General features: G+C 67.6%; 55 protein-coding genes, 2 tRNA genes and 1 pseudogene (1 of these 58 running past the window's edge). 33 read left to right on the top strand and 25 right to left on the bottom strand.

The annotated features are described in order from the left end of the window. Positions 1-125: the 3' end of a hypothetical protein gene (locus tag BS329_RS19045; protein ID WP_076162570.1), read on the top strand. The gene continues 730 nt to the left of window position 1, outside the view; the window shows 125 of its 855 coding nt (coding positions 731-855); its start codon lies off the left edge, out of view; the stop codon is at positions 123-125. A 51-nt stretch (positions 126-176) separates the two neighbouring features. On the opposite strand, the gene BS329_RS19050 is transcribed toward BS329_RS19045, so the two are convergent. Further along, positions 177-2,438: an ATP-binding cassette domain-containing protein gene (locus BS329_RS19050; protein WP_076162571.1), complete on the bottom strand. Its 2,262-nt coding sequence runs from the start codon at positions 2,436-2,438 to the stop codon at positions 177-179. Between the two features lie 78 nt (positions 2,439-2,516). Here BS329_RS19050 and BS329_RS19055 point away from each other — a divergent pair, with 78 nt between their 5' ends. The 5 genes from BS329_RS19055 (at position 2,517) to BS329_RS19075 (ending at position 6,562) form a co-directional block, all read left to right on the top strand. Then, entirely contained in the window at positions 2,517-3,320 is an 804-nt protein-coding gene (locus tag BS329_RS19055) for a TetR/AcrR family transcriptional regulator (protein WP_076162572.1), read from the top strand. Next, entirely contained in the window at positions 3,310-3,741 is a 432-nt protein-coding gene (locus BS329_RS19060) for a nitroreductase family deazaflavin-dependent oxidoreductase (protein WP_076162573.1), read from the top strand. Before BS329_RS19055 ends, BS329_RS19060 begins: the two co-directional genes overlap by 11 nt. A 116-nt stretch (positions 3,742-3,857) precedes the next feature. Next, positions 3,858-4,337, top strand: a complete 480-nt coding sequence (locus BS329_RS19065; protein WP_076162574.1) for a pyridoxamine 5'-phosphate oxidase family protein — start codon at positions 3,858-3,860, stop codon at positions 4,335-4,337. A 30-nt stretch (positions 4,338-4,367) separates the two neighbouring features. After that, complete coding sequence (locus BS329_RS19070) at positions 4,368-5,915, top strand: sensor histidine kinase (RefSeq protein ID WP_076162575.1); 1,548 nt, start codon at positions 4,368-4,370, stop codon at positions 5,913-5,915. Then, positions 5,912-6,562, top strand: coding sequence for a response regulator (locus BS329_RS19075; RefSeq protein ID WP_076162576.1), 651 nt, complete (start codon positions 5,912-5,914; stop codon positions 6,560-6,562). The genes BS329_RS19070 and BS329_RS19075 overlap by 4 nt, the downstream gene beginning before the upstream one ends. Here BS329_RS19075 and BS329_RS19080 read toward each other — a convergent pair. Next, the gene (locus tag BS329_RS19080) at positions 6,559-7,173 is read right to left on the bottom strand and encodes a sigma-70 family RNA polymerase sigma factor (RefSeq protein ID WP_244197217.1); all 615 of its coding nucleotides are present in this window, start codon (positions 7,171-7,173) and stop codon (positions 6,559-6,561) included. The genes BS329_RS19075 and BS329_RS19080 overlap by 4 nt on opposite strands. Positions 7,174-7,444: 271 nt before the next feature. Here BS329_RS19080 and BS329_RS19085 point away from each other — a divergent pair, with 271 nt between their 5' ends. Next, positions 7,445-9,214, top strand: a complete 1,770-nt coding sequence (locus BS329_RS19085) for a chitinase (RefSeq protein WP_076162577.1) — start codon at positions 7,445-7,447, stop codon at positions 9,212-9,214. Between the two features lie 226 nt (positions 9,215-9,440). Here the strand turns inward: BS329_RS19085 and BS329_RS19090 are convergent, their stop codons facing one another. The 3 genes from BS329_RS19090 to BS329_RS19100 form a co-directional block, all read right to left on the bottom strand. Beyond that, the gene (locus BS329_RS19090; protein ID WP_076162578.1) at positions 9,441-10,787 is read right to left on the bottom strand and encodes a cellulose binding domain-containing protein; all 1,347 of its coding nucleotides are present in this window, start codon (positions 10,785-10,787) and stop codon (positions 9,441-9,443) included. 38 nt (positions 10,788-10,825) lie between these two features. Continuing rightward, entirely contained in the window at positions 10,826-12,466 is a 1,641-nt protein-coding gene (locus BS329_RS19095; RefSeq protein WP_076162579.1) for a glycosyl hydrolase family 18 protein, read from the bottom strand. A 260-nt stretch (positions 12,467-12,726) separates the two neighbouring features. Next, on the bottom strand, positions 12,727-13,158 hold the full coding sequence (locus BS329_RS19100; protein ID WP_076162580.1) for an RpiB/LacA/LacB family sugar-phosphate isomerase: 432 nt from the start codon (positions 13,156-13,158) through the stop codon (positions 12,727-12,729). Here BS329_RS19100 and BS329_RS19105 point away from each other — a divergent pair. Continuing rightward, on the top strand, positions 13,157-13,630 hold the full coding sequence (locus BS329_RS19105; protein ID WP_143253112.1) for a TetR family transcriptional regulator C-terminal domain-containing protein: 474 nt from the start codon (positions 13,157-13,159) through the stop codon (positions 13,628-13,630). The two genes, BS329_RS19100 and BS329_RS19105, sit on opposite strands and share 2 nt — an antisense overlap. Here the strand turns inward: BS329_RS19105 and BS329_RS19110 are convergent. Together BS329_RS19110 and BS329_RS19115 are read right to left on the bottom strand one after the other, a co-directional pair. After that, positions 13,627-14,163: a DM13 domain-containing protein gene (locus BS329_RS19110; RefSeq protein WP_076162582.1), complete on the bottom strand. Its 537-nt coding sequence runs from the start codon at positions 14,161-14,163 to the stop codon at positions 13,627-13,629. The two genes, BS329_RS19105 and BS329_RS19110, sit on opposite strands and share 4 nt — an antisense overlap. A 46-nt stretch (positions 14,164-14,209) precedes the next feature. Then, a complete protein-coding gene (locus BS329_RS19115; protein WP_076162583.1) occupies positions 14,210-15,235 on the bottom strand; it encodes a medium chain dehydrogenase/reductase family protein in 1,026 nt (341 codons plus the stop codon). A 169-nt stretch (positions 15,236-15,404) separates the two neighbouring features. On the opposite strand from BS329_RS19115, the gene BS329_RS19120 reads away from it, so the two are divergent. Further along, positions 15,405-16,271, top strand: a complete 867-nt coding sequence (locus BS329_RS19120) for a bile acid:sodium symporter family protein (RefSeq protein ID WP_076162584.1) — start codon at positions 15,405-15,407, stop codon at positions 16,269-16,271. A 254-nt stretch (positions 16,272-16,525) separates the two neighbouring features. On the opposite strand, the gene BS329_RS19125 is transcribed toward BS329_RS19120, so the two are convergent. From BS329_RS19125 to BS329_RS19135, 3 genes are all read right to left on the bottom strand, one after another. Further along, positions 16,526-18,007, bottom strand: coding sequence for a type 1 periplasmic-binding domain-containing protein (locus tag BS329_RS19125; RefSeq protein ID WP_084749925.1), 1,482 nt, complete (start codon positions 18,005-18,007; stop codon positions 16,526-16,528). Beyond that, positions 18,004-19,995 carry a hypothetical protein gene (locus BS329_RS19130; RefSeq protein ID WP_143253113.1) on the bottom strand — a complete coding sequence of 664 codons (1,992 nt, stop codon included), beginning with the start codon at positions 19,993-19,995 and terminating at the stop codon, positions 18,004-18,006. Before BS329_RS19130 ends, BS329_RS19125 begins: the two co-directional genes overlap by 4 nt. 223 nt (positions 19,996-20,218) lie before the next feature. Next, the gene (locus BS329_RS19135; protein WP_076162586.1) at positions 20,219-21,559 is read right to left on the bottom strand and encodes an aspartate aminotransferase family protein; all 1,341 of its coding nucleotides are present in this window, start codon (positions 21,557-21,559) and stop codon (positions 20,219-20,221) included. 86 nt (positions 21,560-21,645) lie between these two features. Between BS329_RS19135 and BS329_RS19140 the strand changes: the two genes are divergently transcribed. Further along, positions 21,646-22,542, top strand: coding sequence for a LysR family transcriptional regulator (locus tag BS329_RS19140; RefSeq protein ID WP_076162587.1), 897 nt, complete (start codon positions 21,646-21,648; stop codon positions 22,540-22,542). Here the strand turns inward: BS329_RS19140 and BS329_RS19145 are convergent. Continuing rightward, the gene (locus tag BS329_RS19145) at positions 22,463-23,689 is read right to left on the bottom strand and encodes an MFS transporter (protein WP_076162588.1); all 1,227 of its coding nucleotides are present in this window, start codon (positions 23,687-23,689) and stop codon (positions 22,463-22,465) included. The genes BS329_RS19140 and BS329_RS19145 overlap by 80 nt on opposite strands. A 64-nt stretch (positions 23,690-23,753) precedes the next feature. Here BS329_RS19145 and BS329_RS19150 point away from each other — a divergent pair, with 64 nt between their 5' ends. Further along, positions 23,754-24,116 (top strand): MerR family transcriptional regulator, encoded by a 363-nt coding sequence (locus BS329_RS19150; RefSeq protein WP_076162589.1) that lies wholly within the window; start codon positions 23,754-23,756, stop codon positions 24,114-24,116. Positions 24,117-24,265: 149 nt separating this feature from the next. Beyond that, a complete protein-coding gene (locus BS329_RS19155) occupies positions 24,266-25,405 on the top strand; it encodes a Gfo/Idh/MocA family protein (protein WP_076162590.1) in 1,140 nt (379 codons plus the stop codon). 103 nt (positions 25,406-25,508) lie between these two features. Here the strand turns inward: BS329_RS19155 and BS329_RS19160 are convergent, their stop codons facing one another. Next, positions 25,509-26,249 (bottom strand): GAF and ANTAR domain-containing protein, encoded by a 741-nt coding sequence (locus BS329_RS19160; RefSeq protein ID WP_076162591.1) that lies wholly within the window; start codon positions 26,247-26,249, stop codon positions 25,509-25,511. A gap of 651 nt (positions 26,250-26,900) precedes the next feature. On the opposite strand from BS329_RS19160, the gene BS329_RS19165 reads away from it, so the two are divergent. The 6 genes from BS329_RS19165 to BS329_RS45185 all read left to right on the top strand — a co-directional run bounded on the left by BS329_RS19165 (position 26,901) and on the right by BS329_RS45185 (position 30,591). Beyond that, positions 26,901-27,500, top strand: coding sequence for a TetR/AcrR family transcriptional regulator (locus BS329_RS19165; protein ID WP_076162592.1), 600 nt, complete (start codon positions 26,901-26,903; stop codon positions 27,498-27,500). Then, positions 27,490-28,371: a crotonase/enoyl-CoA hydratase family protein gene (locus tag BS329_RS19170; protein WP_076162593.1), complete on the top strand. Its 882-nt coding sequence runs from the start codon at positions 27,490-27,492 to the stop codon at positions 28,369-28,371. The genes BS329_RS19165 and BS329_RS19170 overlap by 11 nt, the downstream gene beginning before the upstream one ends. Next, positions 28,368-29,258 carry an AurF N-oxygenase family protein gene (locus BS329_RS19175; protein ID WP_076162594.1) on the top strand — a complete coding sequence of 297 codons (891 nt, stop codon included), beginning with the start codon at positions 28,368-28,370 and terminating at the stop codon, positions 29,256-29,258. The genes BS329_RS19170 and BS329_RS19175 overlap by 4 nt, the downstream gene beginning before the upstream one ends. Positions 29,259-29,277: 19 nt before the next feature. Then, positions 29,278-29,535 (top strand): hypothetical protein, encoded by a 258-nt coding sequence (locus tag BS329_RS19180; protein WP_076162595.1) that lies wholly within the window; start codon positions 29,278-29,280, stop codon positions 29,533-29,535. 147 nt (positions 29,536-29,682) lie between these two features. Beyond that, on the top strand, positions 29,683-30,165 hold the full coding sequence (locus tag BS329_RS19185) for a hypothetical protein (RefSeq protein WP_076162596.1): 483 nt from the start codon (positions 29,683-29,685) through the stop codon (positions 30,163-30,165). A 291-nt stretch (positions 30,166-30,456) separates the two neighbouring features. Then, entirely contained in the window at positions 30,457-30,591 is a 135-nt protein-coding gene (locus BS329_RS45185) for a hypothetical protein (RefSeq protein WP_279628164.1), read from the top strand. 309 nt (positions 30,592-30,900) lie between these two features. Here the strand turns inward: BS329_RS45185 and BS329_RS19190 are convergent, their stop codons facing one another. Beyond that, the gene (locus BS329_RS19190; RefSeq protein ID WP_076162597.1) at positions 30,901-31,239 is read right to left on the bottom strand and encodes a MerR family transcriptional regulator; all 339 of its coding nucleotides are present in this window, start codon (positions 31,237-31,239) and stop codon (positions 30,901-30,903) included. Between the two features lie 794 nt (positions 31,240-32,033). Between BS329_RS19190 and BS329_RS19195 the strand changes: the two genes are divergently transcribed. Continuing rightward, positions 32,034-32,285 (top strand): hypothetical protein, encoded by a 252-nt coding sequence (locus BS329_RS19195; RefSeq protein WP_076162598.1) that lies wholly within the window; start codon positions 32,034-32,036, stop codon positions 32,283-32,285. Positions 32,286-32,367: 82 nt separating this feature from the next. Here BS329_RS19195 and BS329_RS43430 read toward each other — a convergent pair whose 3' ends face one another. Together BS329_RS43430 and BS329_RS19205 are read right to left on the bottom strand one after the other, a co-directional pair. Continuing rightward, on the bottom strand, positions 32,368-32,766 hold the full coding sequence (locus tag BS329_RS43430; RefSeq protein ID WP_158075809.1) for an STAS domain-containing protein: 399 nt from the start codon (positions 32,764-32,766) through the stop codon (positions 32,368-32,370). Positions 32,767-32,846: 80 nt separating this feature from the next. Beyond that, entirely contained in the window at positions 32,847-33,314 is a 468-nt protein-coding gene (locus BS329_RS19205) for an ATP-binding protein (protein WP_076162599.1), read from the bottom strand. Between the two features lie 416 nt (positions 33,315-33,730). Between BS329_RS19205 and BS329_RS43435 the strand changes: the two genes are divergently transcribed. The 3 genes from BS329_RS43435 (at position 33,731) to BS329_RS19215 (ending at position 36,082) form a co-directional block, all read left to right on the top strand. Then, entirely contained in the window at positions 33,731-33,907 is a 177-nt protein-coding gene (locus tag BS329_RS43435) for a hypothetical protein (RefSeq protein WP_158075810.1), read from the top strand. Between the two features lie 844 nt (positions 33,908-34,751). Beyond that, a complete protein-coding gene (locus tag BS329_RS19210) occupies positions 34,752-35,054 on the top strand; it encodes a hypothetical protein (RefSeq protein ID WP_143253114.1) in 303 nt (100 codons plus the stop codon). Further along, complete coding sequence (locus tag BS329_RS19215) at positions 35,051-36,082, top strand: GNAT family N-acetyltransferase (RefSeq protein WP_076162601.1); 1,032 nt, start codon at positions 35,051-35,053, stop codon at positions 36,080-36,082. The genes BS329_RS19210 and BS329_RS19215 overlap by 4 nt, the downstream gene beginning before the upstream one ends. A 195-nt stretch (positions 36,083-36,277) precedes the next feature. Here the strand turns inward: BS329_RS19215 and BS329_RS19220 are convergent, their stop codons facing one another. After that, entirely contained in the window at positions 36,278-36,580 is a 303-nt protein-coding gene (locus tag BS329_RS19220; protein ID WP_076162602.1) for a hypothetical protein, read from the bottom strand. Between the two features lie 169 nt (positions 36,581-36,749). Here BS329_RS19220 and BS329_RS19225 point away from each other — a divergent pair, with 169 nt between their 5' ends. From BS329_RS19225 to BS329_RS44640, 5 genes are all read left to right on the top strand, one after another. Continuing rightward, positions 36,750-37,448: an NUDIX hydrolase gene (locus BS329_RS19225; protein WP_076162603.1), complete on the top strand. Its 699-nt coding sequence runs from the start codon at positions 36,750-36,752 to the stop codon at positions 37,446-37,448. Between the two features lie 202 nt (positions 37,449-37,650). Further along, positions 37,651-38,514, top strand: a complete 864-nt coding sequence (locus tag BS329_RS19230; protein ID WP_244197218.1) for a 5'-methylthioadenosine/S-adenosylhomocysteine nucleosidase family protein — start codon at positions 37,651-37,653, stop codon at positions 38,512-38,514. Positions 38,515-38,525: 11 nt separating this feature from the next. Beyond that, on the top strand, positions 38,526-40,493 hold the full coding sequence (locus BS329_RS19235) for a hypothetical protein (RefSeq protein ID WP_076162605.1): 1,968 nt from the start codon (positions 38,526-38,528) through the stop codon (positions 40,491-40,493). Between the two features lie 13 nt (positions 40,494-40,506). Continuing rightward, entirely contained in the window at positions 40,507-41,091 is a 585-nt protein-coding gene (locus BS329_RS19240; protein ID WP_084749932.1) for a hypothetical protein, read from the top strand. Positions 41,092-41,276: 185 nt separating this feature from the next. Next, positions 41,277-41,561: a tyrosine-type recombinase/integrase gene (locus tag BS329_RS44640; RefSeq protein WP_076162606.1), complete on the top strand. Its 285-nt coding sequence runs from the start codon at positions 41,277-41,279 to the stop codon at positions 41,559-41,561. 205 nt (positions 41,562-41,766) lie between these two features. On the opposite strand, the gene BS329_RS19250 is transcribed toward BS329_RS44640, so the two are convergent. Continuing rightward, a tRNA-Lys gene (locus tag BS329_RS19250) sits at positions 41,767-41,839 on the bottom strand. A gap of 205 nt (positions 41,840-42,044) precedes the next feature. On the opposite strand from BS329_RS19250, the gene BS329_RS19255 reads away from it, so the two are divergent. Further along, positions 42,045-43,265 carry a L,D-transpeptidase gene (locus BS329_RS19255; RefSeq protein WP_208619231.1) on the top strand — a complete coding sequence of 407 codons (1,221 nt, stop codon included), beginning with the start codon at positions 42,045-42,047 and terminating at the stop codon, positions 43,263-43,265. Positions 43,266-43,572: 307 nt separating this feature from the next. Here the strand turns inward: BS329_RS19255 and BS329_RS19260 are convergent. Both BS329_RS19260 and orn read right to left on the bottom strand, forming a co-directional pair. Beyond that, positions 43,573-43,648 (bottom strand) — tRNA-His (locus tag BS329_RS19260). A 78-nt stretch (positions 43,649-43,726) separates the two neighbouring features. Next, positions 43,727-44,335 carry an oligoribonuclease gene (gene orn, locus BS329_RS19265; protein ID WP_076162608.1) on the bottom strand — a complete coding sequence of 203 codons (609 nt, stop codon included), beginning with the start codon at positions 44,333-44,335 and terminating at the stop codon, positions 43,727-43,729. 110 nt (positions 44,336-44,445) lie between these two features. On the opposite strand from orn, the pseudogene BS329_RS19270 reads away from it, so the two are divergent. Both BS329_RS19270 and BS329_RS19275 read left to right on the top strand, forming a co-directional pair. Further along, positions 44,446-45,781 (top strand): annotated as a pseudogene (locus tag BS329_RS19270) (helicase HerA-like domain-containing protein). Positions 45,782-45,828: 47 nt separating this feature from the next. After that, positions 45,829-46,206, top strand: coding sequence for a DUF3224 domain-containing protein (locus tag BS329_RS19275; RefSeq protein ID WP_076162822.1), 378 nt, complete (start codon positions 45,829-45,831; stop codon positions 46,204-46,206). 86 nt (positions 46,207-46,292) lie between these two features. Here the strand turns inward: BS329_RS19275 and BS329_RS19280 are convergent, their stop codons facing one another. From BS329_RS19280 to BS329_RS19290, 3 genes are all read right to left on the bottom strand, one after another. Continuing rightward, positions 46,293-47,264 carry a S1C family serine protease gene (locus BS329_RS19280; protein WP_076162609.1) on the bottom strand — a complete coding sequence of 324 codons (972 nt, stop codon included), beginning with the start codon at positions 47,262-47,264 and terminating at the stop codon, positions 46,293-46,295. A 91-nt stretch (positions 47,265-47,355) separates the two neighbouring features. Next, on the bottom strand, positions 47,356-48,684 hold the full coding sequence (locus BS329_RS19285) for a M20 family metallopeptidase (RefSeq protein ID WP_076162610.1): 1,329 nt from the start codon (positions 48,682-48,684) through the stop codon (positions 47,356-47,358). Continuing rightward, positions 48,681-49,451, bottom strand: a complete 771-nt coding sequence (locus BS329_RS19290) for a class I SAM-dependent methyltransferase (RefSeq protein ID WP_076162611.1) — start codon at positions 49,449-49,451, stop codon at positions 48,681-48,683. The genes BS329_RS19285 and BS329_RS19290 overlap by 4 nt, the downstream gene beginning before the upstream one ends. Before the next feature lie 142 nt (positions 49,452-49,593). Between BS329_RS19290 and BS329_RS19295 the strand changes: the two genes are divergently transcribed. The 3 genes from BS329_RS19295 to BS329_RS19305 are packed head-to-tail and all read left to right on the top strand — an operon-like array spanning position 49,594 to position 52,569. Continuing rightward, positions 49,594-50,535 (top strand): DNA-3-methyladenine glycosylase family protein, encoded by a 942-nt coding sequence (locus BS329_RS19295; protein ID WP_076162612.1) that lies wholly within the window; start codon positions 49,594-49,596, stop codon positions 50,533-50,535. A 35-nt stretch (positions 50,536-50,570) separates the two neighbouring features. Beyond that, complete coding sequence (locus BS329_RS19300; RefSeq protein WP_076162613.1) at positions 50,571-51,284, top strand: M50 family metallopeptidase; 714 nt, start codon at positions 50,571-50,573, stop codon at positions 51,282-51,284. A gap of 52 nt (positions 51,285-51,336) precedes the next feature. After that, positions 51,337-52,569: an aldehyde dehydrogenase family protein gene (locus BS329_RS19305; protein ID WP_076162614.1), complete on the top strand. Its 1,233-nt coding sequence runs from the start codon at positions 51,337-51,339 to the stop codon at positions 52,567-52,569. A gap of 85 nt (positions 52,570-52,654) precedes the next feature. Here the strand turns inward: BS329_RS19305 and BS329_RS19310 are convergent, their stop codons facing one another. The 3 genes from BS329_RS19310 to BS329_RS19320 form a co-directional block, all read right to left on the bottom strand. After that, positions 52,655-53,821, bottom strand: coding sequence for an adenylate/guanylate cyclase domain-containing protein (locus BS329_RS19310; RefSeq protein WP_076162615.1), 1,167 nt, complete (start codon positions 53,819-53,821; stop codon positions 52,655-52,657). Then, the gene (locus tag BS329_RS19315) at positions 53,821-54,270 is read right to left on the bottom strand and encodes a universal stress protein (protein WP_076162616.1); all 450 of its coding nucleotides are present in this window, start codon (positions 54,268-54,270) and stop codon (positions 53,821-53,823) included. Before BS329_RS19315 ends, BS329_RS19310 begins: the two co-directional genes overlap by 1 nt. A 104-nt stretch (positions 54,271-54,374) precedes the next feature. After that, positions 54,375-55,484 (bottom strand): coiled-coil domain-containing protein, encoded by a 1,110-nt coding sequence (locus BS329_RS19320; RefSeq protein WP_076162617.1) that lies wholly within the window; start codon positions 55,482-55,484, stop codon positions 54,375-54,377. Positions 55,485-55,552: the final 68 nt, after the last annotated feature.

Below are 55,552 nucleotides of genomic sequence, written 5' to 3' on the forward strand. Positions count from 1 at the left end.
GGGTTTCGCCGCTGGCGGCCTCGCCCATCGAGATGGTGACGTCGGGGGTGGCTTTGGTCGTGCTGGGACTAAGCGGTGCGGCTGCCTTGCGTGAAGCGGTTCGCGCCCGGTCACGGACGTTATGAACGGACCGTTCATAACAAATCTTGTTATAAACGGTCCGTTCATAACACGTCCTACCGGCCCACGTAAGCCCGCAGATGCTGTGCCGTCAGGGTGTCACCGGAGGCGACCAGATCGGAAGGGGTCCCGGTGAACACCACCTCGCCGCCGTCCACCCCCGCGCCCGGCCCGAGGTCGACGATCCAGTCGGCGTGCGCCATCACGGCCTGGTGGTGCTCGATGACGACCACCGTGTTCCCGTCGTCGACGAGCCGGTCGAGCAGGCCCAGCAGCTGGTCGACGTCGGCGAGGTGCAGGCCGGTGGTCGGTTCGTCGAGGACGTAGGTCGCCGACTTCTCCGCCATCCGGATGGCCAGTTTGATCCGCTGCCGTTCCCCGCCGGACAGTGTCGTGAGCGGCTGGCCGAGCCCGAGGTAGCCGAGGCCGACGTCGGAAAGCCGGTCCAGGATCGTCCGCGCCTGCCCTGAGGTGAAGAACTCTCGCGCTTCGGCGACCGGCATCGCGAGGACCTCGCTGATGTTCTTGCCCCGCAGCCGGTAGGTCAGGACTTCGGCGGTGAACCGCTTGCCCTCGCATTCCTCGCAGACCGTCGCCACCCCGGCCATCATCGCCAGGTCGGTGTAGATCAGCCCGATGCCCTTGCACCTCGGGCACGCGCCCTCGGAGTTCGCGCTGAACAGGGCGGCCTTGACGCCGTTGGCCTTGGCGAACGCGGCACGGATCGGGTCGAGCAGGCCGGTGTAGGTCGCCGGGTTGCTCCGCCGCGAGCCGCGGATGGCCGACTGGTCGAGCACCACCACGTCGTCCCTTGTGGACAGTGAGCCGTGGATGAGCGAACTCTTGCCCGAACCGGCGACGCCGGTCACCACGGTCAGCACCCCGAGCGGGATGTCGACGCTGACGTCCTTCAGGTTGTGCCGGGTCGCGTTCCGGATCTGGATCTGCCCGGCGGGCGTGCGGACGTCGGATCGCAACCGTGCGCGGTGGTCGAGGTGCCGCCCGGTCAGCGTGCCGGACGCGCGCAGCCCGGCGACGTCGCCGGTGAAGCAGATCTGCCCGCCGTTCGGCCCGGCGCCGGGACCGAGGTCGACGACGTGGTCGGCGATTTCGATCGTCTCCGGTTTGTGCTCGACCACGAGCACCGTGTTCCCTTTGTCCTTCAACAGGAGCAGCAGGCCGTTCATGCGCTGGATGTCGTGCGGGTGCAGGCCGACGGTCGGCTCGTCAAAGACGTACGTGACGTCGGTGAGGCTGGAACCCAGATGCCGCACCATTTTCACGCGCTGAGCCTCGCCGCCCGACAGCGTCCCGGACTCGCGGTCGAGGCTCAGGTAACCCAGGCCGATCTCGACCAGCGAGTCGAGGGTGCCGCGCAGGGTCTCCATCAGCGGGCCGACCGACGGGTCGTCGAGTTTGCGGACGAAGTCGGCCAGATCGCTGATCTGCATCGCCGAACAGTCCGCGATGTTCATCCCGTCGATCTTCGAGGACAGCGCCGCCTGGTTGAGCCGGGCGCCTTCGCACGCCGGGCACCGCTTGAAGGTGACGGCGCGGTCCACGAACGTCCGGATGTGCGCCTGCATCGCCTCCTTGTCCTTCGACAGGAACAGGCGCTGCACCTTCACCAGCAGGCCCTCGTAGGTGGTGTTCATCCCGCCGATCTTCATCTTGGTGGCGGGCTTGTGCATGAAGTCTTCCCACTGCTGCGGGGTGTAGTCCTTCAGCTTCACCGCGGGATCGACCAACCCGGACTCCGCCAGCCCCTTCCAGTACCAGGTCTCCGGTGCGAAGTTCGGGACGGTGATCGCCCCTTCGTTGAGCGAAAGCTCCTTGTCGACAAGCTGGTCGACGTCGATCGTGGACACCGTCCCGAGCCCCTCGCAATCGGGGCACATCCCCTCGGGAAGGTTGAAGCTGAACGCGCCCGACGTCCCGACGTGCGGCTGTCCCAGCCTGCTGAAGACGATCCGCAGCATCGTGTGCGCGTCGGTCGCGGTGCCGACCGTGGAGCGGGAGTTGGCCCCCATCCGCTCCTGGTCGACGACGATCGCGGCGCTCAGGTTCTTCAGCGCGTCCACGTCCGGCCGCCCGACCGGGGCCATGAACGACTGGATGAACGCGGTGTAGGTCTCGTTGATCAGCCGCTGTGATTCGGCGGCGATGGTGCCGAACACCAAGGACGACTTCCCCGACCCCGAGACACCGGTGAAGACGGTGAGGCGGCGCTTGGGGATGTCGACCGAGACGTCGGCGAGGTTGTTCTCTCTGGCTCCGCGCACCTGGATCATGTCGTGGCTGTCGGCGGCCGAAGGCATGGCTCTCCCCTGGTTGGAACTCTTTAGCCTGTAAAGTGAGGGTAGCAGAGGTTAGTTTATGCTGTAAGGAGTTGGCAAGTGGTCGTCTACGCGGCTCAGGGAGACCCTCGTCGATCGATGGCCCTGCTCTGGCGCACGGAGTCGCCGGACGTCGAGCGCCCCGGCCCCAAGCCGGGCCTTTCGGTGGAGCTGATCGTCGAAACCGCCGTCGAGATCGCGGACGCCGATGGCATGGCAGGCCTCTCGATGCGGGCCGTCGGCGACAGGCTCGGCCGCACCGCCATGGCGCTCTATACCTATGTCCCGAGCAAGAGTGAACTGCTCGACCTCATGTACGACAAGGCTCTCGCCGAACTGTCGGCCTCCTACGACGGGGAAGACTGGCGGGCCGACACCGCGCGCTGGGCCGAGGATCTCTGGGCCTTCTACCTGCGGCATCCCTGGGTGTTGCAGGTCTCGCAGGCGCGGCCGGTGCTGGGGCCGAACGAGTACGTCGTCCTCGAGGCGCTGGTGAAGATCCTGCGCCGGACCGGGTTGCGGCCCGCGGTGTTGCGGCGGCTGGTCAGCGCGCTGTACTCGTGCGTGCGCGAGCCGGCCAGGACGGCCTCGGAGTCACGGCAGGCGGAGAAGGTGACAGGGCAGTCCGACGACGAGTGGTGGTACGCGCGCTCCGGCTATCTGCGGGAGGTGTCGCCGGATTTCGCGGAGCGGTTCCCGACACTGACCTGGATGGAGGGCGAGCACGCGTTCCGGATGGAGGACGAGACGGTGTCCTATCTGGAGCAGGAGGCGCGGGAGGCCTTCGAGCTGTCGCTGTCCGTACTCCTGGATGGGATCGAAGTCGCGATGAAAGCGGAGTACCCTTCTCCGCATGCCCAGTGATTTCGCCTTGAAGACCATGAACGCCGTCCACCGCGTCATCCAGAAGGTCAGCGGCGGCCGTGCCGGCTGGCAGGTCGCCGGGATGACCGTCCTGGAGCTGACCACCATCGGCCGCAAATCCGGCCAGCCGCGCACCGTGCTGCTGACCTCGCCGCTGCGCGAGGGCGACGCGTACGTCATCGTGGCCTCCCGCGGTGGCGACGACCGGCACCCGGCGTGGTTCCTCAACCTGCGCGACAACCCCGACGTCCAGGTCACGCTGAAGGGTGAGACTGCCCGGCCGATGGTCGCGAGCGTCGCCGACGCCGAGCAGCGCGCCCGGCTGTGGCCCAAGATCACGGCGGACTTCAGGAACTACGCGCAGTACCAGACCAAGACCGAACGGGAGATCCCCGTGGTGCTGCTGGCTCCGAAGGCGTAAGCCCGGTCGGCGGTCGGTCTCGGTCCCGGACCCAGCAGTGGGTCCATCGGCCCTACCGGCGAGTCGGTAAGCCAGGGACCGTTGTTCTCGACGCAGTACACGACGAGAACGCGGGGATGCCGATGTCCGACTCCTTGGGTCTCGAGACGCTCGACCGCGAGCAGTGCCTGTCACTGCTCGCGGGTGCCGGGCTCGGCCGGGTGGTGTTCACCTCCCGCGCCCTGCCGGCGATCCAGCCCGCCCGGTTCGCGCTCCACCACGGTGCGATCGTGGTCCGGACCCCGGCACAGAGCGCGTTGTTCGCCGGGATACTCGACAGTGTGGTGGCGTTCGCCGTCGACGAGTTCGCCGCGGACCTGGGGGCAGGCTGGTTCGTCACCGTCCTCGGCCGCGCCTCCGAGGTGCGTGACCCGATCGTGATCGCCGAGCTCGCGACCTTGCCGCTCGGCTGCTGGACTGGGCAAACGGACGCCCGTTATCTCCGGATCCCGATCGAGTCGGTCACCGGTCGGAGGATCCTCGGCGCGTGCGGTAACGAAGCCCTGTCCGTGATCGACGCACCAGATGAGCGATCCGGGCGCGTTTGTCACTCCTGACCCCACTGCCCGGGGAGTTACTCCGGGACGGTGACGCCTGTGCGGCGGGTGAGTGCGGCGAGTGACGCCAAGGCGCCCAGAATTCTGGACGCGGTGGCCGGGATCGCCCATGATCTCAGCCTCTCCGACGTCCTGCGGCGCATGGTCGAATCCGCCTGCGAGCTGACCGGTGCGCCGTTCGGCGCGCTGAGCGTGCTCGATTCGGAAGAGTTCATCCGGTTCGGCGACGCGTGGCGGACCCCGCCGTCCGAGGACGAGTCCCGCGTGATGCCCATCCGGATGCGCGGCCGCATCTTCGGGATGCTGTACCTCGCCCGCAAGCCCGACGGCGAGGAGTTCACCGAATCCGAAGAAGACCTGCTCGTCGCGCTCACCGCGGCTGCCGGTGTGGTGATCGAGAACGCCGCGCTGTTCGACCAGGTGCAGCGGCGCGAACGCTGGCTCGAGGCGTCCTATCACGTCACCGGCGCGCTCCTGACCGACCAGGACCTGACAGCGACCCTGCACCTGATCGCCGAACGCGCCCGCGTCGTCGCCGGTGGCACCGCCGGCGCGGTGGCCCGCCCGCGCGGCGACGGGCAGCTGGTCTTCGAGATCGTCGAGCCGCCGGGGCCGGACGCGGACCGGCTAGCCGGGATCACCGTGCCGACCGAGGGCACCGCGACCGGGATGGCGTTCACCACCGGCAAACCCGTCGTGGTCCGGGACTACGGCGAAAAAGTGGTCGAGTACCAGGGTGAACGTGGTGCCGTGATGCCCGCGGTGATCAAGGATCTCGACTCCACGGTCGCCGTCCCGCTGATCGTCGGCGAGGAGAAACTCGGCGTCCTGCTGGTGGCGAAGTTCCGCGACAAGACCCCGTTCTCCGCCTACGACGTCCAGCTCGCCGAGACCTTCGCCGCGCACGCCGCGCTCGCGGTCGAATTCGCCCGCGCGCAACAGGACAGGCAGCGGCTCGCCGTCTTCGAGGATCGTGACCGGATCGCCCGCGACCTGCACGACCTGGTGATCCAGCGGCTGTTCGCGATCGGGCTCGGCCTGGAGGGGCTCAGCAGGCTCACGGCCGAAACCGCCGTCGCCGACCGCGTGAGCACTTTCGCGCACGAGATCGACCGCACGATCCGCGAGATCCGCAACAGTATCTTTTCGTTGCAGGAACCGGCCGAGGCGCAGGGCAGCCTTCGATCGGAGCTGCTCCGCGTGGCGCTCGACGCGGGCTGCGTGTCCGAACCCCGGGTCGGGTTCGACGGGCCGCTCGATTCAGCGGTGCCGGACACGGTCCGCTCGGATCTCATCGCGACCCTGCGCGAAGCACTGTCCAATGTGGTCAGACATGCCGGGGCGGCGTCGGTCTCGGTCGACGTCTCGGTCGATCGCGACGGGCGATGGCTGGAGCTTTCGGTGGTGGACGACGGGGTCGGCATGCCCGCCGAACCCGGCCATCGCAGCGGGGTGGCGAACCTCGCCGAACGCGCGGCCCGCTGGAACGGGTCGTTCAGCGTCGAAGCGCGGCCGGAAGGCGGGACGAGGCTCGACTGGTCGGTGGAACTGCCGGCCCGACAGGGGAGTGTGGGATGACGATTTCGGTGTTCCTGCTGGACGATCACGAACTCGTCCGCACCGGGCTGAAGACCGTCTTCGAGGCCGAGGACGATCTCACGGTGGTCGGCGAGGCGTCCACGGCCGCCGAAGCGTACGTGCGGATCCCCGTGGTCAAACCGCAGGTCGCGGTGCTCGACGTCCGGCTCCCGGACGGTGAGGGGGTCAGCGTCTGCCGCGAGATCAGGGCGTCCGTCGACCCGCCGCCCGCCTGCCTGATGCTGACGTCCTATTCGGACGACGAAGCGCTGTTCGGCGCGATCATGGCGGGCGCGGCGGGGTACATGCTCAAACAGGTCTCCGGTGGCGCGCTCGTCAAGGCCGTTCGCACGGTCGCCGCGGGCGGATCGCTGCTGGACAGCACGCTGACGGCGTCGGTGATGAACCGCCTGCGCGGCGAGAGCGACGATCACCCGGACCCGCGATACGAACAGCTGAGCCCGCAGGAGCGGCGGGTGCTCGACCACATCGCGGACGGGCTGACCAACCGGCAGATCGCGGAAAAGCTGTTCCTGGCGGAGAAAACGGTCAAGAACTACGTGTCGTCCCTGCTGCACAAGCTCGGTTTCGAACGCCGCACCGCCGCCGCCGTCTACGCCACCCAACGCCGCAAGCCGTCCTCTTAGAAGAGCGCGATCCCGTCGGCGAAACCGGGATCCTCACGCAGCACGCGGCGAAGTTCGTTGAGCGCCCGGTGCTGCGTGACGCGCACCGCGCCCGCGCTCGCCATACCCAGCGTGTTCGCGGTCTCTTCGGCACTGAACCCGAGGATCACCCGGAGCACCAGCACATCCCGCTGCTTCGCCGAAAGCACCTTGAACAACCGTGACAGCTGGCGGCCGCGCTCGGCCTTCTCGACCTCTTCGAACGTCGGGTTCCACGGTCCCTCTTGTTCGGGTTCCGGATCGGGCACCGGTGCCGACGGGTCGCGGGCGAGATTCCGGCGGACGTCGGCGACCTTGTGCGAAGCGATCCCGAACACGTACGGCAGGAAGCTGTTTTCCTGGTAGCTGTAGCGCGGCAGCGCGACGAGGACGGCCATCAGGACCTCCTGCGCGCAATCCTCGGCGCTGGAGATGCCGCGGGTCGTCCCGCCCAGCCTGCCGACGCAGTACCGGAACACGATCGGCCGGAGAAGCGTCAGCAGGGTCCCGACGGCCCGCCTGTCGCCACTGATCGCCGCGCGGATCGTTTCGCCGTCCGGCTCTCCCGGCCGGGGCTGGTAGGTGCAGCGCACGACTGTCACACTCCCGGGCGCGGTCATCACGCCGGATGAGTCGTTCTCGGTGTGTACCTCTGCGTTCCCATCGTCCCCACCTCCCGAAAGCCCCCAGCTCTGTTTGGCCCTGCCGACGTTACGCAGCGCGTTCGCGAATCACACCGGTACAGCAGCCCGGAGTAGTCGGGTCTTAAGGCCCTGGTGCGCCCTGGCTATGGACTTTCGCCAGATTGGTCTAGACAATTAGCCCAGCGCGGCGGCAGGCCGCCCTTGATCAGGAGGAATCGCGATGAGGCGTTCCAGACCCCTGGCTTTTCTGGCCGTTGTGGTGCTCACCTTCGCCGGTTTGCTCACCGGCGGCGGCACCGCGAGCGCGGCCAACCTGCTCCTCAATCCCGGCTTCGAGGCGGGTTCGACGTCCGGCTGGTCCTGTGCGGCGGGAGCGGCCGTGACCACGCCGGTCCGTTCGGGTGGTTACGCCGTTTCGGTCACGCCCGGTTCGACGACCGGGAAATGCGCACAGACGGTGTCCGTCCAGCCGAACACGACCTACGCGGTTTCCGCATGGGTGAACGGGAATCCGGTGTACCTCGGGGTCACGGGCGGGCCGTCGACCTGGACCGCCGCGACGTCGTACACGCAGCTTTCGCTGTCGTTCACGACGTCGGCCACGCAGACGACGGCGGAGGTGTACGTCCACGGCTGGTACGGGTCCGGCACCTTCTACGCGGACGACATCACCCTCGACGGGCCGGGCGGCGGGACCCCGGGAGCACCCGCGGCGCCGGGAAATCCGGCCGTGGGCACGGTGACGAACTCGTCGATCACGCTCTCGTGGGGAGCCTCGGCAGGCACCGTGACCGGGTATCGCGTGTACGAAGGCGGAAAGTTGGTCGCGACGGTGACCGGGACGTCGGCCACCGTTTCCGGGCTGACGGCCTGCTCGTCGCACAGTTTCTCGGTGGCCGCGTACAACAGCGCGGGTGAATCACCGAAGACCACGGAGGCGGGCGCCACCACCAGCGGCTGCGTCGACACCGGCCTGCCGAAGCACGCGTTGATCGGTTACCTGCACGCGAGTTTCGCCAACGGCTCCGGCTACACGCGGATGGCGGACGTCCCGGCGGCGTGGGACATCGTCAACCTCGCCTTCGGTGAGCCGACTTCGGTGACCTCCGGCGACATCCGCTTCACCCGCTGCCCCGTCGCGGAATGCCCGACGGTGGAAAGCGACGCGGACTTCATCGCCGCGATCCGGGCGAAGCAGGCGCAGGGCAAGAAGGTCCTGATCTCCATCGGCGGGCAGAACGGCCAGGTCCAGCTGACCACGACCGCGGCGCGTGACGCGTTCGTCAGCTCGGTGTCCGCGATCATCGACCGCTACGGGCTGAACGGCCTCGACATCGACTTCGAGGGGCACTCGCTGTACCTCAACTCCGGCGACAACGACTTCCGCAACCCGACCACGCCGGTGATCGTCAACCTCATTTCGGCGCTGAAGACGCTGAAAGCCAAGTACGGCGCCGGATTCGTGCTCACGATGGCGCCCGAGACGTTCTTCGTGCAGACCGGGTACCAGTACTACGGCGGTCTCGGTGGCGCCGACAACCGGACGGGTTCGTACCTGCCGGTGATCCACGCGATGCGGGACGCGCTGACCGTGCTGCACGTCCAGGACTACAACTCCGGGCCGGTGATGGGCCTGGACAATCAGTACCACTTCATGGGCGGCGCGGATTTCCACATCGCGATGACGGACATGGTGAAGGCCGGGTTCACCGTGGCTTCGACCGGGTTCCGGTTCCCGGGGCTGCGTGAGGACCAGATCGCGTTCGGCCTGCCTGCCGCGGTGAGCGCGGGCAACGGGCACACCGCGCCGGCGGCGGTGCATTCGGCGTTGAACTGCCTGGTGAAGAACTCCGGATGCGGCTCGTACACCTTGCGCGGCGGTGCTTCGCCGGCGTTGCGCGGCTTGATGACGTGGTCGATCAACTGGGATCGGTACTACGGCTGGGAATTCCAGAACGCCCACGAACCGTTCCTGAACGCCCTTCCCTGATCCCGCAATTCGTCCTCTGGTTGCGGTCCTTGCCTACGCATACACCGCAACCAGAGGACGACTTGCTTTCCGGGCCCGGCCCTCATCGCAAGTAGTCCTCTAGTTGCGGTAGATGCGTGCGCAAGGACCGCAACTAGAGGACGAATCGCATGGGGGAGGGTGGACGTGGAGCGGGCCCGCACCGTGCAGCATCGGTGCGGGCCCGCAGTTTCAGGGGAAAGGGACGTCAGAAGGCCGCGGTGATCCGCGTGAAGTCCCAGTCGTTCTGCGCGATACCACTGCAGTTCTCCGCGACCCCGCCGCCTGCGCAGCCCCGGTCACGGTTGGTCGACCAGAACGCGAGCCTGGCGATCTTGTTGGTCTTGGACCAGTCGGTGATCCGCGTCCAGGTGTCGAGACTCGTCAGTTCCCGCTGGTCCGAAAGGCCGTTCATCCCGCTGATGCCCAGGTGGCTGTACGCCGTGGCGTCGTTCCACCCGAACGTCGACTTCAGCTTGTCCCGCAGGCCGTTCGCGGCGTTGATGGTGTTCCCGTACATGTCCGCGCCACCACCGAAGTCGAACGGCATGATCGTGTAGACGTCGACCCCGGCGTTCAGTGCCTTCGACTGGTCGATGAGCCGGTTGCCCCAGGAGTTCGGGCCGCTGGTCGTCGTGCCGAAGGTGAGGATGGTCTGGATACCGGGGTTGTTCGCCTTCACGATCTTCAGCGCGTTCAGGACCCGGTCCTGCACGGCCGCGTTCTCGAACTCGTCGGTGTTCTCGATGTCGATGTCGATCGCCTTGAGACCGTAGGCGTCGATCACCTTCTGGTAGGCCCCGGCGAGCAATTCCGGCGTCGAGCAGTTCGGGCCGAGCTTGTTGCCGCTCCACCCGCCGAAGGACGGGACGATCTGGCCACCCGCGGCCTTGATCTGCGCGATCGCGTTCGCGTCGACACCGCCCTGCAGCGGACGACTGCCGTCCCACGCGGGATTGCAACCACCGGACGACAGGATGAACGCCATCGTGAACCACTTGATCCCGGTCGCGTTCATGACCGTCTGCGGGTTCGGCGGGCTGCCCCAGCCCAGGTACAGATACGGCGCTCCACGGCCACCGGGCAGCGGCGGGTTGCTCGTGGTCGTCGTGGGCGGATTCGACGTCGACGTGGTGGTGGTGGGGGTGGTCGGCGTCGTGGTCGGCGTGCCGCCGCCCGGATCGCAGGAACCACCGTTGATCTTGCAGTTGGCCGGGGCGACGTAGCCCCCGGAGTACTTGACGTTGAACCCGAAACTGGTGCTGCCACCATGGGAAAGGTTGCCGTTCCAGGTGTTCTTCACCGTCACGTGCTGGCCGGAGACGGAGTAGCTGCCGTCCCACAGCGAAGCGATCGAATGTCCTGAAGGGAGGTCGAATTCGACCGTCCACGTGGGAAGACTCGATCCCGACTTGTTGCTGATCGTGTACTTGCCTTCCCAGCCGGAGCCCCACTCGGAGCCCTTGCTGAAGGCGGCGCCGACGCCTCCGGCCGCGGAGGCCGGCGCGATCACGAGGACCGCGCCGACCGTTGCGGCAGCGGCGGCCAGGCCCATGGCCTGTATCCAAATCCGCTTTGCCACTGTGAAACCTCTCAGTTCAGGCCGTTGCGCATGGCCGTTACGAGTTCACCGTTACCGGTGTCACCACTGAGCTCCCAGAAGAACGCGCCGCCGAGACCCTGGTTCTTGGTCCAGCCCATCTTGGAGTTGATGGTCGCGGGAGTGTCGTAGCTCCACCAGTTGCTGCCGCACTTCGCGTACGCGGTGCCCGCGATCGTGCCGGTCGACGGGCAGCTGTTCTTCAGGATCTTGTAGTCCTCGATGCCCGCCTCGTAGGTGCCGGGTGCCGCACCGGTCGCGGTACCGCCCGGGGTGTCCTGTGTGACGCCGGTCCAGCCGCGGCCGTAGAAACCGATACCCAGCAACAGTTTGCTCGCCGGGACGCCCTTGGCCTTCAGCTTCTGGATGGCCTCGTCGGAGCTGAAGCCCTGCTGTGGGATGCCCGGGTACGCGGTCAGCGGCGAGTGCGGGGCTGTCGGACCCTTCGCCGCCCATGCGCCGAAGAAGTCGTACGTCATGACGTTGTACCAGTCGAAGTACGCCGACGCGGGGCCGTAGTCGGCGACGTCGAGCTTGCCGCCGCTGCTGGCGTCCGCGGTGATCGCGGCGGTGACCAGGAACGAGGAACCGAACTTGGTGCGCAGCGCCTGTGCCACGTTCTTGATCGCGGCGGGACCGCTGGTGTCACAGGTGAGGCCGCAGGCGTTCGGGTACTCCCAGTCGATGTCGATGCCGTCGAAGACGTCTGCCCACCGCGGGTCCTTGATCAGCTTGTAGCAGGAGTCGGCGAACGCGGCCGGGTTCTTCGAGGCCTGGCCGAAGCCGCCGGACCAGGTCCAGCCACCGAACGACCACAGCACCTTCAAGCCAGGGTACATCTTCTTCAGCTTGCGCAGCTGGTTGAAGTTACCGCGCAGCGAACCCGCGTCCCAGCTGTCCGAGACACCGTCCACACTGGACCCGGCGTCGTAGAACTTGTCGTAGTCGGCGTAGGTGTCGTCGTTCGCGGTGCAGGAACCGTTGGTAACGTTGCCAAACGCGTAGTTGATATGCGTCAGCTTGGCCGCGGAACCAGAAGTGTGAATGTTCTTCACGTGGTAGTTACGCCCATAGACACCCCACTGCACGAAGTAACCGAGGTTCTTCTTCGCGCCCGGGTTCGGGTTCGTGGTCGTCGTGGTCGGCGGGTTGCTCGTGCTGGTCGACGTCGGGGGATTCGACGTGGTCGTCCCGGTGGTCGTGGTCGGCGTCGTCGTCGGGGTGCCGCCGCCAGGGTCGCAGGAGCCGCCGTTGATCTTGCAGTTGGCGGGCGCGGTGTAAGCGCCGGAGTACTTGACGTTGAAGCCGAAGCTGACGGTGCCGCCGTTGGAAACGGTGCCGTTCCAGGTGTTCTTGACGGTCACGTGCTGGCCGGAGACGGTGTAGCTGCCGTCCCACAGCGAGGCGATGGAGTGCCCGGCCGCCAGGTCGAACTCGAGGGTCCAGCCGTTGAGGCTCGAACCCGAGTTATTGGTGATCGTGTACTTGCCTTCCCAGCCGGCGCCCCAGTCCGACCCCTTGGTGAGCGAGGCTCCGACCCCGCCCGCCGCGTTCGCCGGGACAGTCACCAGGCCGACGGCCAGCGCCGCGACGGCCGTGAACAGACCGATCAGATGCCATCTTTTTCTCGACATTTCACTCCTTACAACCCGTGCAGGGAAATGATCTTGGAGAGGATTTCGTCAATGCGAAATCGGCGACATCGCGTTGCCGCGGCCGAGGCCGGGCAGGCGGGGATGCGTCTTCATCGACCACCTCCATGCGGAACGCTTTGTTGCCGCAGACGCTACGTGGTCTGGACCAATATGGGAAGCATCACTACGTAGCGTGGTGATTTTCCTGCGAACGGCCTAATACGTTCGACAGCGTTAACCGTTCACAGGTTCGGTGTGGTTCACCGACGAGGCTCGTCCAATTCGCCGAGCCGGGCGATGTTCGCCGATTCCCGCGCGTCCGGCGCGATACCGGAAAGGAACACTTCGGTGATTTCGACGGCCACGTCGGGGGCGAGCCGTTTGAGGCTCAGAGCCAGCACGTTGGCGTCGTTCCACTTGCGCGCGCCCGCGGCGATCCAGGTGTCCCAGGCCAGCGCGGCGCGGACACCGGGGACCTTGTTGGCCGCGATGGCCGTGCCGGTCCCGGTCCAGCACATCACCACGCCGAAGTCGGCGTCGCCGTCGGTGACCGCCCTGCCCACCGCGGCGCCGAGTTCCGGCCAGTCGTCCGACGTCGCCGGGAGGAGCACCTCGTGACCGGCCTCGGAGAGGAAGGCCAGGACGGCGTCCGTGGTGGCGTTCCGGTCGTCGGCCGCGAAGGCGATCTTCATGGCCGGAATCGTACGCCGCCGACAGGTGACGAACCGGAAGTCGTGGGAGGATCGCGACGTGGACGCGCATTCTCGATGGCGCCGCCCGCCTTGTCGGCGAGACCGGCTTCGCCCGGCTCAAGATCGGCATGGTCTGCGCCAGGGCCGGGGGCCTGACACCCGCTCCGATGGACATGCTGCGCGCGCTGCTGGACGTCTTCTTCGAGCTGCTCACCGACATGCCGCCGCTGAACCGGGCCTTCGTGGTGTTGTGGAAGGACGCGACCGCCGGTACCGGTTCGCCATCGCACGGACCGTCGCCGCCGGGATCGCGGACGGCATTATCGCCGGTGTCCGTGACCCCGACGCGTACGCGGCGGCGCTGGCCGGGCAGGTGCGGGGGGTCGCCGTGGCCGCGATCATCGACCCCGGCGGAATCGATCTGCGTGCCATCCGGGCGGAGATGGAGTACGCCGTGGACCGGCTCGCCTAGGCCTGGACCTTGGCCAGCTCCGCCGCGCCGAACGAGACGTCGAACCGGTCGCACCAGATGGTCACGCTCGAATAGCGCGCCAGATCGGTACCGGCAGGCAGGGTGTAGTTCTGACTTCCCTTGTTGCCCTTGAGTTTCCCTGCGCTCACATGCGCGCCGTCGTCGAAGACGAACCAGCCGTCCTTGCCGGGGACGACCGGCGCGTCAGTGAGCCAGACCCGCAGATCCGGGCCGTTGCTCGTGTCGAGGTTCTCCAGGCGCAGCACCAGCGATCCGTCGGCCGCGCGCAGGATCCGGACGCCGCCGCTGGTCGTGTGTTCGTGGCTGATCAGCTCGCCGGTCGCCACGATCGAGGGCTCTTTCGGTGCGGGCGCGGTACTTTCGGAGAGGGGCGCCGAAGTCCGCGCGACGGGCAGGGCTTCCTGCACGGTTTCGTTCACCCAGAGCTTCCACGGCTGGAACCAGTAGAGGCCCGCGGCCACGGTCACCACCAGTCCGGCCGCCACGACGGCGAGCACCCGCTTGCGTTTCATGGCCCCATTCAACCGCGTGCGGCGCCCGAAACGCGTTACCGGACTCTTACGGCGTGAGCACCACCTTGCCCGCGACCGTCCCGGATTCGGCCAGCCGCATCGCTTCCGCGACCCGGCTCAACGGCAGCCGCGCCGCGACCTGTGCGGTGATCGCGCCGTCCTTCAACGCCGCGAAAACCTGGGTGAGGTCGGCGCGCAGGCGGGCGCGGAAGCGGTTCTTGGCGAAGGAACGCCCTGCCCAGACGTTGAAGAAGTACGCGCTGCGGCCGTTGGGCAGACTGTTCCACAGCAGCACGCGGGCGAGGATCTTGAGCACGGGCAACTGCTTGGAGCCCTCGTCGTCACGGGTGGCGGCGCTGCCGTAGGAGACGAGCGTGCCGCCGCGGGCGAGCAGCTTCCACGACGCGGGCACGCTGGCACCACCGACGTGGTCGAAGACGGCGTCGACACCCTCGGGCGCGAGTTCGCGGACGCGGGCGGAGATGTCCTCGGTGCGGTAGTCGATCGGCATGACTCCCCAGCGCCGCAATGCTTCGTGGTGCCGTTTCGACGCCGTGCCGATCACCTGCGCGCCCGCCTGCGCGGCGAGCTGGACCAGCAGCGAGCCGACGCCGCCGTTCGCGCCGTGGACCAGGATCGTCTGCCCGGCGCGGACCTTGGCCTTGCGGTGCAGCATCTGCCAGGCGGTGATGCCGTTGACCACCGCGGTCTCGGCCTCCTCGGCGCCGATGCCGTCCGGGACCTCCACGACGTCGGCGGCGTCGAGGACCACGTGACTGGCCCAGCCGCCGACCTTCGTCAGCGCGGCGATCCGGCGGCCGGCGAGCGCGGGGGCGACCCCGTCACCGGTCGTCAGCACTGTGCCGACCAGGTCGTAGCCGGGGACGAAGGGGAAGGGCGGCTGGTCGTAGTACTTGCCGCGGCGCATCTGCTGTTCGGCGAAGGAGACTCCAGTTGCCTCCATCGCGACCACGGTCTGGCCGGGGCCGGGTGCGGGCAGCGGGCGTTCCCGCAGCTCCAGGCCTTCCGGCTCTACCTTGCCCGGCAGTACGACCTCGGTCAGCGTGCTCATCTCGATCTCCCTGATTGCTCGTCGTGTCCGTTATAGCCTGTAACTATAGTGAGCACCGCTCTCGAAGGAGTCAAGCGGGGTCACGTCTGGGTTTCGGCACCTTGACCGGGTTGTCACCGCTTGACACGATTGCCGATCTGAAAACGGCATATCGGACGGAGGCCCTTCGATGGGTTCGGCGATGTTCTCGGTTCTCCTGCCGATAGCGCTGGCACTGGTCATGTTCGGACTGGGGCTGACCCTGGCCGTCGGTGACTTCACCCGGGTGCTGAAATACCCCAAGGCGGCCGTCGTCGCGCTGGTGTGCCAGATGATCGTGCTGCCCGTGATCTGCCTCGGCCTCATCCTGCTGTCCGGCCTGGACGGGGTGCTCGCGGTCGGGATGATGCTGCTCGTCGCGTCACCCGGTGGGACGTCGGCGAACCTGTTCAGTCACCTCGCGGGCGGCGACGTCGCCCTCAACGTCACCCTCACGGCGATCAACTCCGTGCTGGCCGTGTTCACCCTGCCGCTGGTGGTGGGGCTGTCGATGGCCGGGTTCCTCGACGGTGGCGCCTCGGTCGGGCTCCAGCCCGCGAAGTTCGTGCAGGTGTTCGCGATCGTGCTGATCCCGGTCGTGATCGGGATGGCGGTGCGGCGCCGGTTCACCGACTGGGCCGAGCGGATGCGCAAACCGGTCAAGATCGGCTCCGCCGTGGTGCTCGTGCTGGTGATCGCGGCCGCGATCGCGCAGGAGAGCCAGACCCTGCTGGACAACATCGGGACGCTCGGGCCGGTGGCGCTGGCGCTGTCCGTGCTCAGCCTCGCGATCGGGTACTACGTGCCGCGCCTGTTCCGGGTGGACCGAGGGCAGTCGATCGCGTCCGCCATGGAGATCGGCGTGCACAACGCCACCCTCGCGATCGCCGTGGCGTTCTCGGTGCTCGGGGACAAGGCGATGGCCGTGCCCGCCGGGATCTATGGCGTGCTCATGTTCTTCCCGGCCGGGATCGCGGCGTTCCTGTTGTCCCGCAACCGGGAGAGCGCGCGGGTTTGAGGGCGGCCGGGTGTCGTGAGTGGCGGTTCGGGTTGGGGCCAAGGGGGTCTTGGGCACCTACCGCGGTGCGCCGGTGGCGGGTTCGCGTGATCAGCGGGACGACACACGTGACGGGATGGACGACACGCGGCGGACCGGCCGCGTCCGCGTGTCGTCCGCCCAGTCACACGTGTTGTCCGTCGGATCACACGTGTTGTCCAAACGCGAACCCCGGCCCACTCGGTGCGTCCTTCACGACCACCTGTGCCGGAGGCTCAACCAGCCGGGGTCGAGAGCTGGACGTACTCGGGCGTGTCGTCCACCCGCACCCGCAGGATCGGCACCGTCTTGTTCACCGGGTCCCCTTTTTCGTCGAACGAGATCATGCCGCTCGCGCCGGGGACCGCGAGCTTGCCGTGCAAGCGGTTCTTGGACTGGAGCACGTCCTGCGCGGTCACCTGGGCGGGCGCGGTCCTCGGGATGCCGCGGATCGCCCACACCACGGTGAGGACGGCGTCGTGGGAGAGGATCGCGATGCCGTCGTCCAGCCGTTCCTTCGGGAACACCGCGCGAAAGCATTCGGCGCAGCCGTCTTCCTGGAAACTCGCGACGGCCGCGGGGTTGAACACCGCCGGTTCGGTGGTCCACGCGCTGGGGTGGGCCAGCCCGGGACCCAGCACGGTCACCTTGGACTCCAGCCCCCGGCGCATTTCCGGGCTCGGCGGGCCGACCAGCGCCAGGTCGCCGGTCAGTACCGTGATGGGCCTGCTGAGGCACGGGCGTTGCGCCAGCCCCGCCACGAACGAGGACAGATGGTTTTCGCGACCCGCGAAGTACACGACTTCCGCTTCGTTGCCACAGATGTTCGGCATCATCTGCAGGAAGGTGTTCTCGATCCCCGGCAGGCTGGAGTCGTACACCTCGGTGCGCCCGACCATCCGGTGGGTGTCGTCCGCGAACCTCTCGGTGAACGCCTTCGCGAGCGTCTTCGGGTACAGATCGCCCGGGTTGACGTCCTGCACCAGCGTCGCCGTATGCGCGGTTTGGCGGACGTAGCCCGCCGCGGCCATGCCGTAGGTGGAACTCGTCGGGGACACCCGCATGAAACCGGGGATCTCGGAGAACTCGTCGGCGGCCACGGGTGAGGCGACGACCGGGATCTTGTGCTGTGACAACCGTTCGATGGCGTCGCGTGCCGAGCCGAGGCTCAGCCCGATCCCGGTGACGGCGACGAGGCGTTCGCGTTCCAGGCGGCCGACGAGGTCGTTCACCACGGGTTCCCAGTGGGTCAGCCTGCTGCCGGGATTGGCCAGCAGCAACCGGATCAGCGGGAGACTGCCCCAGGAACCCGTGGTGTTCGCCCGGCGTTGCGCGATGTAGGCGCCTTGGACCTGGTGCCGCACCCACTCGGCGGACAGGATGTCGTTCTCCACCAGGGTCATCGGCAGCATGACCGCGATCGTCACCGACGGTTTGCCCGAGGCGGCGACCGATTCGTTCTCCCTGCGGATGCGGTCCTCCACTCCGGACAGTTCAGGGGAGAACACGTAGCTTCCGTCCGTCACGCCGACGCATTCGGCGTGCTCACCACGTTTCTCGACCCCGTCCGCGCAGCTGCGCCCGGCTGCGTCGATCGCCGGGACGACGACGAACACGACCACGAGAGCGGCGACGAGCAGGAGCACACCTCCGCCTGCCATCAGCCACTTCGACCACGTCGGCCGTGGCGGCCTGATCCGCTCGCTCCGTGCGGTCATCGGTATCTCTCCGCCCTCTCGTGCAACAGGATGGATCCGCGCCCCCGGCCGTGCGCCAGCTGGTGGAAACCACCTTCGATGGTCGAATTCACCGTCTCGCCAGGGTCTCCGAGCGGATCCGCCGCGATCCACAGCGCGACCACCAGCCAGGACAGGGTGGTCTCCAATTCGCCGTCGGCGTTCCCGGCGTGCGCCTCCAGCTGTTCGTACGGCGCGACGGCGGGGTCCAGCCGGTTGGGCGCCGAGGTGATGACGTCGAGTTCGGCGAGCCACGCCTCGGCGGCCGCCACGTCGAACTCCACCTGGTCATCGGCGAACGGCCTGCTCAGATGCGTGACCACCGCGGCGACGTTCTCCAGCGCCAGATCGTGATAGCGCGCCGCCACGGTTTGACCGTGTTTTTCGTAGAAGTCGCGGCAGCGGGTGTGCACCCGCTCCCAGTTCAGCGGATGATGATCGGCGCGAGAAGCCAGCTCCTGCAACAGGATCCGGCGCAGCCAGGGGTGCAGGACATACTGGAGTTCCTCGCCGGGTTCCGCCCGCAGCCACAGGAGATCCCCGAGTTCCTTGAACAGCGCGCCTTCCTCGGTGGCGTTGCGCAGGTCGACGATGTTCTTGTGGAACAGCGTTTCCACGTCGCGCGCGGCGCTCGCCGTGACGAGGTCCTGCCTGCTCGGCGCCGGAAGGTCCTGCAGCAGATAGGATTGCGCCGCCGCGAGCAAGGTCGTCTCGGTGCCGTCCTCGGCCGTGACGCCGGTTCGCAAGGAGGTGCGCAGAGCCGCGGGGTCACGGGAATCGTAGAGCTGCGCCGACGCGCCGAAGAGGGTCGCGACGGCGCCGGGGTGCCCGTCGGTGAGCCGGTACAGGAACCGCGGCAGCCGGGAGGTCGGGTGAATGTCGCCACGGGCGACGATGTCCACCACGTCGCTCTCGGAAAGTGTGCCGAGTTCGAGGAGATACCACGGATACCAGCGTGGGTCCTCGCCCGCCGTCCAGTCGGATTCCACCTCGGACGGTTGCCGCGGCGACGGCGCGGTGAGCCCGCCGGTCCGGTGCCCGCTCGGCCGTCTTCGTCGCGGCGCGCCCCGCTGCGGCGTCAGCAGCGACCAGCTCTCGTTCCAGTCCGGGTTCCAGCGGCGGCTGGTGGCGATCACCACCAGCGGATCCGGCTCCTCACCGGAGCGATGCCGTGCCTCCGTCAAGGTCCGCAGGAAGACCTGACCGCCCGGGGTGTGCGCGTTGTCCAGCAGGACCACGCTGTTGAGGGTGCGACGGGACCGGTTGACGCCCTGATATGCCAGGCGCAGATCGGTGAGGAAGGCGTCGCAGAAGATGCCGTCGACGGCGGCGCGGTCCTCGTCGTCGCCCCGTGAGTGCTTGGCGATCTCGATGAGGAAGTCCTCGTGGTTGCCGGTGTTGGCAGGCAGCGCCTTGATCTTGCCGAGCAGCCGCCGCCTGTTGTACCAGCCGAGTCCGCGCAGCAGCAGGTCCGTGGCCTCGGACCAGCCTTTGAACCCACCGGCCGGAGCGACCCCGCCGACGAGGCGCACCACGTCGACGATCGTCTCGCGGTTCTGTTCGAGCGGCTGGTTCTCCACCAGCAGTTCGCGGATCTTGCGCAGCGCGGCCCGACGGTCACGCAGTTCCACCGGCGCGCTCAGTACGAGCATGCACAGCCACAACCGGGGGAACGCCAACCGGCCGAACTGTTTCCGGTGCCTGCCGAGGTCGAACGCGAGATTCGCGAGCAGTTCCCGTGGCTGGATGTTCTCCCGTTCGTGCCGTTCGAAATCGAGATAGGCGTGCGGAATTTCCTCGCAGCGCTCGGCGATCGAGTCCAGTAACGCCGACTTCCCGGTACCGCGAGCGCCGAGCGCGACCACGATGGGCAGGGCCCGGCTTTGCCCTTTCGGGCGAGTGAGCAGTTCTTCGACCAATCCTCCGGTAATCGAGCCCAGACCGGATATGCGGGGTATGCCGGCAGGCATCGGCCCCCCTCCCCGCGCGGCTCCCCGATTCGACCGCGCCCGCTGATGAGCGTCGACTATAGACAGCCGATGGCGTAGCCGCAGGGAATCCGGCGGGGACCGAGACGTCGCCGATTCGTGTTAACCGATTTGGCCTAAGATCAGGTCACGGTTGGACCCGGACGGGAAGAGGGAAACCGTAATCCACGCACGGATATGAAGACGTTACGAAGGTGACGAAGAATCACCCGCCGAACCGCGCGCAGGCATGAGTGATCGCCTCGTCCAGAATCCCCAATCCTTCCGCCAGTTCGTCTTCCGTCGCGGTCAGCGGGGGAGCGATCCGGAAAACGCCGCCCATCCCCGGCAACTGCACGATGTTCATGTGCAGTCCCAGTTCGAGACAACGCCGGGTGACCAGCGCGCCCAGTTCGTCCGAGCTCTGCTTGGTGGCACGGTCCACGACGAGTTCCACGCCGGCCAGCAGGCCACGCCCGCGGATGTCGCCGACGACGGGATGACGGACGGCGAGGCCGTCGAGGCCGCGGCGGAGGAAGGCGCCCAGCTCGGTGGCGCGTTCGGCGAGGCGTTCGCGGGTGAGGACGTCGAGCACGGTGTTCCCGACCGCCGCCACCAGCGGGTCGGCGACGTGCGTGGTGAAGAACAGGTAGCCGCGGTCGTGCGCTTCCTGTTCGATCTCCGCGCTCGTGATCACCGCCGCCAGCGGCAGGCCGGCGCCCAGTGTCTTGGACAGGGTCAGGATGTCGGGGACGACGCCGTCGCGTTCGAAGGCGTACCAGTTCCCCGTGCGGCACAGGCCGGTCTGTGCCTCGTCGAGGATCAGCAGCATTCCGCGTTCGCGGCATTTTTCCCGCAGGGCGGCGAAATACCCGGGCGGCGGCTCGATGATCCCGCCCGAGCTGAGGATCGGTTCGACGACGCACGCCGCGAGACTGCCGACGGACTGGGCGTCGATCATTTCGAACCCGAAGTCCAGCTGGCGCTGCCAGTCCAGTTCCCCTTCCGCGGTGAGGAAGTCCGGTCGATAGGTATTCGGCGCGGGGATGGCGAAGTTTCCCGGCGCGGACGGGCCGTAACCCTTGCGGCCCGCGCTGTAGGTCGCGCTCGCCGCCGCCTGCGTCATCCCGTGCCACGACCGGGCGAACGACACGATCTCGTGCTTGCCCGTCACCAGTTTCGCCATCCGGATCGCGGCCTCGTTCGACTCCGCGCCGGTGGTCAGCAGCAACGCCTTTTCCAGCGGTGACGGCAAAGTCTCGGCCAGTCGCCGGGCGAGGTCGACGACGGGACGGCTCAGCATCCCGCTGAACAGGTGGTCGAGCGAGCCGATCTGCCGCCGCACGGTCTCGACGATCTCGGGATGCGAATGCCCGAGAATCGCGCTCATCTGCCCGGACGTGAAATCGAGGATCCGCCGCCCGGACTCGGTGAACAGGTAGCTCCCGGCGGCGTGGTCGATGATCTCGCGGGTGAAGTCACCGGTCCCGGCGTAGCGCACGAGGTGCCGGTCGGCGTCGGCCCAGAAACGGTCGGCGGTGGACAGGTCGGTGGTCGGAGCAGCCATGCCTCGACGGTAAAACGGCGCCGAGCGACACGTCCATCTCACAATTCCGGCTGTGCTGTTCGCCTGTTCCGTACAACAATGGCCTGATGCTCAACCCCTGGAGGCTCAGCCTGCTGAGCAGGCTGGACACCCTCGGCACGGTCCGCGCGGTCGCGAAGGCGGCCAACCTGAGCGCGTCGAGCGTGTCCCAGCAGCTCGCGGTCCTCGAAGCCGAGACGCGTACGCACCTGCTGGAACGCACCGGCCGCCGGGTCCGGCTGACCCCGGCCGGGCTGATGCTGGCCCGCCGCGCGAGAGCGATCCTCGATCACATGGACACCGTCGAGGCCGAGTTGCGCGGCCTCGGTGAGGCACCGACGGGGCTCGTTCGCCTCGGCGCCTTCCAGAGCGCGATCCACACCATCGCCGTGCCCGCGGTGACCCGGCTGGCCCGCTCGCATCCGCAGCTGCAGCTCGAACTGCTCGAACTCGAACCGCATGTGAGCATGCCCGCGCTCCGCGTCGGCGACGCCGACGTCATCATCACCACCACGGACTTCGTCGAGCAGTCGCTGGGCCCGGACATCGACCTCGTGCAGCTCGCCACCGACCCCGTGGTGCTCGTCGTCCCGCCCGGCCATCCGGCCGCGGGCCGGGGCCCGGCCGACCTCTCCGCCTGCGCGAGCGAGCCTTGGGCGTTCGACATTCCCGGGTCGTACATGGCGAACCTCGCCACCCGGCTCTGCCGCGAAGCCGGTTTCGAACCCCGCGTGGTCGCCCGGTTCAGCAACTACATGATGACCTTGCAGCACGTCGAGGCCGGGCACGCGATCGCGCTCCTGCCCGGCCTCGCCGTCGACAAGCGGTACCACGTCGCCACCCGTGAGCTCGCGACGCCGGTCACCCGGTCCATCACCGCCGCGATCAGGCGCGGGTCCGCGCCTCGCGCCGCTGTCGACCTGGTTCTCGAGGCGATCCGGAGGCATCCGGAACTGCCGCTGTGAACCCGTGCCGTCGGGCCAGCAGCACCACGGCGAGCGTCGGCAGGAGCAGGATCAGGACGGTCCAGGGGAACGACTCGGCGCCGAACCCGGCGAGAAGGACGCCACCGGCGATCCCGCCGCCCGCCATCGCGGCGTTCCACAGGGTGACCAGCATGGCCTGCGCGATGTCCGCCACGCCGCCCTTGTCACCCGCCTGCGCGGCGGCGGTCTGCAGCAGGGTCGGGATGCCGCCCCAGCCGAGTCCCCACAGAATTGCCGCGACGTAGACCAGCGCCGGGCTTTCGCCCAGCAGAGCCAAAATCGTCGCTCCGATGGCGACGAGGACGGTGCCGGCGACGGTCAGGGACCGCAGTCGCCGGTCGATGCGGACGCCGACGACCCAGATGCTGACCATCGACGCCAGACCGAACACCAAGAGGATCCGATCGACCGCGCCGCCCATCGAGACGTATTCGAGGAAAGTGGCGATGTAGGTGTAGAGGATGTTGTGCGCCAGCACGAAGGCCAGCGTGACGAACAGGACCGCGGCCACGCCGGGCACGGCCAGGGTCCGGCGCACCGGGAGCCTGCCGCCCTTGTCCTGCCCCGGGAAATCGGGGACGGCCAGCGCGATCCAGCCGAGCAGGCCGAGCGCGATCGCCGACATGAGCGAGAACGTCACCTGCCAGCCGAAGAGGTTGCCCAGGAACGTTCCGGCGGGGATGCCGAGCGAAAGCGCGAGCGGGATACCGGTCATCACCACGGCGATCGCCCTGCCCTGCACCGGTTCCGGCGCCATCAGCCGGGCATACCCGGCCAGCAGCGCCCAGACCACGCCCGCCGCGATCCCGGCGACGAATCGCGCGCCGAGGGTCAGGGGGTAGTTCGTGGACAGCGCCGTGACCGTGTTGGCGACGGCGAAACCGGCCACCCCGGCCAGGAGCAAACGTTTGCGGCGCCAGCCGGCCGTCGCGGCGGACAGCGGGATCGCGGTGAGCGCGGTGCCGATCGCGTACACCGTCACCAGCTGGCCGGTCGCCGCTTCGCCGACGCCGAGACCGGCGCTCATCGCGGGCAGCACCCCGGCGGGCAAGGCTTCGGTGAGGACGGTGACGAACGCCGCCGTGGTCAGCGCGAGCAGCGCGCCCAGTGGGAGTTTCGGAGTCATGGTCCGTATGCTCGAACCATCACATAGATGTGAAGGTCAAGCCGGGCGGAGTGAGGTGGCGCACATGCGGATCGGTGAGCTGTCGGAGCGGACGGGGACGTCGCGCCGTCTGCTGCGGTACTACGAGGAACAGGGTCTCATCATCTCGGAACGGCAGGCCAACGGCTACCGGGACTACGACGAGTCGTCGGTCGACCGGGTCATCCAGGTCCGGGGCCTGCTCGACGCCGGGCTGCCGACGCGGATCATCAAGCAGATCCTGCCGTGCCTCGACAAACCCCGGCAGATCTACTTCCCGGACGCGACCAGGGAGATGCTCGAAACCCTGGAGACCGAACGCGACCGGATGACGCGGCGGGCCGAATGCCTGCTCCGCAACCGGGATGCCATCACCGAGTACCTCGACGCCGTCCGCGCTCGCCGGTGAGCCGAAGGACGTTTTCCCCGGATCGGGCCCGGGGAGCTCCTTTCGCCGCGTCTCATGTGGGGAAGATCCCCTTCAGGTCTCTTCGGCCTTGACACGGTGAGAAAGCGCTTTCAGGATGAGCGTGGGAAAGCGCTTTCAAAGGAGAACGGATGACCACGCGGAAACTCGGCGTCGTGATGAACGGCGTCACCGGGCGGATGGGCTACCGGCAGCACCTGGTGCGCTCGGTGCTGGCGATCAGGGAGGCGGGCGGGGTCGAGCTGGCCGACGGGTCGCGGGTCCAGCTGGAGCCGGTCCTGGTGGGGCGCAACGCCGACAAGCTCGAAGAGATCGCCAAGCGGCACGGGCTGACCCGCTGGACCACCGACCTCGACGCCGCGCTCGGCGACGACGACCTCCCGCTCTACTTCGACGCGCAGCTGACCGCCGTCCGGGAGAAGTCGATCGTCCGCGCCATCGACGCGGGCAAGCACGTCTACACCGAAAAGCCGGTGGCGGAGTCGGTCGAGGGCGCGCTCGCCCTGGCGCGGCACGCGGAGGCGGCCGGGGTCAAGAACGGCGTCGTCCACGACAAGCTGTACCTCCCCGGCCTGCTCAAACTGAAGCGGCTGATCGACAGCGGCTTCTTCGGCCAGGTGCTTTCCGTGCGCGGAGAGTTCGGGTACTGGGTCTTCGAGGGCGACTGGCAGGCGGCGCAGCGCCCGAGCTGGAACTACCGCGCCGAAGACGGCGGCGGCATCGTCGTCGACATGTTCTGCCACTGGAACTACGTGCTGGAGAACCTCTTCGGCGCCGTCAACGCCGTGACCGCGAAGGCCGTCACCCACATCCCGGAGCGCGTCGACGAGAAGGGCGAGCGATACGCCGCCACGGCCGACGACGCCGCGTACGCGATCTTCGAGCTCGAAGGCGGGGTCATCGCCCAGCTCAACTCGTCCTGGTGCGTGCGGGTGCACCGTGACGAACTGGTGGAGTTCCAGGTCGACGGCACGCGCGGCAGCGCCGTCGCGGGTCTGCACAAATGCGTCGTCCAGCCGAGGGAGGCCACGCCGAAGCCGGTGTGGAACCCGGATCTGGCCGAGACCCGATCGTACCGCGCGCAGTGGCAGGAAGTGCCGGACAACGAGGACTTCAGCAACGGTTTCCGCGCCCAGTGGGAGCAGTTCATCCGCCACGTCGTCGAGGACGCGCCGCATCCGTACGATTTCATGGCGGGCGTGCGCGGCATCCGGCTCGCGGAAGCCGGTCTCGAGTCCTCGCGGGAGAACCGCCGGATCTCGCTCGCCTGACGTCGTGTGATCGCCGCTCAGTCACGCGTGTTCGCCGCTTAAGCACGCGTGTTCGCCGTCCAGTCACGCGTGATCGCCGGACGGCAGGCCGGACCTCGCTCGCTTAGCGGCCGAAGACCGCTCCAGGGTCCTCGGCGATCAGCACCGAGATCTCCCGGATCTTGCGGTTCGTGTGCTGTGACGCCTCGGTGAGCCAGCGGAAGGCTTCCTCGGCGTTCAGTTCCAGACGTGCCATCACGATGCCCTTCGCGGTGGCGATGGCGTCCCTGGTCTCCAACGCGGCGACCAGGGTGTCCGCCTGTTTTTCGGCGGCGGCCCAGCGGGACGCGGTCAGGATGATCGCCGAAATCGCCGAAGTGAACATCGCGACCAGGGCCGCCTCGACCGGGTCGAAGGCGTTCTCCTCGAAGCTCCAGACGTTGAGCGCCCCCGTCAGCGGCTCGGTTTCACGCCGGTTGACATGTGCTTCGTCGGGGACGAACAGCGGGCAGGCCAGCGCGGTCCGCACGCCGAGCTGTTCGGCGGCGGCCGCGAAATCCGGCCAGCGTTCGGCGGCCGTCTCCAGCCGGGTCCGGACGATCGTCCCGCCCTCGGCGGCCTTCAGGCAGGGACCCTCGTTCGCGCTGTACTGCGCCTTGTCCAGGGGGAGCAGGGACTCGTCGGTGACGGCGACGGTGCTCGGCTCGTTGTCGGAGTACAGCGTGACGGTGGCGGCGTCCGCGCCCGGCAGCAGGCCGACCACCTTCTTCGCCACCCGCTCCAACAGGTCGTCACGGGGCTCGTCGAGCCTGATCGACTCCGTGAGTTCCCGCAACGCCGACGCGGTGTCGCGAAACTGATCCATCATGTCCCTTTCCCACGGCCGGTCCGGGCGGACAGGCCTCCTCAAAACGTACTCGTTCCGGCTAGCCGGGCATTGGCCGATTCGGGGTAACCCTCGGACGGTGACCCGCCGGTTCGACGGTCAGCACCTAAGCGCTAGTGCCCCGCTCGCGTTTCGTCCTCTGGTTGAGGTAGTTGCACGCGCAACTACCGCAACCAGAGGACTACTTGCAGGTGGTGGCCGTCGTGTCGTGTCTGTGGGCTCCCTTCGCCGCATCTGACGCGGCGAAGGGAGCCTGCGGCCCCGGTCTGTCGCGGGTCGCAAGTGGCCCCAATGTGGCATTGGGTGCGTTGGGTGCACCCGATGCCACATGGGATGCACGCGGCCTCGCGTTCGCCCTGGCCGCAAGTAGCCGACTACTTGCTCCGCCCGGCCCGCGCACCAGCGCTCCCAATGCCACATCGGGACCGCTCAACGCCCCCAATGCCGCATTGGGGCCATGCCCCCGAGCGCGCCAACCGAACGCAAGTAGTCCTCTACTAGTTGCGGTAGTTGCACACGCAACGAACGCGAGTAGTCCTCTGGTTGCGGTAGTTGCACGCGCAAGGACCGCAAGTAGAGGATGAAACGCGGGGCGTTGCTGAAGTGCGGAATCCGTGCTTCACTCCTTGCGTGCCGTACCGACGTACCCCGAAGACGCAGGCCAGGCTGGACTCCCAGCGCGGGGAAATCCTCGCCGCCGCCATCGCGTTGCTGGCCGAGACCGGCTACGCGGGCTGCTCGATGGCCGCGGTCGCCGCGCGGGCGGGCGTCGGCACCGGAAGCGTGTACCGGCAATTCCCCTCCAAGGCCGACCTGGTCGTCGAGGTCTTCCGCGAGGTGGTCTCCCGCGAGGTCACGGCCGTCGAGGCCGCCGCGTCCCAAGGTGACGTCCGGGAGCGGGTGGTCGCGGTGATCGAGACCTTCGCGGGCCGGGCGCTGAAGGCCCCGCGGCTGGCGTACGCCTTGCTGGCCGAACCGGTCGACGCCGTGGTGGAGGCCGAGCGGCTGGTGTTCCGCCGCGCGTTCCGCGAAGTGATCGCCAGGAACATCGCCGACGGAGTCGCCAGGGGACTGCTGCCCCCGCAGGACGCCGAAGCGACCGCCGCCGCGCTGGTCGGCGCGGGCGCGGAAATGCTGGTCGGCCCCCTGGCCGGGGACGGCGGCCCGGACACGATCCCGAATCTGGTCACGTTCACCCTTCGCGCGCTGGGAGGTTCCGATGGCGTTTGAGACGCTCACCTACCGCGTCGCGGACCGAAAGGCCTACCTGACGTTGAACCGCCCAGAGCGGCTCAACGCGATCACCGACGTCATGCCCGGGGAGATCCGGCAGGCCGTCGAGCGGGCGAACGAGGACGACGCGGTCCGGGTGATCGTGGTGCGGGGCGAGGGCCGGTCGTTCTGCGCCGGGTACGACCTCAAGCAGTTCGCCGAGCAGGACGCCGAAGGCCGCTGGAACCAGGGCCCGGTATGGGATCCGGTCAAGGACTACCGGGTGATGAAGCGCAACACCGACGACTTCTTCAGCCTGTGGCGGTCGCTGAAACCCACGATCTGCCAGGTACAGGGACACGCGATCGCGGGCGGCAGCGACATCGCGCTGTCATGCGACGTGCTGCTCATGGCGACCGACGCGCGCATCGGCTATCCGCCCGCACGGGTGTGGGGCTGCCCGACGACCGCGATGTGGGTCTACCGCGTCGGCGCCCAGCGCGCGAAACGGATGCTGCTCACCGGCGACACCATCGACGGCGCCACCGCGGCGGAATGGGGGCTCGCGCTCGACGCCGTGGACCCCGGACAGCTGGAAACCGCCACCGAGGAACTGGCCGACCGGATGGCCGGGGTGCCGACCAACCAGCTGGTGATGCAGAAACTGATGATCAACCAGGCCTACGACAACATGGGCCTGTCCGGCACCCAGACACTCGCGACGTTCTTCGACGGCATCACCCGGCACACGCCGGAAGGCCGCTGGTTCCGCGAGTTCGCCGCACGCGACGGTTTCCACGAGGCGGTGGCCTACCGCGATTCCGGACAGGTCATCCCGGACGGCGGCGGACCGCTGCCGGAGAGCAAGGATTTGAGGAGGTCGTCATGACCGCGAACACCGAAAGTGAACGAGTCGCCGAGCGACTGCAACGTTCTTCCGCACGGCTTTCCTACGACCCGGACGTCGACGTCGACTGGATGGCACCGTTGGTCGACGGTGCCTACGGCAAGGCACCGGAACGATGTTCCCTGTACGGCACCGAGTTGTGGGAACGGCTCGACGAGGACCAGCGCGCCGAACTGAGCCGTCAGGAGGCCGCGGCCGCGGCGGCGTCGGGGATCTGGTTCGAGCTGATCCTGATGCAGGGCCTGGTGCGCCACGTGTACAACAGCGACCCGACGACGCACAACGCCCAGTACGCGCTCACCGAGATCGCCGACGAATGCCGTCACAGCACCATGTTCGCCCGCTCGATCGCGAAGACCGGCGGTGTCGTCCGCCGCCCCAGCCGCTCGGCGCACCGGGCGGGCAAGGTGTTCGGCGCGGTCTGCGGCCCGGCGCTGCTGTTCGCCGGAGCCATCTACGTCGAAGAACTCGCCGACGGCATGCAACGCGAGATGATGCGCGATTCCAGCCTGCAACCGATGATCCGGATGATCTCGCGTATCCACGTCATCGAGGAAGCGCGCCACATCAGCTTCGCCAAGGACGAACTGGGCAGGGCATGGGCCCGCCACGGCCGAGCCGGTCGCGAGCTGATCCGCTGGGCGATCGCAGGCATGGCGTACGTGGCGACGTCGGAGTTGTTGCACCCCAAGGCATACACCTCCGTCGGACTCGACCCCCGCGAAGCCCGCCAAGTCGCCGCCGCGAACCCGCACTGGCGCCGGACGAAGGCGGCGTGGGCGGCCAAGGCCGTCGAGTACTTCACCGACATCGGGCTCATCGGCGGCCCGAGCCGCCGTCTGTGGCGCCGTGCCGGCGTCCTTGACTGAACTTCGACGAAAGGAACCCATGTCCGCACGCACCGGCCAGGTCCTCGGCTTCACCATCGCCGCGACCGGTCTCGCCCACTTCGCCGCCCCGGCCGCGTTCGAACCGGTGACGAAGATGGCCTTCGCCGACGACGTCCGCAACTGGACCTATCGCAACGGCGCCACCGAACTCGCCATCGGGCTCGCGATCGCGGCGGCTCCCACCCGGAAGGCGGGGTTCGCGGGACTGGCCGTCTACGCCGGTTGGCTCGCGCGCCGCGTTCTCACCCGGCGCTGACGGGTCGGCGGGGGTACCCTATCAATGCCCACGCCGGAAGCGCCGAGACCACGCTCTTCGCGTCGATCATCCCACTGAAGCCGATCCCCACCACGGTCGGCGGACCAGGAGCCCGAGCGTGTCTCCCAGTCGAGAGCGGTGCCTGTCGTGAACCCCCGCCTGGTTTTGGCCGCGGCGGTGGAAGAACCGGTCTGGCTGCGGTGGACGGTGGTGCCCGAGGAGGACCGGGCGCTGACTTTCGTCTATCTCGTCGCCCGCCGGACCGGCCGGTCGCCCGCCTCGGCGGCGAGATTGTGCACTCGCCTGCTGTCCAGGCGTACCCGTGGCCGGACGGCCGGAGCGAGAAACGCGCGGGCTTCTTGGGTGGCGGAGCTGCGCGTCCGGCTCCGGCGGCGGCGCCGTGCCCAGGTGTTCGACGAGGCCCTCGCCGACGCGACGGTGCTGGACGAGCTGGCCTTGTTGCCGCCGCGCCAGCGGTTCGCGGTGTGGGAAGCGGTGATCCGGCATCGGAAGGTCACCGATATCGCCCAGGACACCGGCTGGACAAGGGGACAGGCCGGCCGTCTGCTGCACGCCGGGATGTCTTCGCTGGCCACGCGGGTGAAGTCCGGCCAAGGAGATCTGTCGTGACCACGACGACCCGGGGACCGGAGATCATCGGCAAGGAACTGGATTCGCTGCGCCGGCGGGTCGTCGCGGTGCAGCGGCTCAGCCAGGTGCCGGGCCGGATCTGCCGCTGATCCACTCCCACGTCGCCGCGAACGGGCGTAGACACGAGGGAGGGAAGCACGGCCTGAGATCCAAGCACGCAAGCGATACGACCTCGTCCGGTGCACCGTCGTCGGGCACATCCACTACGGACTGCTGATTGAAACCGGAGACGGCGAGCCGTGGCCCGCTGTCGGCCAGCAGCTTCGCTGTGTGGTCTTGGGCTATGCGAGACGCGGCAACCGCATCCCGGTCGCGGCGACGCCGTCGTACGTCGATGCCCTGGCCGCGGCCGAGGACCGTGTCGCCGCCGCGAAGGCCTACCGCCGACCGGAGCAGGACGCCTGACGTTCGCGGTCCCTGCCGGCGGGTTTCCGCTCTGGTGCGAAAGTCTCGCCGTCCGGTGGGGATGGGTGCCAGGCTGTTCCCGTGTCTAATCCGGCAGGAACCCGACTACGCGCAAGACGGCAACGGGGGAGACAACAGTTGCCCGTTGTGGCGGATCGTGCGCTGAAACTCAGCCCAGCAGCGCGGCGTCGCGGACCACCGTGGTGTGCCGTGAACCGCGGCCGCCGAAATGCTGAGCCGGTCGGCGAGTTCGAACCCGAGCCCGCCGGTCCAGTGTGCCGGTAGCCGGATCCACGGCACCGCGACGGCTTATTCGGCGGTGCGGAGTTCGTTGTTCTGGCGCCGGGACTCATAAAGCTGGTCTTCGAGGGAGACGATGCGGCAGGCGGCGTCGACAGCCGTGCCTTGGTCGACCAGTTCCCGCACGCGTCCGGCGATGCGCAGCTGGTGCCGGGAGTAGCGGCGGTGTCCGCCTGCCGAGCGTTGCGGTATGATCAGACCGGCTTCGTCGAGGCTGCGCAGGAAGTTCTGGGTGGCACCCAGCATCTCCGCGGCCCGGCCCATCGTGTACGCGGGGTAGTGGTCGTCGTCGAACTTGTCGGCCCCGCCCGAAACGGAAGCAGGGGTTTCGCGCTGGTCAGGAATCATTCCACCTCCACATCACAAGGGACCCCGGGCGCCATGTGCGGCGCCCGGGGTCCCAGGGGTTGGGTTTCACCATTGTCTACCGGCCGTGAGGCCGATGTCGTGCATCCGCAGTGTCCGTCCGAGAGGCGGACGATGCGGAGATCGCTGATTCGTAACCGAGAACCACCTTCCAATCCGATGACCCTGCGGTACCCGCGCGGCACTATTGCCCAGCCGCTGCGGGCGATCCAATGATGTTCCCGTTCCCTTCTATCCTGTGTTTTTCTCTTACCGGGTACTGCCTGTACTGCGACTTTCGCGGACATCACCGGCTGGAACCCTTTCACTGATCGGTCCCAGCACGCGTCACGCCGCTGGTCACTGCCCGGAGCCCCGTCGAAAATCGGCTCCGGGCACCTGACCGGTCCTGCATCAACTACGTGCAACTGCTTACTGCTCTTGCGAACTGCGTACTTCCGTTACTGCACTACCTTGCCGGGACCGGCCTTGCTGCTCGCGTCTTCACTTCTCGATCCCGGTACTTCTCCGGTCACCAGCCGAAACCTGTTCACCGATTGGCTTCGTCCTGCCTGACCGCCTTGTCTCACTTCGCGGGTAGTTCCGTCATCTCCCGCGCCTGCTAGACGTTGTCTCTCTCGGTACGAGAAGAACACTACACACACCCGGTGTCGAATGTCTACCCCCGTCACCATAGATTTGCTCCTGTCGTGGCGTGGAGGGACAACCGGTGCGGCAGATCCGCAGGTCACTGCGGGGAGGCGACGGACGACATCACTCGAAAGGGCAAGGCTGGGATGACCGACCCGACCGCACGGCAGGACCCGTTCGGCCTGATCGGGGTGCGCGACCACCGGGAGTACGTCGACGCCCTCAAACGCTTGACCGAGCAGGGCCGCCGCGAACGCTGTGTCGCGCTGCTGTCGCAGACCGAGGCTCACGTCGTGGCGGAATTGCTGGGCCAGTACGCCCTCCAGCACCCCTCCGGACATCTCAATCAGCTCGCCGCCACCCTCTCGGCGCGCCTCTACAGCCGCCTCGGCGCCTGAACGCACAGGGAAACGCGCTGGGCTGGCGACCTGGACGCCGGGTTCGCCTGCTGGTCGGTACCCGAGCAACAGCCGCGCCTTGTCAGCGTTCCGCTCGCGGAGGCCGGTTTGAGGCTTCAAGGGCTTCGTCGACGGTGTGATAGAGCCGCAGCACGACGTCGAGGCCGGTCACTTCGATGGGCCGGATCACCGTGCTGTTGGAGTCCACGGCGATCCGGAGTGATTTCCCGTGTGTTTCCGCGTACCTGTCGGTGGTGATCAGGGTGGCGAGGCCTGCGGAGTCGAGAAAGTCCACTCTGGTCAGATCCAGAACGCAGGCATCGGCGGTGCCGTCGATAGCCGTGATGAGCGCCGCGCGTAGTTTCGGCGCCGCCTCGGTGTCGACTTCGCCGGTTACCGCGAGCACGACGTTCCCGTTCACGACACGGCTGACGATGCCCAGGTCGGGTGGCGGCGGCTCGGCCTGGGACGGTTGACTCACAACGGTCGACCGTACCGGACCGGCGACGCTGGCAAAGGGGTCGCCGGTCCGGATTCCACCCGGTCCGGTGCCGCGCACGGTCAGTCCTCGCTGTGCCAATCGCGTGCCGAGGCCAGGTGCGGCGCGTGACCGCTGCTTCCCTCTTGGTGCAACGCGAGTTCGACCCACACCGTCTTGTGATCGACATAGTTTTCGACGCCCCAAGCGGAGGAGAGCCGGTCGATCAGCAGCAATCCACGTCCGCCGGAACCGTCCGGGGTCCGTCGCCGCGGTTGACGTGGCGACGCGTCATCGACCTCGATCCGCAGGTACCGGCCCTGTTCCGCGAGGCTGAGGCGGCAAGCGCGGGGTGCGGCACCGTGCCGGTGGGCGTTGCTGACCAGTTCGTCGGTCACCAGAACCGCGTCGTCCACGATGAGCCCCCGGTAGCGGCGGAGCACCTCGCGGACGCCATGCCGGACGTCCCTGGTGGCGATCGTGCCCAGGTCGTAGGTCACGGCGCCCGGATTCGCCTCATTGCGGTTACTGATTTCCGGCTGTGTCGACATCCGTCCCACCCGCCTCGTCAAGACGCTCGATTGCAAACATCGCGCACTTGTACCGGTACCCCATGGTGAACAACGGCAAACTCCAAGGTCGGACGCGTCACCCAACGATGCTCACGGGTGAGGAGTCCGGCGTCAGGCGCTGCGGGACCGGCGGCCATGACTGGGGGCACGGAGGGCGGCGTGGTGGCGGAGGGTGAACTGGACGACGTCGACGAGTAGATCTGCCGTTTTCCCTTACGGCGGGCGCGGACGAGGCCGGCCAGTTTGAGTTTGCCGAGGTGCTGGCTGGTGGTGGCAACGGTTTGCCCGGTTTAGGTGGCGAGGGTGCCGACATGATATGCAGGCGGAGGCGGCCGAGAGAGGCCCGAAGGTCGCCGCAGTGTCTCGCACTCAATGGCGCAAACCCCGGCACCGCGATGATATTCCAGTCCTTCGCCCTGATGGGCCTCGACGGGCTGGTCCGCGAATCCGGCCTGCTGCTGATGGACGAACCGTTCTCCGCGCTCGACGTGCGGACCGCCGAGAAGCCCGGGGTTCACGGCTCAGGTTACGTTCGTGAGTTGCTGATGACTCTTGGTCTACACCAAGAGTAGCGAGATGGTGGCCCGGAGGTAGTAGCCGGTGCTAACGTTTTGATCGTCTACTGACATCCAGCTGTGACTTACGAGACTGCGGCTCGATGGCATGGATCCTGGAGGGAGATGTTGGTGCGGACGGTTGTCGTAAGTTTTGGGGTGCGCGGAACAGTGTGGTCGAAGTGAGGCCACCCGGCGGTCCCGACTGGAATTGAGTGTGGGTACGGCGCGTTCTTGGCGTGCCAGCCGAACTCCGCGCGCCTGGACGCCTATCGAGTGCCATGGCCGCAGGAGTGGGACTTCTTCACCGGATTGAGTAAGGACTCGGTTGTCGCATACCGGGACCGGAGACGACGGTCGGCTCAGCCGGTTGCACGAGCGTCAGGTCGGGGTTCGGCAGCTCGCCGGAGTGAACCGTGAATACGACCTGCACAAGAACGAGACCTGGCAGATCGCTCGCCGGGTTCCGGGTCTCTACTGGAAGGAATGCGGAGAAAGGGACGAGGCGCGATGTGAGACGGTGCCAGAACCTGCTCTGGTGTACCAACTGGAGAACCTGTCCGGGCACCCTCGCCTCTGCGGAAGGTCTGTGATCGGAGTCGAGCGTGCGGTCTCTTCGGCTGGCGGGCGAGCACGGGACGGTCCGCTGGTAGCCCATCGGGTCGTCGCGCCGGATCTATCATGTGGCAACTGACCGGTCTGCGACGCAGACTTGCCCTGGCAAAACCGCCGCACAGTTGAGTGTTCTCCTTTTCCATGCGGACACGCGACAGGGCAGCAGAAATCGGAGCGATGCTGCTTGCCACGCTCAAGGTGATGGTTCCTGCATGGTCGAAAGGACAAGCTCTATACGTCTTAGCTCTTGAAGCGCAGTACCGCTTTCCTTTTGCCGGTACGGTTCTTTCTCGAACCTGCGTTCACTTCGGGATGGCCGTCAGGCTTGGCGACGTGGGGTGTGATCGCCGTGCGGTACTTCATGGCTATCTGGATCATCGTGCTGGCACCGCACCTGGCAATGGGGTTGCTCCTTGAATTGCCCGGTTCCGCCCTGGTGATGATCGCACTGCTGCTCTGTGCGGCTTCTCGTCGTGGACGGCCGACGTTGTCGGAGGACTTGGGTCGCGCCAGCGAAAGGCGGGACGTTGAAAAAGGAGTGTATGTGTGACAAGAGATCTGAGAATCGAGCGTTTTGACCCCGCCGCTGCCACAGAGGCCGACTTCGTCGCCTATCACGGCGTGATGGCCGCGAGTCAGGCAGTCGATCGGCCAGGCGAACCTCCGCTCCCTTTCGGAGAATTGGTCACGCGGATGACGAGGCCTCAGTCGGGCATGGGAGCGACCGCATACTGGGTCAGCCGCCGCGACGGCGAAGTCGTGGGATTCGCCGAGGTGTACTTTCTCGAAGCGGAGAACAGTGATATCGGACAGACTGACGTGAGGGTTCATCCTGCTCATCGGCGCCAGGGGATCGGTGTGGCGCTCTTGCGTGCGCTGGTGCCGGAGTTCAAGCTCCAAGGCCGCCGACTTGTCGAAAGTTGGGAAGTGGCCGAGGGGACCACGGGGCAGGGCTGGGCCGAGGCGCTGGGCTTTCGGCCGGTTTGGACTATTGCGAGACAAGTGCTGGTGATCGCCGAAGCAGACAAGGAATTGTGGGATGTGGCCGTGCCTGCCGGCTACCGGCTCTCGCAGTGGGTAGGTTCCGTGCCTGAGGATCTCGCCGATTCCTATGCTGTGGCACGCGGAGCGATGCAGGACGCCCCGTTGGGGAAGTCGGAATATCGGCTGTCAGAGTGGTCGGTTTCGCGAGTTAGAGCCTATGAAGCCGAGTTGCGGTCGCATGGGCTCGTGCAACGAGTGGTGGCTGCGGTACATGAGACGTCCGGAGCCATCGCCGGATTTACCGAGTTGTGTGTGAATTCGCGACGTCCGGGCTGGGGCTATCAGCGTGACACCGCGGTACTGGCCTCCCATCGAGGCAACGGCCTGGGCCGCTGTATCAAGGCGCGTATGGCGCGGTGGGTGTCGGCTGATCACCCCGAGGTGGATCGGATCAGCACAACGACCGGCGCCGAGAACGTGCACATGATCCGAGTGAATCAGGCGATCGGGTACACGACATTGCGTTATCTGATCGCTGTCCAGCAAGAACTTTCCTCAGTAGAAACCGCCCTGGCAAACCGCGCCGAGATTTGATCTGCGCACCGAGGGATGTCTTCAACCAGTCGTCGCGAACGTGTTGATTGTGTTGTCCAAGTATCCTTGCCTGGCCTCGGCGGGTGTGAGACTGCCGAGGCGGAGTCGGGGGCGGCGGTTAAGTTCGCTGGCGACGCGGCGGTAGCAAGCTATTCTTGTTCTCGTCGAGGTCGCGTTGCCAGGGGTGCGTGCGGGTCACGGGAGCGGGCCGAGGGCAACATGCCTACCGTCCCATACTTGTGCGTTCTGCGAGCCTGCCCCTCCGAAGTACTCGGCCTCGATGTAGGCCACAGGACCGTCCGTCGAACAATCGGCCAGCTTGCGGAATCCGCTGGGCCGGGGTGCGCCGGCGATGGTGACCGCATCGAAGAGTGCGTCGGTCATGGGGAGCAGTGACAGGTGCTGTGCGAGCGGCACGATGTGTGCATCGTCGGTAACACCGATCAGCTTGCTTAGTGGTGGATGGGTGGCGACGACGGCTTGCAGGTAGTACCCCATGTCCTCATTCTTGCTGGGTCGCTGGTCTTGCCGGACGGTAAGGCGGCTGTAGAGACCGTCGGCCTCGCCCAGGGCTGATAGAGAATGGCGTGGACTGAGGTCGAAGGGCGACGCTGGTCGGCTGGCGGCGACCGGGCGGGGTGGGGACGTTAGTAGGTAGTCTTCGCCCATGAGCCGCGCCCGGCAGACAGTGACGCTCACCGCTGACTTGGTCATCCTGACCATTCGAGACGGTGTGCTGTGTGTGCTGCTCGTGGAGCGGAAGAATGAGCCGTTCCGGGGCCGCATGGCGTTGCCGGGTGGATTCCTGCGTGGTGACGAGTCGCTGGAGGAGACCGCTGCGCGTGAGTTGGCCGAGGAGACGGGTCTCGATGCCGAGGCGTTGAAGCTGGAGCAGGTGGGCGTGTACTCCGCGCCGGATCGGGATCCCAGGCGTCCGCGGGTGGTAACTTGCGCCTACCTTGCTATCGCACCGAACCTGCCGGTGCCGGTCGCCGGGTCAGACGCACGAGCCGCCCAGTGGCTGCCAGTCGTCGAGGCCGTTGATGTGGGCCTGGCCTTCGACCATGATCGTATCCTGGCCGATGCGGTGGAGCTGGCGCGTACGTTGCTGCAGTTCAGTACCATCGCCACGGCCTTCTGTGGCCCTGAGTTCACCATCGCCGACCTGCGCGAGGTCTACGAGGCCGTGTGGGGTGTCGTGCTGGACAAGCCGAACTTCCACCGCAAAGTCACCGATGCCGACGGCTTTGTCGTGCCTACCGGCGGCAAGCGGCCTTCCCTCACTGGCAGGCCCGCTGCCCTCTATCGCGCGGGCGAGGCGGCTGAGCTGGTTCCCCCGATGATGCGGTCGCGCTTCGGGGCGTGACACAGTTTTTGTCATGATGACTATTGGCTCTGTTTAGGGCTTGCCCTACTCGTCAGTTCGTTTCACTCTGACAATAAGCGTGGTTGTGAGACCTCGGTCCGGCGCGGGTGTCAGGCCACGTCGATCTCGTCGGACGCCTCGTGGGGGAGTCCGTTCCTGAATCACCCTGACCGTGTTGGAGTGAGAGCCAGTGAATGTGATCATGACTGCGCTGCCCGTGGAACATGCGGCCGTGCTGGAGCACCTTGTGGACGTGCGCCCGCATCGGCACAGGTCAGGCACAGTGTTCGATGTCGGAACAGTCGCGGGTCACCCGGGACACCGCGTCGCGGTGGTGGAGACCGGCGCGGGCACCACCACCGCTGCAGCACTCACCGAACGTGCCAATGCCGAGTTCACCCCTGCGGCCATGGTGTTCGTCGGCGTCGCGGGAGGGCTGCGCGACTGGCTCATGATCGGCGACGTAGTCGTGGCCACCAAGATCTACTCCTATCAGGGCGGTCGCAGCGAGGACGACGAATTCCTGGTGCGCCCCTCCGCTTGGTCTGTCTCGCACCGGCTCGACCAAGAGGCGCGGAGGTTGCCGCGTGGCGACGCTTGGCACTCGTTTCTGCCTGACCAGGTGGAGGGCGGCGCTCCAGCGGTTCACTTCGAAGCCGTCGCGGTGGGCGACGTCGTCCTCAACTCCCGTGTCTCCGAACTGGCCCAGAGGCTGCACAAGTCGTACAACGACGCCGTAGCCGTCGACATGGAGAGCTCCGGCTTCGCGCACGCGGCTCATCTTGGCGACCAGGTCCGCGCCGTGGCGGTGCGCGGTATCAGCGATTTCGCAGACGGTCGCAAGGCCACGGCGGACCGCGAAGGTGGACAGTTGCTCGCGGCTCGCAACGCGGCGGCATTCGCGATCGCACTGATCACAGCCCTCGAACCCGATGATGACGCTGCCGGAGGCAATGAGCCACCGCCGTCTCCGGTCCCCACCATTCGCAACAAGAACATCGCGCGGGACAACGCCCGGGTAGGGCAGCAGAACGGCGTCAACTTCGGCTCCTTCCGGGGTTTCTGATGAGCGGGGGCATGATCGTCGAGAGCATCGAGAACGAGAATGTCGCTTCCGGCAACGCCCAGGTCGGCCAGCAGATCGGTGTGCAGAACGTAGAGAGCGTCTTCCACGACGCGACGATCTACACCGTCTCCGAAGAGGACACCGCCGAGCGCAAGCACGATGTCGCACTCGCGTATCTGACCGGCGGTTTGCCGCGTCGTGCCGAAGAACTGTTCGGAGAGCTCGTCTTCAACGGTCATCAGTCGACCGACCGCATCTACTTCTACGTACTCGCCGTGCTCAGTGAGCGCAGTTTCGGAGATCTCACCGCGGAACTCGGCAGAAGAATCCGCGACGTGGGAAAGCTCTGCGCCTCACTGCCGGAAGACGAATGGTCCCGAGCGCACCGCGTTGTCCGCGGCCTCGTCGAGCTGGTCAGACGTGCTGTCGACGACCAGTCCTTCGAGGTCGTGAGCGCGTTCGGCGAGCTCTCCGCCGACCGGCAGGACGAGATCAGCCGGCACCTGTCGATGCTGCTGACCGGCGTCCTGGATCAGCGGCTCGATGCCGAGCGAAAGCGCAAGGTCAGTACCGAGCGTCTTTCCCGAAATCGTGAGGACCGGGCCCGGAAGTTCTTCGAACCCGAACCCGCGAAGCCCGCCAGGTACCGGATACGCGTGTCCACCGCGGACAGCGATCGCCGTCGCCCCCTGTTTATCGGGGGTACGGTCACGGTGCTCTCCTTCGCCGGACTGTTCTTCGGCCCGCTGGACCTTCCGTTCTGGGGCGGGCTGGTCCTGCTGGTCGTGGGCGGTGTCGTGACGATCCGCTACGGCATCGAGTACACCGGGCATGTGTTGCACGTCGCCTCTCGGCGTGACGCGGCACGGCCCGCGGGCGAGCCGTTCGAGCCCAGCCAGGTCGACAAGCTTATCGAGAGGTGTTTTCATGACTCGCGCCCACCGGACGCCGACGACTGGCCTGGGTACGCGGCCGGGCACCGTTGGTACTTGCGGCGCCGATTCAACGACTGGCTGAGATACGACCAGAACTACGGTCAGAGCGTCAAGCGGCTGAAGTGGGTGTTCGATTGGCACGCGCGCCGAGCCGCCCGGCAGTGGCCGGGCTTCCAGCCGGAACCCGCGGCCCCGAGCGGCTCCCGTAACCGGCAGGTGGCCGGTTACCTGGTGATCGCGGCGGGGTTGGGTCTGCTGGGTATCGCTCTTCGCTGGCAGGTCGTACCGATCGCGATGGGCGGCTGGTCCGCGTTGCCCGCCGTGATCGAGCTTTTCGCTGCCCGCAAGGCGGCTCGGCTTCTCGCGGCCGACGCGGAAGCGCTGTTCGAGCAGGAGATGGCCGAGTACGAGCGATGGCGAGACGAGCTGTCCGATCGTCCGGACGACATCGACATGGCCAGGTGGCTGGCCTTGGACAAGGCCTACATCAAGGCGGAAGCCTTGCGCAGAGGGGATATCGCCGAGCGCGACCTCGTCTCGTACGTTGTCCTCAATCAACAAGCACCCGGTGCCCGGCGCGGGACGGTCCCGCATGGCCCGCCGCGTTACGAGGCGTATCTGGTCACTGTCATCTTGCTGACCCGGCACGGTGTCCGGGAATCGCGGGTATATCTGAACTTCACCACCGGTGAGGTCAAGAACGAGGCCTGGAACGTCTTCGGCTACGACCGCATCGCTTCCGCTTCGCTGAGGGTCAAGGAGAGACGGGTCAAGAACCCGGGCGAGCCGGAGCGCAAGGTACGCAATCGGCAATTTCGCCTTCGTCTGCTGGACGGTGTGGAGATCTTCGCCATAAGCGATCGCCCCGACGGCGAGAACGACACGGAAGTCGACGACGAGGCGGAGCTGAAGCAGCTCGCCGCGGCGACCTCCGGGATGGACGCGGCACTTCCGATCTTGGAGGCCGTGGCGCACAAAGGCCGTGACTGGATCGAGTTCGAGAACGACCGCCGGACCATGTGGTCACGGAACTGGTCGGATTGACGGGGGCAAGCTAATGAGCGGAACCCAAATCGATGACACCATGCGGGACGACTCGTCCAGGGCTGTCCTGCTGGCGGAGTACGAAGCCCTTAAAGCGGAGCAGACGTCACGGATCGTGTTGCGGGACCGGCTGATGTACGCGGCGCTGGCTGCGCTTGCGGCGACGCTGGCCTTGGTGGTCCAACCGACCGGGCGCCCTTACCTGCTCCTGTTGCTTCCGTTGGTCTGTGTGGTCCTGGGCTGGACCTACTTCGTCAACGATCAGAAGATCTCGGCGATCGGCAGGTATCTGAGGCGGCACCTGGCACCCTCGCTCGTGGCATCCACCCAGTGTGCGGATCAAGTGCTCACTTGGGAGTCCGTCCACCGACGCGATCCACTGAGACGACTCGACAAGTCCATGCAACTGGTCGTGGACCTGCTGATGTTCGTGGTCCCGGCCCTGTTGTCGGTCGTGCTCTACTGGACGGCCGACGACGTGCGCGCAGACCTGCTCGTCGTATCGATCGCTGAGGCCCTGGGAACCTTGGGGTTTGCAGCCCGTGTCGTCGTCGCCGCTGATCTGTCGGTCAGGGTGCAGGGGACTTCACGCCTGTGATCTGCGTGATCGCTCACCTCGAGACCTTCCCGACCTGGTCGAATCCGACTTTGCCTGTACCTTCAGCCGGAACTTTGCGCGAGCAATCTGGACCTCGACGGTGACAGCAGGGTCTCGCATGATGAGGGCCACCGGCGGTATGCCGCTCTTCGTCGACGTGTCAGCTACAAGAGGCTGTTCCGGCCGTGATCGACGCCCGGCACGGCGGGCCACTCAGTCCTGGCCATGTGAGTCACACCTTTACCTGGCTGGTTGCCGAGGCGGGATTGCCGCCGGTCCGGTTGCACGACCTGCGGCACGGCGCGGCCAGTCTGTCGCTGGCCGCGGGCAACGACCTCAAGGTCGTGCAGGCAATGTTCGGGCACTCCAGCATCGTGCTCACCGCCGACACCTACACCAGCGTCCTTGCCCTGTCTGGCGCACAGCGCCGCGGAAGCAACGGCGGAACTGGTACTGGAAGCGGCCCGTAAAGCTGCGACTTCATTGCGAGGCCAGGCAGGTAAGAAACGTGCCCGACGACGGAAAGGAAGTCACAGCCGAGGCAAGAAGGCCAAGAAATAGAGGGTGGTGGGTGCGGCCTCATTCGGCCCCACGCTGGTGCCACCCAAGATCAAAGCCCACCGGCAAGATCCTCTTTGATGAAGAATCCTGCAGGTGGGCTTCGATTCAGAGCTGTGCGCCATCAGGGACTCGAACCCCGAACCCGCTGGTTAAGAGCCAGCTGCTCTGCCAATTGAGCTAATGGCGCCTGCTTGTTCCGTCGCTTTGGTGTTTCCCTCGGCGACGTGGAAAACATTAACACAGGGTTGCTGGGGCCCGTTTCAGGGGGGTCCCCTTTGGCCGCCGGGGGCTTTGCGGGGACGGATTCGGCCATCCGGCCGCAAGCGTTGGGGCCGGTCAGGCAGACTATAGCCAGACGTTGGGGTTGGTACCACGCGAAACGGGCGGTGTGCATGAGGGTCTGGGGAGCGACGGGGCGGTCGCGGGTGACTGTGGTGGCTTTGGTGGCCGGGTTCACACTGGCCGCGTGCAGTAGTACACCGTCGGGTGAATCGCCGTCTCCGGGTGGCACTCTCGGTGACGCGCAGCAGAGCGGCGCGCCCGCTCCGGCTCCGAAGCCCGCCGCGATGACGCTGACTCCGGCGCAGGGTGCGGCGGACGTGGCGCCCGGCGAGCCGGTCACGGTGGCCGTCGCCGACGGCAAGGTCGGTGAGGTCAAACTGACCGGCGCCGACGGCAAGGTCGTCGCGGGCAAGCCGAAGGAAGACGGTTCGGGCTGGGAGTCGGCGGAACCGCTCGGCTACAGCAAGACCTACACCGTCACCGCGGCCGCGACCGGGACCGACGGCAAGCCGGTCACCGCGACCTCGACGTTCTCCACGGCCAAGGCCGGCCGCCAGATCGGTGTCTCGGTCAATCTGGTCGAAGGGGAGACGGTCGGTGTCGGCCTGCCGTTGATCTTCACCTTCACCGGCAACGTGCCGGACAAGGCGGCGGCCGAGAAGGCGCTGAAGATCGTCACCGAACCGCAGGCCGAGGGCGCGTTCCACTGGTTCGGTGAGAAGACCGTGATGTGGCGGCCCAAGGAGTACTTCAAGCCGGGCACGAAGATCTCGGTCAACGCGGCGATCTACGGCAAGAACCTGGGCAACAACACCTTCGGCCGCGAGGACAAGCCCGCCAAGGTGGTCGTCGGCGACAAGCTGGTCGCGACCGCCGACGGTGGCACGCACCAGATGAAGGTCGTGGTGAACGACCAAGAGGTCAAGCAGATGCCGATCTCGATGGGCAAACCGTCGAGCAGCACCCCCGCCGGGACCTACACGGTGATGAGCGAGCACACCGGGTACACGATGGACTCGAGCACCTACGGCGTCCCGACGGACAGCAAGGCCGGCTACCGGACCTTCGTGAAGTACGCGGTGCGCATGTCGAACAGCGGCATCTTCTATCACTCGGCGCCGTGGTCGGTCGGATCGCAGGGCAAGCGGAACGTAAGCCACGGCTGCATCAACCTGTCGACCGAGAACGCGAAGTGGCTGATGGACACTTCGAAGAAGGGCGACATCATCACGGTCGCCAACTCGGGACCGCAGGTGCTGGAGCCGACCGACGGCTGGTCGGTGTGGCAGATGTCGTGGGACGACTGGAAGACCGGCGGCGACCGGAACTGACCCGATGCCGTGAGGGGTCCCGATAGGACGGAATCGGTCCTATCGGGACCCCTCACGGCATTCCGGAGTACTCCCACTGCGTTTCGCCGCAGGTCTTGTAGCGACACTTCTGCGACCGCGCCTTCGTGCAGTTCGGGTAGCCGGGGTCGTCGCGACCGTCACCGCGCAGAAACGCCCACGGCACCGATGTGATGGGGTCCGGGGGCGCAGCCCTCCGGCGGGGGCTCGGGGGCTCGGCCCCCAAAAAAAGGCGAAACCCCAGCCCGTTGGGAAGGGACTCGCAAGAGCCCCGAACAGACTGGGGTAATGGGGTGAGCGACGGGTTTCGAACCCGCGACCTCCTGGACCACAACCAGGTGCTCTACCAGCTGAGCTACGCCCACCATCGCCGGGCTCGGGAAGCTTCCCCATCACCTCGGCCGCACTATATTAGCGTGCCCGTTTCCGGGGCTCGCAACGGGTTACGGTTCGTGGCGTTCCTGCACTTCAGCGGCCGCTGCCTTGGCCTGTTCGGTGGTCGGGCCGGGCTGCGGGACGAAGGCGACGCGACGGTAGTAGTCGAGTTCGCCGATGGACTCCTTGATGTCGGCGAGCGCGCGGTGGGCGAGGCCCTTCTCGGGCTTGGCGTAGTAGATCCGCGGGTACCAGCGTCGGACGAGTTCCTTGACCGACGAGACGTCGACCATGCGGTAGTGCAGGTGCGCGTCGAGGAGGGGCATGTCGCGGGTGATGAAGCCGCGGTCGGTGGCGATGGAGTTGCCGGCGAGCGGGGCGACGTTGGCCTCGGGGACGTGCGCGCGGATGTACTCGAGGACGCGCTGCTCGGCTTCCTCCATGGTGACCGTGGAGCGCCGGACCTCTTCGGTGAGACCGGAGTGGGCGTGCATCTCGCGGACGACCTCGGGCATGCCGTCGAGGGTTTCGTCGTCGGCGTGGATGACGATGTCGACACCTTCGCCGAGGACGTTGAGTTCGGCGTCGGTCACGAGTGCGGCTATTTCGATCAACGCGTCCTTGCCGAGGTCGAGCCCCGTCATCTCGCAGTCGATCCAGACTAGGCGGTCGTTCACCCCGGAACCCTAACCCGACCCGGGGATTCGGGACGCGCGACGTGCGGGTTCGGCGGTAACTGGCAGCGCGTGCATCCTCGGTGAGCCGGATCACAGACCAGGGAGCGACAGTGGCCGAACCGGGTCCAGCCCAGGAGATCGCGCAGGGTTACGTGAGCGAGGGGGCGGCGGTCGAGTTGGGCGCTGTCGTGATCGACGGCAAGACCGACGCGGGTGCCGCAATCCGGCTGCCGCTGGCGACGCTCAACCGGCACGGGCTGGTCGCGGGAGCGACGGGGTACCCGGCAAGACGAAGACCTTGCAGCTGATCGCCGAGCAGTTGTCGGCCGGGGTCCAGGTCGTGCTGGCGGACGTGAAGGGCGACCTGTCCGGGCTCGCGGCGCAGGGCGAGAGCAACGACAAGATCGCCCAACGCGCGGAGGAACTGGGTGTCTCCTGGGAGCCCGCCGCGTTCCGGGCGACGATCACGAGTTTCGGCCCGATCCTGCTGTCGAAGGTTCTGGGGCTTAACGAACCCAGGAGTCGACGCTCGGCCTGATCTTCCACTGGGCCGATCAGCGTGGTCTCGCGCTGCTGGACACGAAGGACCACCGGTCGGTCAACACGCACCTGACCAGTGACGAGGGCAAGGAGGATCTGAAGGGCATCGGCGGCGTCTCGGCCGCGACGGCCGGGGTCATCCTCCGGGCGCTGTCCAATCTGGAGGATCAGGGCGACGAGGACTTCTTCGGCGAGCCCGAGCTGGACGTCCACGATCTGATGCGCGAGGTCGACGGCAAGGCGATGGTGACCTTGCTGGAGCTGGACAACTCCAGTCCAAGCCCGCGCTGTTCTCGACCTTCCTTCTCGACAAGCCGAAGCTGGTGTTCTTCTTCGACGAGGCTCACCTGCTGTTCAACGGTGCGTCGAAGGCGTTCCTGGAGCGCATCGAGCAGACCGTCAAGCTGATCCGGTCGAAGAGCGTCGGCGTGTTCTTCTGCACGCAGCTCCCGACGGACATTCCGAACAACGTCCTGTCCCAGCTGGGCGCGCGGGTCCAGCACGCGTTGCGCGCCTTCACGCCTGAAGACCAGGCGGCGCGAAGACGTACCCGAAGACGAAGCACTACGAACTGGACTCGGCGCTGACGTCGCTCGGTATCGGCGAAGCGATCGTGACCGTGGGTCCATCGGGGCCGAAGCCATCTCCGCGGCGACGACGTCTTCGGATCTGCACGCGAAGTACGCCGAGACGATCGACCGTGAGTCTGCTTACGAGAAGGTGGCCGCGCCTGCGGCAGGCGAGGCACCGCCGGAAGCGCCCCCGGCGCCGAAACCGGAGAAGGAAGGGCCGGGGATGGTCGAGCAGGCGATGAAGAACCCGGCGGTGAAGTCGTTCCTCCGCTCCGCGGCGAGCGCGCTCGGACGGAAGATCACGCGCGGCCTGTTCGGAAACCGGAGGCGATGAGAAATACCTGACGCGTTCTGTCAGGTATGTACGGCAGGCTCGAGGACATGACCAACACCGCGACAGCGTCGTTCACCGTGGACGGCTGGGATCCGCAAACCACCGACAAAGCCGAAGGCACCGAGTTCTCGCGGGTGCGGCTGGCCAAGACGTTCACCGGTGACGTCGAGGGGACCAGCGCCGTCGAGATGCTCACGGCGGTGAACGACACGTCCTCGGCGTACGTCGCCTTCGAGCGGCTGGCCGTATCCGTCGATGGACGGAAGGGCGGCTTCGTCCTGCATCACTCGGCGGGGGAGCACGGGCATCACCTGATCGTCTTGCCCGGCTCGGGTCACGGCGAACTGGCGGGCATCACCGGAACGGCGGAGATCGTCCAGGACGACGAAGGCAACCACACCTTCACCCTCACCTACGAACTCTGAAAGCCGTGAAGGCCTCCTTCGCCGAAGGAGGCCTTCACGGACAGCGCCTGCTGGGCCGCCCCCTGACAGCGGTCCAGACGGCCGGGTCAGCCGACGATCTGCTCGACGATCTTCTTCGCGTCGTTGATGGGGATCGCGAAACCGATGCCGATGCTTCCGGTCGAGGCCGGGTTGTACAGCGCCGAGTTGACGCCGATGACGTTCCCCCGCGCGTCCACCAGCGCCCCGCCCGAGTTGCCCTGGTTGATCGGGGCGTCGGTCTGGATCGCGGTGTAGCTCGGCCCGCTTTCGTTCGTGGTCCTGCTGTAGGGCGAGCGCCGGTCCTGGCCGCCGCTCAACTCGTCGAGTTCGCGGTTCAGCGCGCTCACGATCCCGGTGGTCACGGTGTTCTGCAAGCCGCCGGGCGAGCCGATCGCGACGACCTGCTGTCCCGCGACGAGCTTGCTCGAGTCGCCGAGCGAGGCCGGGGTCAGCCCGCTCGCGTCCTTCGCCTGGAGGACGGCGATGTCGGCCTTCGTGTCGGCGCCGACCACGCTCGCCTTGTACTGCTTGCCGTCCGAAAGCGTGACGGTCACGTCGCCTTGGGCGTCGGTGACCACGTGCGCGTTGGTGAGGATGCGCCCGTCCGCCGTCAGGATGATGCCGGAGCCGACGGCCTCACCCTGCGCGGTGGTCACGTTCACCTGGACGACGCTCGGCGTCACCTTCGCGGCGACCCCGCTGACGTCACCCGAAGTGTTGTTCCCGACCAGTTGCCCGCTGGCGACCGCGGACGAACCCGTGCCGGACCCCGACGACGCGGGGTCGAAGCCGACGAGCGCCGCTCCGCCGACACCGCCGACGAGGGCGGCGGCGAGCGCCGTCGCACTCACGAGGACGGCGACCCGGCCGCCCTTCTTACGCGGCGCCGGGGCCGGTGCTTGAGCCTGCGGTGGCTGCGGGGTGAAGAGCGGGTTCGGCGCGGCCTGCCAAGGGGTGTAACCGGGGTGCTGTCGCTGGTGCGGCGGCTGGTGCCCACCGGTGGAGGCGGGGCCGGGCCGACTCTCGTTCTCGGTCATGGAACAAGATTCGCGCCCGTACTTGTGAGCCGCCTGTGGAAAACCCCTCGGCTTTGCTGAGAAGAATCACCTGAGAATTCTCAGCGTTTACTCAGTCGAAGAACGACGGCACGTCCAACGCGCCGCCCGAAGCCTCGAACTCTTCGTGCACCGCGGCACGGAGTTCCGCGTCGGCGAGATAGTCGACGGCGGTCATCGCCAGCCCCAGCGCGCCGTCCACGACCGCGCGATCGCCGTCCGGCGAACCGGCCGCGGCCGCGAACTCCTTGGTGTGCAAGGCGGTCGTCGGCCCGGCGATGGCGATCATCGGGTGGATCGCGGGCATCCGATAGGAGAGGTTGCCGAGATCGGTCGAGCCGGTGAGGAATTCGGGCACGATGCCCGGGGGCAGCGGTTTGCGGCCGGCATCGACCTGATGTGCCGACCAGCGTCCGGCGAGCGTGGTGTTGAACCGGATCGGCAGATACGCGGGCTGCGCGTCCCACAGCAGTTCGACTCCGCAGCCGGTCATCTCCGCCGCGCCGCGCGCGATCGCCGAAACCCGCTCGGCGAGGTCGCGCAGCGTGTCCGGTTGCGCGGAGCGGAGGTAGAACAGCAGTGCCGCCCGTTCGGGAACGACGTTCGGCCGCGCGCCACCGTCGCTGAAGACGCCGTGGACACGGTCGCTGGACGGCAGATGCTGCCGAAGCGCCGCGACGCCCTGGTACGCGGCGACGGCGGCGTCGAGCGCGTTGCGTCCCATGAACGGTTGAGCCGAGGCGTGCGCGCCGACGCCGTGGAACACCATTTCCAGTTGTCGCCTGCCGAGGAACGGGTGCATGGCGATGTCGTGGCTGAAGGGATGCAGCATGAGCACGGCGTCGACGTCGTCGAAAACACCCGCGCGGGCCATGGTTTCCTTGCCACCGCCGCCTTCCTCCGCCGGTGTGCCGATCAGCGACACCCGGCCGCCCAGTCGTTCGGCGACGGCCGCCGCGCCGAGGAAACCGCCCGCGCCCGCGGTGCAGATGACGTTGTGCCCGCAGCCGTGGCCGAGCCCGGGAAGAGCGTCGTACTCGGAGAGGACCGCGATGTGCGGGCCGCTTCCGGGAGTGCTCGCGACCAAGGCGGTGTCCAGCCCGCCCGCGCCGATCGTCACCTCGTGGCCGTGCCGCCGGAGCAGGTCGCCGAGCGCGCGAACCGAGCGATGCTCGGCGAAACCCTCTTCGGGATGCGCGTGCAGGTCTTGGCTCAGTGCCACCAGTTCCGCCGTCAGCGCGCGGATCTCGGCGCCGACGGCGTCCCGCGTGGCGGAATCCGCGCCGTCGTGCGGCGAGCCGAGGGGCTCGGCCGCGGCGACGGCGTCCGCGGTCGCTTCGACCAGCGAACGGAGGTAGCTGTCGTCTGGGGGAGTCGGCGAAGCGTGCTCAGAGTGGATCATTTCCGGATGTTAACTCCTAGCTCGCCCGTGACGATCTGAGTGACGCCGGAGTACCGCTCGTCCACGTGGTCGAAGCCGCGCCGGAACAGTTTCACCGCGATCTCGCCGCGGTCGAACATCCGTTGCCCGCTCAGCCGTCCGAGGACGGTCTCGGCCAGCCGCATCGGCTGGTCGCTGTGCCGGGCGCTGGTCAGCATCACCAGCGAGCCGCCGGGTTTCAGCACCCGGGCGAACGAATCCAGTGCCGCGTCCGGGTCGGCGAACATGTGCAGCGCGGCGAAACAACAGACGGCGTCCACAGTGGAATCAGCGAGCGGCAGGTCGACGGCGTCGGCGCGCAGGTAGGCCACCGAAGCCGGATTGGGCGCGGAGAGTGCCTTCTCCAGCATGGTGACCGACCCGTCGAGCCCGATCGACAGCCCGTCCGGGCCGACCGCTTCGCCGAACGCGCGGGTGAAGCGGCCGGTGCCGCAGGCGACGTCCAACGCGACCTGGCCGGGGCGGAGGCCGAGCGCCTCGATCGCGATCCGGACCTCGTCCGCCATGGTCGGGCCGTTGAGTCCTTTCGCGACCCAGCCCAGCGTCGGCCGCCAGTACCGCTCGTAGATCATCGGCACGGCGGAGGTGCGCATCAGCCACTGCGCGAGTCCGGTTGGCGGCCCCGCCTGCGGGATTTCGCCCAGCAGATCGAGGAAACCTTCCGTTGCCCCGGTGGGTGTGGTGCCCGGCCGAAGCAGGCTCAGGAGACGTTCGCGATGGTCCGGCATGACTGCTCCCTTCACGGTGGTCACCCGAGAATCTGCCATGACCGGCCCGTTCGCGACATTCCCGCCACCGCGACCCGAAACTGTCGGTGGCCGTCTCTAACGTCGGAGGGAGTCGCCGTTCCCCAGCCGAAGGAGCCCGAAAATGACCGGCTCGATCTTGCAGCACACCGCCACGACCACGCTTCGCATCCCGGTGCGCGGCCCGTTCGACCTCGACAAGTCCATCCGGTTCCTGACCGATTTCCCGCCCGCGTGCCGCACGGACGCCGACGTCGAACCCGGCACCCTGCGCCTCGCCTTCCCCGCCGAAGCGGGCTGGGAGCACGTCGGCGCGGCGGTCAGACAGAGATCGCCCGGCACCATCGAGGTGGAGGTCTTCGCCGACGAAGGGCTGGCCGTCGAAGTCGGCGCCCAGGTGCGGCGGATCCTTTCGGTGGACGTCGACGGCGTCGGCTTCGCGAAGGTCGGCACCGCCGATCCCGTGGTGCGCCGCCTTCAGCAGGCGTTCCCCGGGCTCCGGCCCGTGCTGTTCCATTCGCCGTACGAAGCGGCCTGCTGGGCGATCCTGAGCCACCGGACCCGGATGTCCCAGGCCGCCACAGTGAAACGACGGCTCGCCGAGGAGTTCGGCAGGCCGGTGGACGTCGGCGGGAAGATCCTCAGGTCGTTCCCGGCGCCGGACGTCTTGGCCAGGCCGGAAGCCGGGCGCGGTCTACTGGAAGTGAAGGCCCAGCGGCTGCGCGCGGTGGCCAACGCCGCCAAGGACGGTCTGCTCGACGCCGCGTACCTGCGCGCGATGCCGGTCCCGGACGCGTTGCGCTGGCTACAGCTGCTGCCAGGGATCGGACCGTTCTCGGCGCAGCTGATCCTGATCCGCGGCGCCGGGCACCCGGACGTCTTCCCTGGCGGCGAGCCTCGGTTGCAGGAGGCCATGCGGGCCGCGTACGACCTGCCGCTGGCGCCGCCGGAGGAACTGGAGGAACTGTCCGCGGTGTGGCGGCCGTTCCGCAGCTGGGTGGCCTTCGCCCTGCGCAACGACCGGGAGTTTCGCACGCGCGAGATCGGGGGTTCGATGACCGCCTGACACGGGACGTATCCGGCTTGTGGTGAGCTGGTGCGGTGAGCTCGTCTCCCGCCGAAACGGTTTCCGACATCGCCCAGTCCACCCCGCCCGGCACGATCACCCTGGTCACCGGGGGTCTCGCCCTGCTCGTGGTGCTGTCGGGCAGGCCATGGCGGATCGCCCGCAACCTGATCACGCTCGTCCACGAGGCGGGCCACGCGCTGGCCGCCGTGCTGGTCGGCCGTCGGCTGCAGGGCATCAAGCTGCACTCGGACACCTCAGGCGTCACAGTCTCGCGCGGGAAGCCGGAGGGGCCGGGGATGGCGTTCACCGCGCTGGCCGGGTATCCGGCGGCCGCGGTGCTCGGACTGGTGTTCGCCGGGTTCCTCTCGTCGGATCTGATCACCGTCGTGCTGATCGTGATGGCCCTGATGCTGCTGGGTGTGCTGGTGATGGTGCGCAACACCTACGGCGTGTTCACCGTGATCGCCGGCTCGGTGGTGCTCGGGTTGGTCGCGCTGGTGGCGCCGTCGTGGTTCCAGGCGATCTTCGTCTATCTGCTGACCTGGTTCCTGCTGTTCGGCGGCGTCCGGCCGGTGATCGAGCTGCAGATCAAGCGGCGACGGGGCGCGGCGAGGGATTCCGACGTCGATCAGCTCGGCAGGCTCACCGGGATGCCCGCGGTGCTGTGGGTGCTGGTGATGGCCGTGCTGACGGTGAGCTGTCTCTTCGCGGGCGGGTTGTGGCTGCTGGAGCCGACCGTCGCCTGACCGGGGTGGTACGGCAGACTGATGGCTCGTTCCGCGCGGAAGGAGTCAGCAGATGGACGAGGTCGCCAAGGCCGTCGAGGAATGCGCTCGATCGGCGAAACGGGCCGCGCCGTCACTGGCCGCCGCCTCCGCGGAGGCGATCGACGCCGCGCTGAACGCCATGGCGGGCAAGCTGGTCGAGCACGCCGACGCGGTGCTGGAGGCGAACCAGGCCGACATCGCCAAGGCACGCGAGGACGGGATGAGCGCCGGGCTCCTCGACCGGCTCACCATCACGCCCGAGCGGCTGACCGGCATGGCCGAGCAGCTCCGTATCCTGGCCGGTGCGCCGCACCAGGAACGGTCCGTCGAGGTGTCCACTTTGGACGGAGGGCTGCGGCTGGTGGAACGCCGCCGCCCGGTCGGCGTGATCGGCGCGAATTACGAGGCGCGTCCGAACGTCACGGTCGACGTCGCCTCGCAACTGGTGAAGTCGCGCAACGGCGGCGTGCTCCGCACGGGTTCCGCCGCGCTCGGCTCGGCCCAGCGCCTGCGCGAGACCGTGATCGCCCCCGCGCTCGCCGAAGCGGGCATCGACCCGGAAGTCATCCAGCTCGTGCCGCGCGCCGAACGCGAAGCGGCTTCCGCGCTGGTGCGTTTCCCGGCGCTCGTGCCGCTGGTCATCCTGCGCGGCAGCGGTGACAGCACCCGGGCGCTGGCCACCGAGGCGGCCGTCCACGGCGTCCGCACGCTGGCCCACGCCGACGGCGGTGGAGTGCTGTACATCGACGAGGCCGTCGACACCGACAAGGCGCGCGACCTGGTTTTCAGCAGTCTCGACCGGCTCGGCGTCTGCAACCGGCTGAACCTGCTGCTGATCCACGAGGACGCCCACGACCGCGTTTGGCCCGGCATCTCCGGCGCGCTGGCCGAACGCGGTGTCACGCCGTCGCTCGCCCCGCACGACCACGCCATCGGCTACGAATGGGCACTCGACTCCGACCGCGAAGCCACCGTCACCGTCGCGAAGGTCGCGAGCCTGCCCGAGGCGGCGGAGATCGCCAACGAGCAGACCTCGGGCCTGGCCGCAGGCATCGCCACCGAAAGCAGCGAAGCCGCCGACGCTTTCTTCGACGCCTACACCGGCACCGGTGTCTTCTGGAACGCCCCCACCCGGCTGCTCGACGGCTTCAAGCTCCTGGCCGTCCCCGAGACCGGCATCAACCTGGACAAGGTCCCGGGCCCGCGCGGCCCGGTCACCTACACCGACCTCTACGTGCGGCAGTACGCAGTGCTGCCCGCCTGAGCTTCACGGAAGTCATGGAAGGGGCTTCCAAGACGAAAGCGACGGCGATAGCAAAGGTCCCCTGCTCCCGCGACGAGTGAAGCGATCAGCGTCGCCGACGTCGCTTCGAGCGAGGACGCGGCCGAGGCGGCAACGAGTCTGCTGTGGCGTCCTCGATCTCCTCGGCGAGCTTCTCGACGTCAGGAGACTCCGAAGCGGCCCCAGGCGCCAGCCCCAGCATCTCCGCGGCGAGCTGCTGCGAAGTGGCGAACATGCCCGAAGGCCGATCCTGCGCCCGTCGCAGCGAAGAAGGCCGCAGCCGGTTGTATCCCCGCACCGAAACGGGCCGCCGGGTCCGCACCTCGTACTCCGGGAACTCGAGGAGTTCGGTGGCGAGTTCCTTGTCCACCAGGATGGTGCCCGGCCGCGCGGTCGAGGTGAGGCGGGCGGCGAGGTTCACGACCGAGCCGTAGACGTCGCCGAAGCGGAGGAGGATCCGGCCCGACGCCAGGCCGGCGCGCACGGCGGGCAGGGTTTCGTCGGCGTCGGCGCGTTCGGACAGCGCGAGTGCGATCTCGGCGCCGTCGACGGCGGAATCGGCGACGAACAGCACCTCGTCGCCGATCATTTTCACGATCCGGCCATGGTGCTCGGCGACGACCTCGGTGGCGACGGATTCGAATCGGTCGAGGACGGCACTCAGCTCGTCTTCGCCGATCTGCCTGGTCAGCCGGGTGTAGCCGACCATGTCGACGAATCCGACGACCTCGGTCCTGGCCTCCAGATCCTCGTCCGGCGACGCGAACGCCCGTCCGGCGTAGGCCGCGAGGTGCCGTCGCCAGACGAAGTTCTGCACCTTCTCCAGCTCGGGAAGCAGCCTGTCGACGAGTCGCGCGATCTGGCGTTCGCTGGTGCCGATGTCCTTGTTCTCGGTGATCATCGTCCACAGCATGTGGACCTGCCATTCCGCGAGCCGCGAAAGGTGCTGGCCCAGCACGCGCGTCACCGCCTGCTCGATGCCAGGGTCGATCAGGCCCGAGTTCATCAGCTGGTCGGCGGTGCGGATCGCGTCGATGTCGGCGTCGGTGAAGACGACCTCGTCGTCATCGACGGTCGCGAAGCCCAGCGCGCGCCAAAGCCGCCGAGAACGCTCTTCGGGAACGCCCGCCTTCTCGGCGACTTCGAGCCGGGTGTACTTGCGTCTGCCGCCGAGCAGGATCCGCATCAGACGCTGCTGAAGCGCGTCGGTGGCGGGCTCGCCGGAATCGGCCATTACGTGGTGTGAACGATGAGCACGTCCACCCCGGACTTCCGTGCCACCTCGGACGGCACGGAACCGAGGATGCGGCCCGCGAGGGTGTTCAGCCCGCGGTTGCCGACCACCAGCAGGTCCGCGGAGCGATCCGCGACGACCTTGCGCAGCGCGTCGACGGGGTCGCCGACGACGGCGGCGGTCTCGATGTTCTTCGCGCCGGCCTTGGCGGCCCGGTCACGGGCGGACAGCAGGGTGTCCTCGGCCGGTGCCGAGCCCACGACCTGGTACGCCTCGTCGCCGAGGACGTCTTGTGCCTTCTCCACGTCGCCCTTGTTAGCGGGGTAGTAGGCGCACACGACGACCAGGGTCGCTCCGGAGTCCCCGGCGACACTCGCCGCCCGGTCGACCGCGGCGAACGAGGAATTCGAGCCGTCCGTGCCCACGACCACGGTCCGATATGCAGCCATCCGCAACCTCCACCGATCTGTCTGCCGCACCCGCGTGCGAGCAGCGACGATAACCGCTCGCCGACGGTCCCGCAGGGCGTCGTGAGCTCGGTCGGATGAGAAGGTTACTCGCCAGTCGGTTTCTGCGCTGCCGCAGGCCGGGGTGAGGGCTGCGCGCCGGATGTGGCCTTCGGCACATCGGCCTTCCGGATCTGCACGGTGGCTTCCGAGTCGGGCGACGGCTTCGCCTTGAGATCCGCCGGAACGTGCGGTTTGTCGCCGAGCACGTGCGTCGCCTCGGCCAGCGCGGTCCGCGCGGTGCGGACCTGCTCGGCAAGGCTGGAGCGCACCTTGCGGAGTGCTTCGACCCGTTCGGTGGCCTGCGTGATCCGCCGGTTGGACTCCTCGGTGGCCTGCCGGACGCGGCGGCGTGCCTCGTCGGCCGCCTCGGCGAGCCGGGCGTTGGCCTCGGTGATCGAGTCCTGCTTGCGCTTGTTGGCGTCGGCGACGGACTCCCGCTGACGGCGCTCGATGTCGGCCTTGGCCGCTGTCTCCTCTTCGAGCACCTTCGCGCGGATGGCGGCGGCGTCCTCGGTGGCCTCGCGGACGCGGCGGGCGGCTTCGGCCTTGCTCGCGGCCTCCTGCTCGGCCAGCGCGTGCATGGCTTCGGTGCGCCGCGACGCCATCGCGATCTCGAAGTCCTCTTCGACCTGCGTGCGGCGCTGCTGCGACTCGGCGTCGAGCTTGTCGCGCTCGGCCTTCGCCTTGTCGGTGATGTCCTTCGCCTCGGCGCGCGCGGTCTCGAGCACACGGCGGTGCTCGGCCTCCATCTCCTTGCGGCGCAGGTCGAGCTCGTTGAGCAGCTGCTCGTAGCGGGCGCGCATGGCGCTCGCGTCGGTCTCCGCCTTCGCACGGATGTGCCCGGCTTCGGCTTCCGCGCGCGCCTTGGTGTCGGCGGACTCGTCCTGCGCGAGCCGCAGCATGCGCTGCAAGCGCTCGGAAAGGCCTTCGACGCTCGTCGGCGGCTGGGCCAGCCTGTCGACCTGGCCGCGCAGGTCCGCGATCTCGCCGCGCGCGGTCTCCAGCTGCCGTGCCAGGTCGCCTGCCTGTCCGATGGCGGCATCGCGATCGGCGGTGAGCATCTTCAGATCGGCGTCCAGCCGTTCCAGATGTTCGTCGACCTGCGCACGGCTGTAACCGCGCTTTGCCACGTCGAAGCCGGCTCCCAGCGGCACTAGCTCCCGTTCCTCGCCAAGGCTCATCCTTCTACCGTAGTCGAGCTGGAGTCACGGAAGGGTGAGCA

It is taken from the genome of Amycolatopsis coloradensis (genome assembly GCF_001953865.1).
Taxonomy (GTDB): Bacteria; Actinomycetota; Actinomycetes; order Mycobacteriales; family Pseudonocardiaceae; genus Amycolatopsis; species Amycolatopsis coloradensis.

Bases quoted from the DNA above. Each gene is read 5' to 3' on its own strand.
- BS329_RS19050 (WP_076162571.1), bottom strand. From the start codon at position 2,438: ATGCCTTCGGCCGCCGACAGCCACGACATGATCCAGGTGCGCGGAGCC.
- BS329_RS19060 (WP_076162573.1), top strand. From the start codon at position 3,310: ATGCCCAGTGATTTCGCCTTGAAGACCATGAACGCCGTCCACCGCGTC.
- BS329_RS19065 (WP_076162574.1), top strand. From the start codon at position 3,858: ATGCCGATGTCCGACTCCTTGGGTCTCGAGACGCTCGACCGCGAGCAG.
- BS329_RS19075 (WP_076162576.1), top strand. From the start codon at position 5,912: ATGACGATTTCGGTGTTCCTGCTGGACGATCACGAACTCGTCCGCACC.
- BS329_RS19085 (WP_076162577.1), top strand. From the start codon at position 7,445: ATGAGGCGTTCCAGACCCCTGGCTTTTCTGGCCGTTGTGGTGCTCACC.
- BS329_RS19090 (WP_076162578.1), bottom strand. From the start codon at position 10,787: ATGGGCCTGGCCGCCGCTGCCGCAACGGTCGGCGCGGTCCTCGTGATC.
- BS329_RS19095 (WP_076162579.1), bottom strand. From the start codon at position 12,466: ATGTCGAGAAAAAGATGGCATCTGATCGGTCTGTTCACGGCCGTCGCG.
- BS329_RS19105 (WP_143253112.1), top strand. From the start codon at position 13,157: ATGGCCGGAATCGTACGCCGCCGACAGGTGACGAACCGGAAGTCGTGG.
- BS329_RS19100 (WP_076162580.1), bottom strand. From the start codon at position 13,158: ATGAAGATCGCCTTCGCGGCCGACGACCGGAACGCCACCACGGACGCC.
- BS329_RS19110 (WP_076162582.1), bottom strand. From the start codon at position 14,163: ATGAAACGCAAGCGGGTGCTCGCCGTCGTGGCGGCCGGACTGGTGGTG.
- BS329_RS19115 (WP_076162583.1), bottom strand. From the start codon at position 15,235: ATGAGCACGCTGACCGAGGTCGTACTGCCGGGCAAGGTAGAGCCGGAA.
- BS329_RS19120 (WP_076162584.1), top strand. From the start codon at position 15,405: ATGGGTTCGGCGATGTTCTCGGTTCTCCTGCCGATAGCGCTGGCACTG.
- BS329_RS19125 (WP_084749925.1), bottom strand. From the start codon at position 18,007: ATGACCGCACGGAGCGAGCGGATCAGGCCGCCACGGCCGACGTGGTCG.
- BS329_RS19130 (WP_143253113.1), bottom strand. From the start codon at position 19,995: ATGCCTGCCGGCATACCCCGCATATCCGGTCTGGGCTCGATTACCGGA.
- BS329_RS19135 (WP_076162586.1), bottom strand. From the start codon at position 21,559: ATGGCTGCTCCGACCACCGACCTGTCCACCGCCGACCGTTTCTGGGCC.
- BS329_RS19140 (WP_076162587.1), top strand. From the start codon at position 21,646: ATGCTCAACCCCTGGAGGCTCAGCCTGCTGAGCAGGCTGGACACCCTC.
- BS329_RS19145 (WP_076162588.1), bottom strand. From the start codon at position 23,689: ATGACTCCGAAACTCCCACTGGGCGCGCTGCTCGCGCTGACCACGGCG.
- BS329_RS19150 (WP_076162589.1), top strand. From the start codon at position 23,754: ATGCGGATCGGTGAGCTGTCGGAGCGGACGGGGACGTCGCGCCGTCTG.
- BS329_RS19155 (WP_076162590.1), top strand. From the start codon at position 24,266: ATGACCACGCGGAAACTCGGCGTCGTGATGAACGGCGTCACCGGGCGG.
- BS329_RS19160 (WP_076162591.1), bottom strand. From the start codon at position 26,249: ATGGATCAGTTTCGCGACACCGCGTCGGCGTTGCGGGAACTCACGGAG.
- BS329_RS19170 (WP_076162593.1), top strand. From the start codon at position 27,490: ATGGCGTTTGAGACGCTCACCTACCGCGTCGCGGACCGAAAGGCCTAC.
- BS329_RS19175 (WP_076162594.1), top strand. From the start codon at position 28,368: ATGACCGCGAACACCGAAAGTGAACGAGTCGCCGAGCGACTGCAACGT.
- BS329_RS19180 (WP_076162595.1), top strand. From the start codon at position 29,278: ATGTCCGCACGCACCGGCCAGGTCCTCGGCTTCACCATCGCCGCGACC.
- BS329_RS19190 (WP_076162597.1), bottom strand. From the start codon at position 31,239: ATGATTCCTGACCAGCGCGAAACCCCTGCTTCCGTTTCGGGCGGGGCC.
- BS329_RS19195 (WP_076162598.1), top strand. From the start codon at position 32,034: ATGACCGACCCGACCGCACGGCAGGACCCGTTCGGCCTGATCGGGGTG.
- BS329_RS19205 (WP_076162599.1), bottom strand. From the start codon at position 33,314: ATGTCGACACAGCCGGAAATCAGTAACCGCAATGAGGCGAATCCGGGC.
- BS329_RS43435 (WP_158075810.1), top strand. From the start codon at position 33,731: ATGATATTCCAGTCCTTCGCCCTGATGGGCCTCGACGGGCTGGTCCGC.
- BS329_RS19220 (WP_076162602.1), bottom strand. From the start codon at position 36,580: ATGGGGTACTACCTGCAAGCCGTCGTCGCCACCCATCCACCACTAAGC.
- BS329_RS19225 (WP_076162603.1), top strand. From the start codon at position 36,750: ATGAGCCGCGCCCGGCAGACAGTGACGCTCACCGCTGACTTGGTCATC.
- BS329_RS19230 (WP_244197218.1), top strand. From the start codon at position 37,651: ATGACTGCGCTGCCCGTGGAACATGCGGCCGTGCTGGAGCACCTTGTG.
- BS329_RS19235 (WP_076162605.1), top strand. From the start codon at position 38,526: ATGATCGTCGAGAGCATCGAGAACGAGAATGTCGCTTCCGGCAACGCC.
- BS329_RS19240 (WP_084749932.1), top strand. From the start codon at position 40,507: ATGAGCGGAACCCAAATCGATGACACCATGCGGGACGACTCGTCCAGG.
- BS329_RS19255 (WP_208619231.1), top strand. From the start codon at position 42,045: ATGAGGGTCTGGGGAGCGACGGGGCGGTCGCGGGTGACTGTGGTGGCT.
- BS329_RS19275 (WP_076162822.1), top strand. From the start codon at position 45,829: ATGACCAACACCGCGACAGCGTCGTTCACCGTGGACGGCTGGGATCCG.
- BS329_RS19280 (WP_076162609.1), bottom strand. From the start codon at position 47,264: ATGACCGAGAACGAGAGTCGGCCCGGCCCCGCCTCCACCGGTGGGCAC.
- BS329_RS19285 (WP_076162610.1), bottom strand. From the start codon at position 48,684: ATGATCCACTCTGAGCACGCTTCGCCGACTCCCCCAGACGACAGCTAC.
- BS329_RS19290 (WP_076162611.1), bottom strand. From the start codon at position 49,451: ATGCCGGACCATCGCGAACGTCTCCTGAGCCTGCTTCGGCCGGGCACC.
- BS329_RS19295 (WP_076162612.1), top strand. From the start codon at position 49,594: ATGACCGGCTCGATCTTGCAGCACACCGCCACGACCACGCTTCGCATC.
- BS329_RS19305 (WP_076162614.1), top strand. From the start codon at position 51,337: ATGGACGAGGTCGCCAAGGCCGTCGAGGAATGCGCTCGATCGGCGAAA.
- BS329_RS19310 (WP_076162615.1), bottom strand. From the start codon at position 53,821: ATGGCCGATTCCGGCGAGCCCGCCACCGACGCGCTTCAGCAGCGTCTG.
- BS329_RS19315 (WP_076162616.1), bottom strand. From the start codon at position 54,270: ATGGCTGCATATCGGACCGTGGTCGTGGGCACGGACGGCTCGAATTCC.